Raw genomic sequence first — 57,671 nt, forward strand, 5'->3', positions numbered from 1 at the left:
AGGTGGGAACACGCGTATCTGGTTATCATTGATAGGATAGAAATTCGGAGAAAACAAGAGCATGTGGAAGAATAATTAATTACAAAGAGGGAGGTCTTTGTCATGGCAGAAGAAGAAAAGAACGGTACCACAATGATCGTCTTTGACGGCGATCTCGATAAAGCGATGGCGAGCTTTATCATTGCGACCGGTGCCGCAGCGATGGGAAAACAGGTTACGATGTTTTTCACCTTCTGGGGCTTGAATGTGCTCCGGAAGGAAAACGTCCAGGGAAGCAGTGACAAAAAATTCATGGAGAAAATGTTTGAAAAAATGATGCCGCGCGGTCCGGGAAAACTCGGTCTCTCCAAAATGAACTTTGGCGGTATGGGACCAAAGATGATGAAAAAAATGATGAAAAATCATAATGTCTCGTCGCTTCAGGAAATGATCGAGATGGCGCAGGAACTGGATATTAAAATGGTCGCCTGTACGATGTCGATGGATGTAATGGGCCTGAAAGAAGAAGAACTTATTGACGGACTCGAATATGCCGGTGTCGCTTCCTACTTGTCTGAGGCTGAAGATTCGAACCTTAACCTGTTTATATAATCGCTGCATCTTGGAAGGAGAATGGAAATGTCTGAGAAGAAGTTTGACTCCAAAAATGCAGAAAAGCTTTTAGATGAAGAACGAATCGCTTCATTACAGCCGCAGCAGCTTGTGAAACATTTATCTATTACACCTGAAGATCATATTGCCGATCTGGGCGCGGGGAACGGTTTATTTACACTTCTAATGGCAGAACAAACGGAACAACCGGTATACGCCGTCGACCTTGAACCTAACATGCTGGATATGTTAAAAGACAGGGTGGACACCGCTCACATTCATAACATTCAATATGTTGTCAGTGATCTGGAAAATATTCAAATGGATAATGATTCAGTTGATAAAGTACTGGCTGCTTTTGTTATACATGAGGTCAATAGTGTATCAAAGGCACTGAATGAAATAAAACGGATTTTAAAATCTCAGGGACAATGTATGGTGGTGGAGTGGGAGGCTAAGGAAACTGCAGCAGGGCCGCCCCTTTCCCATCGTATTTCTTCCGAGGATTTAATAAAAATGATGCGGGATAATGGGTTTGATGTCGAATATATTTCATTAAATAATGAAGAGAATTACGCTGTGAATGCCATTATGATATAAAAAAAGAGGGATTTGAAGGATGACTTTCTTTCTTATCCCTCTTTTATTCTATGATCTTAACATTAGTTCTTTCGCATAAACGTACAGGAAAAAATTGTGGCATCCATAATATTGCAGATATAAGGTTGTTCTCCAGTCAAAATAAACGTATGTTCTCGTTCTTCACAAGCATTTGGATTCTAAATATATTCTTTGCATTTAAGTTACCAGTGCAAATGGAAAGAACTGATGTTATACAACCTCTCATTTATATATATGCTTTCCTTAAATTATTCACTTCTTTTTCTCGTTACTTCATCGTTTTTTCATATTATTTTTATAAAATAATAGAAGTATTGTATTTTGGTCAACTCGTACATTAGTATGCATTAGATTTTTAATATATTTACATAACAAGGAGGTGTACGAAAAGGAATATGTCTAAAAAAAAGAAACGACTATATTTTCGAACGTTATTTCTAAGTATCATTAGCGTTTTGCTTGGTTATGTTTTTTACTCCAATTTTTTTCAAAACGAAAATACATTAGTGGTGGAGGGGGATATTGCGCCTAACTTTCAATTGGAAACACTTGAAGGAGAAACCGTTGAATTAAATGATTACCGAGGCCAGGGTGTTTTTCTAAATTTTTGGGGAACATATTGCCCTCCTTGTGAAGAAGAAATGCCTTACATGGATAATCAATATCAGGAATATAAAGACAAAGGGGTAGAGATTCTTGCGGTGAACGTGGGGGAATCAGACTTAGCAGTAGAACATTTTGTGGACCGCCATAATTTGTCTTTTCCGATTCCTATGGATGAGGACAAGGCTGTTTTAGATAGTTATGGAATTGGTCCGTTGCCCACAACATTTCTTATAAACAAAGACGGAAAGGTCCTTGATATTTTGACTGGTGGAATGACAGAAAAAGATATACAAGGGTATATGGAGCGAATCGAGCCTTCCTAAAAATACACTTGGAGGAATAGAAAATGAATGAAGTAACAATTTGGCTGGCATTAGGAGCAGGAATAATTTCTTTTTTATCTCCCTGCGTTTTTCCCTTGGTTCCAGCTTACCTTGCACAGTTAACTGGCACTACCGCATCCCAAAATAAAATTAAGGCGGATCAACGTTTGATTCTGTTAAGAAGCCTTGGATTTATTATGGGATTTACTATTATATTTATGCTTCTTGGAGCATCATCTACTTTTATTGGTCAACTGTTCAGCCGATATAACAATCTAGTAGCACAAATCGGTGGTATTATTATCGTGTTATTTGGCCTGCAGATGGCAGGAGTGCTGTCCATTCGGAGTTTAATGTCTGAGAAAAAGTTATCTTCCAAGCCAAAGAAAACGAATAGTTTCGGTGGTTCCGTGATGTTTGGTTTGCTGTTTGCAGCGGGCTGGTCTCCTTGTGTAGGGTTAGTACTTGGTTCTATTTTAACGCTCGCAAGTCAAGGTGAAACGATGTTTTCTGGTATGGCAATGCTCTTTATTTACTCTGTTGGGATGGGTATCCCATTTTTATTGGTCGCTATTTTTTATTCAAAATCTCTACATAAGTTAAGACGCTTTCATAAGCTCATGCCTCGGATTCAGAAAGCTGGCGGTATTGTAATGATAATCATGGGTGTGATGCTTTTTTTCGGCTATTTTCAGATGCTTTCCAGTTATCTCGCTCAATTCGTCCCTTTTAGCATTTGAATAAAGGGTCGGAAGGTAGCAATGGTAATAAAATCGAAAAATCTCGATCGATCTTCCTTTTGGTGTATGAACCTTTTCATATCAGGCTTTATCATTATAAAATAAGTATCACGGGGGAGGGTGACAAATGAGTACGTTGTTTTCTAAAATATACGATCCGATTATGAGACCATTTGAAAAAAAGCGATTAGGAAACCTCCGCGAACGTTTAATTTCCCATCAAGAAGGGACTATATTGGAGGTTGGGTCGGGAACAGGAACTAATTTTTCTTACTATAAAAACGCAGAAAAAGTCGTAGCCATAGAACCAAACGCATCGATGAGAAACCAATCACTTTCCAAAATGAAAAGGGCTGATGTTCCTGTAGAATTGGTGGATGCTTCTGGTGAACATTTACCCTTTGATGATAATACCTTTGATGCTGCTATTGGAACGTTAGTTCTATGTACCATCCCCAATCCGAATCGCGCACTGCAGGAAATCCGCCGTGTGTGTATACCTGGAGTTCCTATTTTATTTATAGAACATGTAAGGGTGGATCGCCCATTTCCAGGTCGTATACAGGACTGGCTGACACCATTTTGGAAAAGACTGAGCGATGGCTGTCATTTAAACAGAAATACGCTTAACCTGATAAAACAAAATGGTTTTCAAGTGGAACGAATCGAAAAATATTATAAAGACATTTTGCTTGTAGTGGAAGCAAAAAATGGGAAATAATTTGTAGAGAAACGTGTATTAAAAAGCCTGGAAGGGCGGTGATCTTCCTTCCAGGCTGATATGTTACTTATACTGTTGCCATTTCACGGCAAGCTTTTGCACAACGATGGCAAGCTTCTGCGCAGTCTTGACAATGCTTCTCATCATGCTTGGCGCATTCATCGCCGCAAGCTTGGCAGATATCGGCACATAAGTCGCAGATCTGCTTGGCAAACGGACTATTGCTTTGCATCGCTTTGGCAGCAAAAGCACAGATGTCCGCGCATTCCCGATCCAATCGTATACATTCAGCCATCATTTTCACGTCGTCTTCATTTAAGCAGTCGTTAAAACAACGGTTACACTGCTCCATACAGTTTAAACATTCTTGAATGCACTCTTCGTAAGTCATCCAAATCATCCTTTCCCTTTTGTAGTATGGCAGGAACAGATTTATTGATGGGGTGGCTGTCTATCTACCTATCCCGTGCCCACAATTAGGGTTACCCTTTATTTATGAAGATTATATGGAGAAAACCAAAAAAGCAAAAAATTTTTTGGACAGTATTATACAGGGGGTTAGGAAAAAACTTTATTTTTTATTAATGGTGGTTCTACTGTTGATTCCATTTCAAAACGTTGTAAAAGCTCACTTAGGAAGAACGGATAGTAATGGCGGGTAATAACTTTTCTGAAAGATCAATAGTATTACATGATTTATTAATGCATCGATGAATGATCGTGTTTGGGAGGATGGGCGGTTAAAAAGTATTTTTCTCCAATAAAAATAAGCAAAAACATAATGAGAGAAATAATAACGACTAATAAATCAGAGTTTATTTTAACCCAAAGAAATCCACCTAACACAATGGCGTCCAACATAATGGCTGTTCCTATCACATAAGCGTTTGCTCTAATCTCCTTCCGTAAGTAACGCAGCACTCCCCAGTGAAACATGATATCCATCACCAAGTATAGAATGGCGCCCATGGATGCGATTCTGCTTAAATCAAAGAAAACCGTTAAAGTGATGGCAATGACCAATGTATAAACAAGCGTGTGTTTTTGAATGTTTCCCGGCATACCAAAGTGTTTATGAGGAATTAGCTGCATATCGGACAACATTGCTAACATACGTGATACGGCAAAAATACTGGCAATGACACCAGAAACTGTAGCAATAATGGCAATGATAACTGTAAACCATACTCCCCAGTTACCAAAGGCCGGTCGTGCTGCTTCGGCCAGTGCATAATCCTTTGCTTGAATAATTTCATTAATAGAAAGACTGCCTGCCACAGCCCAAGCGACCAATCCGTAAATGAATGCACAAATGAGGATGGAGATGATAATAGCTCGCCCAATGTTCCGATGAGGATTCACAATTTCTGAACCGCTGTTCGTAATGGTTGTAAACCCTTTGAACGCAAGAATGGTCAATGCTACAGCCGCAATATGACTGATAATAGTTGGTTCAAAGTCACTTGTTCCAGTGGTATTTACTGAGAAATTGGAAACCCATAAACCGGAAATAGCAAAAATGACGATACCGCCGATTTTAAGGGCTGACATGAAAAAAGAGAAGGATCCAATGATTCAATTATTGGTAATATTAATGATAAAAGCAAATCCCAGCAGCAAGACCCCCAGCGCAGGAACGAAAAACGTGTTATTATCTATATTAAAAAGTTGCTGGGTATAGGTACCAAATGTACGGGCAACTAAACTCTGGTTAATGACCATCGTTACAGCCATTAGAAGAGAAGCAACGGCTGTAATGGTTCCTTTTCCGTAAGCTTTGACAAAGAACATACCTATCCCTCCTGCATCAGGATACGTATGAGACATTTGAATATAAGAATAGGCACTAAAACCGGTCACGATAGCACCTATCATAAAAGTAATGGGAAAAAAGTTCCAGCTAACTCAGCGACCTGACCTAAGAGAGCAAATATGCCAGCGCCTATCATTACAGCCGTCCCCAAAGCGACTGCACTAGTCAGTGTTAAACTGTTTTTCTTGTAGTTTTCCATGATCTATAGCCTCCTTCAATCACAGCAAGTCTTTATGTTTCAGTAATAACAATCCCAATAAACAGAACCTGGAAGGGCAAGCACTCCCTTTTCCAGGTCCTTAAAGCTAGATTTAAGATGCCATTTCACGGCAGGCTTTTGCACAGCGATGGCAAGCTTCTGCGCAGTCTTGACAATGCTTCTCATCATGCTTGGCGCATTCATCGCCGCAAGCCTGGCAGATATCGGCACATAAGCCGCAGATCTGCTTGGCAAACGGACTATTGCTTTGCATCGCTTTCGCAGCAAAAGCACAGATGTCCGCACATTCCCGATCCAACCGAATACAATCAGCCATCATTTTCACGTTGTCTTCATTTAAGCAGTCATTAAAACAACGGTTGCACTGCTCCATACAGTTTAAACATTCTTGAATGCACTCTTCGTAAGTCATCCAAATCATCCTTCCCTTTTTGTAATATGGCAGGGACAGATTTATTGATGGGGGGTGACTGTCTATCCCGTGCCCACAATTAGGGATACCCTCTATTTATGAAAATTATATGGAGAAAACCAAAAAAGCAAAAAATGTTTGGACAGTATTATGTGGGGGAGCAACCTAATGAAAGAAATAAAAATCATTGTATAATCCATATCTTTTACTCTTAAAACGAAAATATACGCTAAATGTATTTGCAATATAAAAGCTTGATTAACAAGATTTAGACAAAGTTATAACAAACCATTTCGTTCAATTAGAGACATGGTTACAGGGAGGAGAGATTCTCATTCCCTCCAAACCAGTCTTTAATATACCTGTTAGTTCGTAAAATAAAAAGAGCTTATTCATGTAAAATATCCACCTGAGATAGATAATTTAGTAAGAATAAGCTCTTTGAGATTATTTATATTTATTCAACAGGTGCCAATTCACTTTCTGTTACCCATTTATGATTTTCTACTTCTTCCCCAGTTGTCATTGTGAAGTCAAGCATATATACAGTGGTATCTACAGCAGATTCTATCACAGCGGTGGCTCCATCCATTCCTTTCATGTGGTCCGCATTCAGGGTCACTTCAGTACCGGGTTCTAACGGCGCTTCACCTGGATTTTCTAATTCTTCATGTATGACCCATTTATGATTCTCCACCGGCTCTCCCCCAGTTGTAGGGTAATAAGTAACAGTATAAGCAGTAGTATCAAAAGCCCCTACGATTGTTGCTTCAGCCCCACTCATAGATTCCATATCCATATGTGCTGCCTCTATGATAGCCTGGCTGCCTACTTCATAAGTTGGACTCTCTGCTGTCTTTAAATTTTCAGGAATTTCACCGGTGCTGGACATTTGCTCGGCAAAAATAGATTGAATCGCTTCCTGGATCTCTAAAACCTCAGCATGGACGTCATTGATTTCTGCATCTATCTCTTCAGCGAATGCATCCGGATTTTCTGATTTTTTAGTAATAGCCTCTAAATGGTTTTCAGCAGCGTTTAAGCGGTTCAGTAGAGAATCCAATTCCTCTTGATATTCTTGATAGGTCTGTACTTCTTTAGCCGTTAAAGGAGCGTCCTCGAGGGATCCTTCGATTTCCCCTAATTCAGATTGAATGGCGTCCGTTTTTTTCTCAACTTTATCCACTCGTTTTTCAGCCTTTGTTTCCTCCTGCCCTTGTTCTCCCTTGGCTTGGGGAGCTGAATTCATTGAATCTGCTGAAACTTGTCCTGTTGAGAAAGTAATTCCAATAGCAGCTATACCTGAAACTACTATTTTTGTAAATCTTTTATTCATTTTGCATTCCTCCTTAAAATTATCTCAAAGAAACAAATACCTTGTATTGGAATTCTTTAAACATCTTGATAGACTTCATAGCAATAGTGATTCACATGTTCCTATAAGTAGAATAAGTGATTTAACGCCTTCTAGTCGTTTTAAATTTTTGTTCATCCATTTTATTGAAAAGAGCCTCCCACCCTTACAACCATACGAAGTTATATAGAAAAGGCAGCGATTAAGTTTTCCTGTCTTTTTCTTTTTTAATAAGGAAAAACTTTAGCTGTATTCTGAAAATTATACTCTCCATAGTTTCTTGATAATTCCATAGTAGAATAACAGGTGTGTTCAATAATTATCAGAAAAGAGGGTTAGCATGAGTGGAATGATGAATGGTACAGGCATGATGGGTAGTGGATTTTGTGTTTTTTTGGGGATACTAATTATTTTAGCAATTATTGCGGTCGTTGTTTGGATGAGAAGGGGGACCGGTACGAATCATTCCTCCCAGTCTTCCAGCAGCCATTCGCTAGAGATATTAAAGGAGCGCTTGGCAAAAGGAGAAATATCTGAAGAAGAATATGATCACTTGAAAAGGAAGTTAGATGAGCAAGGATAGAAATGGAGGAAGATACAAAGTCGCGCATGATACATGTATAATACATAAAAAGGGTGCCGGAAAGAAGAATGAACACGGCAAAGCAAATCGCGTAAAGAAAATACAAGATAAGGGCGGGAAGTTGCCATGATAGGCGATGGTATGAATGATGCTTCGGCACTTGCGACTGCTGATTTAGGTATTGCGATTGGTGCAGGAACGGATGTATCTAGGGATGAATGAGGAAAAGAGGTAAAACATCATGAATAGAAAATGGGTTGGCTCCCTGTTAATTGTTATTCTTTTAGGCATCGGTGGATGGATGTTCTTTAACTCGTTTTATAACAGTGGCGGCCAATATGATACAGATTCGAAAGAGGGCATCAGCATTTTAGAGGTTGACGCTCAAGAAGCTGGTGAGCGTCCGATAAAAACATTTGACCTGACAGCTCAAGCAACGGAATGGGATATTGGTGAGGAGAAGAAGGTGAATGCATGGACTTATAACGGTACTGTGCCCGGAGAAGCGTTACGCGTCACAGAAGATGATTTTGTCCGTGTCCATCTAAAAAACGAACTTGATGTTCCGGTTACGATTCATTGGCACGGTGTCATCCTCCCTAATAAAATGGATGGGGTACCAGGGTTGACGCAAGATGCCGTGCAGCCCGGGGAATCCTTTACGTATGAATTTATTGCCAATGATCCAGGCACTTATTGGTATCATTCCCACCAACATAGTGCAGTACAGGTGGATAAAGGGTTATATGGGTCCTTTGTGATTGAAAAGAAGGAACCAGAATATGAAAGAGATGAATTTTTCCTACTCGACGAATGGGCCACCGGATCAGACAGTCAAAACTCTCTCAATATGGGAGGGATGAGGCAAGGGCATATGTCAGGGGACGGAGAAATGGATACGAAACAGCTGTATAATACATTTACCGTCAATGGAAAAATCGGCAAAGATATTGAACCATTAGTAATGGAAAAAGGAGAAACTGCCAGATTACGATTTGTTAACGCAGGGTATCAGCAGCATCAACTTGTGTTTCCGGAAGGCTCGATGAAAGTAATTGCCAATGACGCAGGAGAAGTCACAGGGGAAAAAGGTTCCTCGCAAGTCGTGGAGATTGCACCAGGGGAGAGAATCGACGTCGCCTATACAAAACAAGGGGAAGAAACAGAAGTTATCGCAGAAAATCCCGTTGTTGAGAACGCAGAGGACATGAAAATCCCGGTGGTCTCCAAAGAAAATGGTGATATTCAGAATAGTATCCCTGTCTCTTCGAGTTCAGACATAGCGGATGGAACGTCTTACGGGAGTGAAGAACTGCTTTTTGAGACAACCCCTGAGGCAGATGTGACTTATGATATGGATTTAAGCATGGGGATGACGATGGGAGAAGGAATGTCTTTTCAAATCAATGATCAAACATTTCCGGAGACTCCTCCAATTAGAGTCGAAGAAGGAAATATTGTGAAAGTGCATATTACGAATTCGGGAATGATGAACCACCCGATGCATTTACATGGTCATCGTTTTCAAGTGGCTTCAAAAAATGGGACAGCATATGGCAATCCGATTGTAAAAGATTTAATTCACGTCAAACCCGGTGAAGAGTATGTTGTTTACTTTGAAGCAAACAACAAAGGTGAGTGGCTTTTCCATTGTCATGACAATAATCATGCTGATCTTGGCATGGTAACTGTTGTTGATTATCAAGGAGTATACTCCCCATTTAATATAGAAGAACAGCTGAGAAGTACCAACTAAAAGGAGCAGACCGCCCCTTTAACAATTCTTTAAAATGTATTATATTGCCTGGGACATAATATGTTCCGCTTCACATAAATTCCATAATTATTCGCTACACTGTACATGTAGAAACAAATGGGAGGAACAATGGTGGCACGTATTCTGATAGTAGATGATGAACAACAGATGCGCCAACTGGTACACGTTTATCTTCGAAACGAAGGGTATACCTTGGAGGAAGCAGGTTCTGGGGAAGAAGCTTTACAAAAAATACAAAATCAATCCTATGATGCTCTTGTTTTGGATATTATGATGCCTGGAATGGATGGATGGGAAGTGTGCAGGCAAGTACGGAAAGGAAATACGGAGCCGGGGATTTTAATACTTACCGCAAAAACGGAAGTAACAGATCGTGTGAAAGGCCTTAATCTTGGAGCCGACGACTACCTCATAAAACCATTTGCTCCCGAAGAACTTGTTGCCCGTGTAAAAGCATTACTTAGAAGAAGCACTCCTGTTGGGGAAGACAAACCAAAGGACCTAATCATTGAAGAATTATGTATAAACATAGAGCGTCATGAGGTGAAAGTAACAAACATCCCCGTTGAGCTTACAGCCAAAGAGTTTGATATCTTACTCTTAATGGCAAACCATCCAAAACGAGTGTTTACCCGCGAACAGCTGATAGAACAAGTATGGCCGATAAATGAATGGCAGGATCCCCGTACGATTGATACACACATAAAAAATATCCGAACCAAGCTAAAGAATAATCAACTGTCGTTTAACCCCATTAAAACCGTTTGGGGGATCGGGTATAAATTTAACTTTCCAGATGGTGTGAAACAATGAATACTATTTTTTATAAGCTTGGCGGAGCGATCACACTCTTGTTTCTGGTCGTCCTGCTTCCACTTGGTTTTGTTACATTGGAGGTCTTCCATAATTATAGTCACACTCACTTGAAGGAAGAAACAAAAGAAATGGCTTCTCAATATGCATCTATGCTTGCTGCTGAGGATAGTTCGGATATAGAGTTGTTGGTTGCGTCTATATCCGAGGAAACGACGCGGGAGATTATCGTTTTTGACCCTGCGGAAACAGTAATAAAAACGTCTGAAATTGCAAGTTTCCGTCCAGGCAGCAACTTGTCAGAAACAGGGGAAACAGGAAATTATGTTGATCCTGGAACGGATCAACACTATTTTTACGCCGGAATCCCCGTTTCTAATGAAATGATCAGCTCGATATATGTATTTTCTCCCTCCAATATAATGAGTTCTTCAACTGTTCAATTACAAAATGCTTTATGGTTGTCAGGTCTCGGCGCCCTTCTTTTGGCTTTGGGTTTTACGTATATATTTTCCAAAAAACTTACCAACCCACTTCAAATGATGGAAAAAACAGCGAAAAGGTTAGCGCGTGGCGATTTGGACGCAGAAGTGTCTGTTACAACAAGAGATGAAGTAGGGTCCCTTGCTCACTCCATGAATGAGCTTGCTCAGGAATTAAAAAGATATCGGGGAAGCAGGCGTGAATTTTTTTCTAATGTGTCGCATGAATTCCGCACACCCTTGTCTTATATACAAGGTTATAGTCATGCCTTAATGAATAATTTTCACCAAGATGAAAATCAAAGACAACAATTTATCCATGTCATCCATGAAGAAGCCAACCGAATGAATCGATTGATTGACGACTTATCTGAATTATCTCGGATGGAAGAAGAGCGGTTTCCCTTGGAACTGGAGCTCGTAAATCTCGCGTATATTGCAGAAAAAGCAGAGGAAAAAATAAGACACAATATTGAAGATAAGGCCATAACCTTCCACACCGAAATAGAGGAAGAGATTCCTGATATTGTTGCAGATAGTTTTCGTTTAGAACAAATTTTTATGAATTTATTACAAAACGCCGTCTGGTATACAGAGAATGGTAGTATTCGACTCAAGATATGGGCGGAAGACGGGAAAGTGAAGGGAATGGTTTCAGATACGGGACCCGGCATAGAACCCGAGGAACTTCCCTATATTTTTGAACGTTTCTATCGAGTCGAAAAGTCAAGGGCGCGTGACTTCGGAGGAACAGGTCTGGGACTGGCGATTGTGAAACAATTAACCGAACTTCAATATGGAACAATTGATGTGGAGAGCCGTAAGGGAAGAGGAACAACCTTTACATTATGTTTTCCGGAAGCAAGGGAGGGGGAAGAATGAAAGGAGTCGAATGGGTGATCGCCTCGATCTTCATTATTGTGGGACTTCATTGTCTTGTCACGGCCGGGACTCTTCTGGCAGGAGGAGTGGAAGGTTCCACCTATTTTTCTCTATTATTACGTATTTGTTTCTGGATGTGTGTCCCCATCCTGGGAGTTTTTATTATTTACATCATTATTATGACAATAAAAAAACAGAAAGGAAAGGTATGATGAAACGTATAAGTACCTTCATTGCAAGTATAGTAACAGCATCAATTATTACGGGATGTGGAGCAGGCTCAGCTGAACCAGGAGTTGAAGGACAGCCTGATCTGGACGAGAAACAAACGGAACCTGAAGTAGAGACTAAAGAAGATATAAATGAAATCGAATTTCCTCACATGCATGGCCTTGCTTTTACAGAAGATGGTAAAAAAGCATACACACCGGCTCACGATGGTCTACGGGTCTTTGAAGACGGGATATGGGAAAGAGTGGAAGGACCACGTCATGATTATATGGGATTCACGATGACAGCAGATGGTTTCTATAGCAGTGGACACCCCTCTATGCAGACGGATTATAACAATCCACTCGGAATTATTAAAAGCACAGATGAAGGAAAATCGATTGAAGTTCTTGGTTTGGAAGGTGAAGTGGATTTTCATCTCATGGCAGCAGGTTATCGTTCAGGAGCTATCTATGTGATAAACCCACAATCGAACTCCCGCATGGAGGACATGGGGCTGTATATGACCACCAATGAAGCAAAAGATTGGGAAAAAGGAGAAATGGATGGGATATCTGGAAAAATTATTGCTATTGCAGCTCATCCAGAAGAGAAATCTACCGTAGCAGTAAGTACAGAAAAGGGCGTTTTCCTATCACATGATGCCGGAGAAACATTTGACCCCGTTTTAGAAGGGGTCTCGGTTTCAGCTTTAACATTTGATCATAACGGTAAAATGCTTGCTGCTGAAGGGATGGGGGAAGAGATGTCGCTGCAGGTGATTGATTCATCCGGCGACACACAGCAAATACCCGGGCCTGACGTGAAAGAAGAAGATGCTATTCAATACATAGCACAAAATCCTGAGTCTTCTAAAACAATGATGGTTACCACCATGGAACGGGATATCTTTTATACAGAAGATAATGGGGAATCATGGACAAAAACAGTGGAAGAAGGACAAAGTCAAAACAATTCATAAGAAAAAGCTGTTCTTTCTAATTCCATTCAGCTCCATATGAATAACCCTTTTTTAATTTTCATTTGTTCTTTTAAAACCGGTTCATTGGATGCCTCTCATATGAAAGGCATGGAAGGGGCAACGGCTGAAATTGATTCAGCTAAGAAACGACGGTTTTCATGGTTGATTCACCACATCTTGAATGGTGAAAAAGTTAAAAATCATAAATGGGTTATTGAAGAGGAAATCAGCCCTGTGGAATAACAGTTATTAAGTTAATGTCAGTGTGCAAGAGAGCTAACTTTTTGGATAGCTCTCTTTTTACACAATGGAATCGTTTATTTGTACAAGAGGCCGTAATTTAACTTTTATATCGAGTTGAAATAAAACATATTTATTACGTAAAATATAGATTTGACGTAATAATATTAAAAATTATAAAATTTAATGAACAATCTAATTCAGAGGTGATATCATGGCTGACTACTCAAAACAACAACAAGAATATGTGAAACTAGAACGAATTCTAAAAGAGTTACCCTGGTACATAGAAGAATTCATCGATTACAAAAGAAGAAGATTATCTGCGTCTTCCTTACTGAATTATTGTCATGATCACAAAATTTTTTTTAACTGGCTTATTACTGAAGGTATTTATGAAGGTAATATCAAAGACGTACCTTTAGAATCTTTAGAAAAGTTAACTGTACAACAAATCGAAGGGTTTTTGAGTTTTCTTTGCTATCAATTAGGTAATAAGGAGATTACTGTAAATCGAAAGCTATCTGCTCTAAAGTCTCTGTTTCACTACCTTCAAAACATTGCAGAAAATGATAATTTAACTCCTTATCTTCAAAGGAATGTAATGGCAAAAGTAGAGTTTAATGAAATTAATGACAATCTAGAAACGGTTGCAAATAAAATGGAAGGAAATATTCTAACTGGAGATGATTATGAAAAATTCAGACTTTTCATTGCCTACGATTACGGTCAGAATAATAAAGATAACAAAAAAATCCACAATTTTTATTTGCTCAACATGGAAAGAGATACTGCGATAGTATCTTTTATTTTAGGCTCAGGGTTACGTTTATCAGAAATAACAAATCTAAATATTAGTGACATAGATTTCAATAAGTGCTTAGTACGTGTTATGAGAAAAGGCAATAAAGAACAGTTTGTTTACTTCAGTAAGCAAGCAATGATCGACTTAGAACAATACCTGAAGATCAGAGAAACTAAATATAAAGTGAGCAAAAACACTAAAGCGTTATTTATATCAGCTCCAATGGGACCTAAAGGAACAACAAGGCGAATGACAGCAAGAGCTGTAGAGAAGATGATCGAAAAATATGCTAAAGCTTATGGTAAACCGTCTTTAACAGTGCACAAGCTTCGTCATTCATTCGCAACCAGGTACCATAATCAAATTAATGATGTACCAAAATTAAGAAGACAGCTAGGGCATTCCTCAATTCAGACTACAATGATCTACACTCATATAAAAAATGAAGATTTAAAAGAGGCCGTTGATGAAATGGATTTTCCAAAAGATGAATGAAGTTGCTTACTATTTATTACACAAACACTAAAGGAGATTGCTGTTCACTTTGTCAATAGAATTTCTTCAATTATCCATAATGTTAACACATTTACTTCAATAATTTGGGGCAGCTGTACATTTTGTCAACACAATCGCTTCAATAAATATTGTATATTAATACAATAATCCAAAAAGAAACCTAATTGCTTCAATAATGTAAACGGAATTGCTTCAACGGACAGTCTTGTTAAAAGGCCGCGTTACCAGTAAAAAAACGCGGCTCTTCATTTAGGCCGCAGAATGTCAGCAGGAATATTTAAAACGATATACCCAATGAAAGGAAAAAGGGGATACAGAAGAATGAAGCTGGAGTTCATTTGTTTTTAGTTTACATAATATATATTATAGGAAGTCAAAGAGTGGAACTTCTTTATGTATCAAAAATTAAGTTAACTTTAGGTTTTGAGACATAACAAAAAATGAGATGCTGTTTTACGCAACATAATCCATTCTTCGTTCAGCTTCCATGATTCATTATTTTTTATTTAGTCAGCCATTTAACTTCAAAGATAGCTACTTTTTCATCATGGTTGATGATGCGTTCCCGATTTTCTTCTTTATACCAGTTGTCTGTTATATGATTCCCTGACGTCATGATGGCCAGTGGCGATACGCCGTCTGCTTCAATCGGAATGTTTTTCACATTCGTATAAGCAGTCGAATCAAACACGAATGGAACGTTCGTTGTTGTCTGAGCCATCCCTTGAGAGACAACCTTTTGCCCTTTTATGTTTTTATCACCCATAGTCAGCTTCAACGCAGCATCCTCTTCCTCCCCATCCCAGTTTATGCCAAAATCAATTTCGCTTAATTCCTCATCCTCTCCGTTTATTAAGCCATACCGAAAACCACTGATGGATGCTTCTTCCAGTTTTTCTCCATTCCTGTAGACATTTATCATGAGCTCTGCTGATTGAATCTGTTCAGGAAAGGCTCCCGTTACGTTGTAAACCATGGAATAATCCAGTCCCATATCAAGGTATCTTTGTTCATCATCGGTCAGCTCTTTACGTTCGAGCATCGGCTCCGACTGCGTTTTACCTGCAGAGCAGGCAGCTAAAAAAACGGACAGCAGTACAGCAGTGAAAATGACCCGCTTCATCTCCAGGACTCTCCTCTTTTTCGATGTATATCTTCCATCTTATTAGAATAACAGGCATCCGGTGGAAGTATAAACAGTTTCTTAAAAAAAGCAATGAGAATAATCAGACTGCAACCCAGGCCAGCGTGCATTTATAGAAGGCGGGCGGCGTTTTAGTACTTTTTTTTAAGATTAAACGTCGTTATAAAAACGCCATGATGACGTTTAGAAGCAGAAAAACGAAGCAAACGTAACGTTAAAATCCCATGGTTACGTTTGATGAGGGTGCCGACACCTCAAACGTCATCATGAACGGCTTTACGTGACGTTCACCGGGAAATCTGCTGTGAAAAAGACATTTATAGGCCGTTCCCGTGACCCGTTACAAAAACCTAGGTGAGCACCGGCGGATCAGCACTGCTCTCGTACGTTGGAGTTCCAGCGTACAATAAAAATTCCGAAACACACAGGAAAGAGTGGTTCGGAATTTTATGATGTCTTCATGGCGGTAATCCGGTCTCCATCATAAATCAGATGAAATGTACACCGAAATACACAATCCAGCAAAGCATGAGAAAGGAAACAGCTCCCTCCCCTGCTTTCGATCCTGTTTTTGTCGTGAGAGGAAAAGAAATTTTCTGTTTCACCGGATACAAAAGATGAATACCCTGCGGGGTCATCATATCGAGCAGCAGATGACTGACTGCCCCGGTTGTAATCCCGTACTGAACAACTGTACCCCAGGCATACGGGATTAACCCGGCGCATAAATAAAGAACTGCCATAAATAGTATGCTGTGTGTAATTGTTCGATGTCCGAACAGCTTCTGTATCATAGTAGAAACAGGTCGGATTCTCCGTCCAAACCATGAAAACGGCTGGCAGATATCAGGCAGCAGCCCGCCGATCAGAACAGCAGCCGTATATGCGACTGCTTCTGCTGTAGAAAAAGAAAGAGATCCGACCCAATACACCGCCGTTCCTGCGGCTAATGCGCCAATCGTGTGTGTACCTGCATTCATGATGTTGGTTCCTTCCTTGTTGTAGTGCGGTATTTTGTTGTTCAGCTGTTGGATTCTTTGCTGTTTTCATTTGTTTTCTGCAGAGATTGGTAATCAAGCGCCGGCCAGGCGTCCGTCACGGTGCCGAGTTCTTTCGTGTCAATGAGAAAAGAACCATTACTGTACCGGTCACTTTTACGCATACTGCCGACATCTTCGGTTTCCACGCTTCCGGTTTCGGTTTGAATCCGGAGCCCGCTTTCTTTACCATCCCACGGCTGCAGGCTCGAAATAAGATGCGGATTCTGTTTCAATTCGCGGAGCATAACAAGCCCTCGTTTCGCACGGCTCGATGTATCAAATTCTTTCAGGGGCATTTTCTTTACGGCACCCCGGTGCGTCACAACTACGGCTTCGAACGGACCATCTGATGAGAGAGAGAAGCCGTTCACCACGGAATCCCCCGCTTTCAGGTCAATTCCTTTCACCCCTGCGGCACGCTGACCGACCGCTGTCACCTCATCTTCGGCAAAACGAAGACCGTAACCAAAATTCGTCGCAATAAAGAGCTCATTCGACCCGTCCGTTACATCAACATTTATCAGTTTATCACTGTCTTTCAGTTTTACAGCCACCAGAGCTCTCGAATACCGCTGTGCCTGATAAGCGGAAAGCACCGTCTTTTTCACCATACCGTTTTTCGTGAAGAATGTGAGATAGCGGTCATCGGTGAATTCAGAGACAGCAATAACCCGGACAAGCGAATCGTCCGCCTCCAGCGGAACAATATTGCCAATGTGCTGTCCGTTATCTTTCCAGCGTATATCAGCCAGTTCATGTACCGGCATGTAGATGTACTGCCCTTTTGCCGTAAAGAGAAGAAGTGTATCGGTCGTATTGCGCTCCGCCGCATACAGCAGATCGTCGGTTTCCTTCATTCCCGGCGGTTCTTCATTGGAGGCGGAATAAGACCGGTAGCTGGTACGTTTGATATACCCTTCCTTCGTAGCACTGACAATGACATTCTCAGCCGGCACCATGACTTCCAGATCTATTTTGAGCTCTTCAATTTCGGCTTCAATCACGCTGCGCCGTTCATCGTTATATGTTTTTTTCACGTAAGCGAGTTTGTCTTTGATCACTTTCAGAAGCTTGGATTCACTGTCTAAAATTCCGCGTAGTTTCTTAATTTGTTTATCCAGATCTTCCGCCTCTTTTTCCAGTGTCGTAATATCCGTGTTTGTCAGTCTGTAAAGCTGTAAGGTGACGATGGCCTCGGCCTGTTGTTCGGTGAAATCAAAGGATGCCGTCAAATTGGTTTTGGCATCTTTTTTATCATTGGATCCCCGTATGATCTCAATGACTTCATCCAGAATGGAGATAGCTTTTTTCAGACCCTCCACGATATGCTGCCGCCGTTCGGCTTTATCAAGTTCGTATCTGGAACGATTCGTGACAACCTCTTTCTGATGGGAGATATAAGCCTCAAGCAGTTGCTTCAATCCCAGAAGCTGCGGGGTTTTATTGTGGATGGCTACCATATTGAAGCTGTAGGACACCTGCAGGTCGGTATTTTTGTATAAGTAATTCAATACACCCTGCGGGTCTGCTTCTTTCTTCAGTTCAATCACAATCCGGAGGCCGGTCCGGTCCGTATCATCACGGACTTCTGCAATGCCGTCCACTTTTTTGTCAAAACGAATCTCATCCATCCGTTTGACCAGGTTGGATTTCACAACTTCATACGGAAGTTCGGTTACAGCAATCTGTTTTCTTCCGCCTTTCAGCGTTTCCATTTCGGTTTTGGAGCGCACAACAACTTTACCGCGGCCGGTTTCATACGCTTTTTTTATGCCGTCTGTTCCCTGAATGATGCCTCCTGTCGGAAAATCAGGCCCTTTCATGACGGTCATGAGATCATCCACGGTGCAGTCAGGGTTGTTAATTTCCATCAAGGCGGCGTCAATGACTTCTCCGAGCTGATGAGGGGGGATGTCTGTCGCATAACCGGACGATATTCCGGTCGATCCGTTCACGAGAAGATTCGGATACATCGCCGGCAGAACAACCGGTTCTTCAATCGAATCATCAAAGTTCGGAATGTATTCGACCGTGTTTTTTTCAATGTCCTGCAGCATTTCTGCTGAGATGGAGGAAAGCCTCGCTTCGGTATAGCGCATCGCCGCCGGAGGATCCCCGTCAATGGAGCCGTTATTGCCGTGCATCTCCACAAGTGGATGGCGGCCTTTCCAGTCCTGGCTCATCCTCACCATCGCTTCATACACCGAGGAGTCTCCGTGCGGATGGTAATTCCCGATGACGTTGCCGACCGTCTTGGCCGCTTTACGGAATGGTTTATCAGCCGTGTTGCCGTCCTGCAGCATCGCATAAAGAATCCGCCGCTGCACCGGCTTCAATCCGTCTCTTGCATCCGGAAGCGCGCGCTCCTGAATGATATATTTACTGTATCGGCCGAACCGGTCGCCCAGCACGTCCTCCAGTGGTAAATCCAGATGTTTTTCTGCCTCGGTCACGATTTACTCCTCCTCCGTCACATGAAGGTTCTCATTTTCCAGTATATTGTCATTTTCCTGCATGCCGAATTCTACATGGGATTCTATCCATTTACGCCTTGGTTCCACTTTATCCCCCATAAGCGTAGTGACACGTTTATCCGCGCGCGCCAGGTCATCGACGGTCACCCGGACAAGCGTTCTTGTTTCAGGATTCATTGTAGTCTCCCAGAGCTGGGTGGCATCCATCTCGCCGAGGCCTTTATAACGCTGAATGGCGTAGCCTTTTCCGACTTTTGATATAGCTTCCTGCAGGCCTTCTTCATCCCACGCGTATTCGATCTTTTCTTTCGCTCCACTGCCTTTACTCACTTTGTATAACGGCGGCAGAGCAATGAATACTTTGCCGGCTTCAACGAGCGGCCGCATGTAGCGGTAGAAAAAGGTGAGAAGAAGCACCTGAATATGGGCTCCGTCCGTATCAGCGTCGGTCATGATCACGATTTTATCATAATTGCTGTCTTCGAGGGAGAAATCCGTGCCGACACCCGATCCGAGTGCGTAAATGACGGTCCGGATTTCTTCGTTTTTCATAATATCATCGAGTTTTGCCTTCTCCGTATTTATGACCTTCCCGCGGAGCGGCAGAACCGCCTGAAACTTCCGGTCCCTTCCCTGTTTAGCTGATCCGCCGGCGGAATCCCCTTCGACAAGATACAGTTCATTATTTTCAGTGTTTCTCGACTGTGCCGGCGTCAGTTTCCCGCTGAGCAGTTCTTTTTTCCGGCTTTTTTTGCCGCTGCGCGCTTCTTCTCTTGCTTTGCGGGCAGCTTCCCGGGCCTGCGCGGCTTTCATGGCCTTTTTGATCAGCATCGCACTGACGGAGGGGTTTTCTTCAAAGAAATATGTCAGTTTTTCCGAAAAAATCTGATCGACGGCTGATCTTGCTTCAGGTGTTCCGAGTTTGCTTTTCGTCTGTCCTTCAAACTGAAGCATGGACTCCGGCACCCGGATCGCAATAACAGCGGTAAAACCTTCCCTGATATCCGAACCATCCAGGTTTTTGTCCTTTTCTTTCAGGAAGTTCATTTTCCGCGCGTATTCATTAAATGCACGCGTCAGAGCCGTCTTAGCTCCGGATTCATGGGTTCCTCCGTCTTTGGTGCGTACATTATTTACAAAAGACAAAACGTTGTCTGTGTAGGCATCGTTGAACTGGAACGAAATCTCCAGTTCAATATCCTGGCTCACTCCTTCAAAGTAAACGACAGGATGAAGAACTTCCTTATCTTCATTCAGGTATTCCGTAAAGGCCTTGATCCCCGTCTCATAAACAAATGTTTCCGAAACCGGTTCTGCCTCCCGGTTATCGGTCAGGCGGATGGAAACACCACTTAATAGAAAAGCGGCTTCGCGCAGCCGTTCGGCAAGCATTTCATATTGATAGGAGGTGGTTGTAAAAATCGACGAATCCGGTTTAAAACGAATGGTGGTTCCAGTCTTTCTTGTTGTTCCCTCTTCTTTCAGCGGGGTTACCGGTTTTCCGCCGTCGGCAAATTCCTGCCGGTACACGCCGCCGTCTTTATGAATAACGACCGTGAGCCATTCCGAGAGCGCATTGACGACAGAAGCTCCGACCCCGTGAAGACCGCCGCTTGTCACGTAACCACCCTGTCCGAATTTCCCGCCAGCGTGAAGAACGGTGAAAATGACCTCCGGCGTGGATTTACCGGTCCGGTGCATGCCGGTCGGAATCCCTCTGCCGTAATCGGTGATGGAGATACTCTGGTCGGCATGAAGGGTAACATCTATCACGTTTCCAAATCCCGCCAGCGCTTCATCCACGGCATTATCAAGAATCTCGAACACGAGATGGTGGAGGCCGCGGCTGTCGGTACTTCCAATATACATCCCTGGTCTTTTACGGACTGCTTCGAGTCCTTCAAGCACCTGTATTGAATCATCATTATAATCAAAGGTCTGTGTCAATGACGTGTACCCCTTTCTCTTGCAAGCAAACCTGTATACTACACTATAACACATAAAAGCAGAACATACGTTTTATTTTTTTATAATCTGATAATAATCTCCCGGAAAAACAAAAACACTGGTCTCTTCTTATTACGTTGTGAAACGAGAAACGCTCATCTGTAGAAGGATGAGCGTTTGTTTATCATCAAGATAACCGGGCAAGTTCAACCTTGATACACTTATCCATAATGACCGTCATCCCGGATTCTTCAGCAGTCCGGGCGGCTTCCTCACTCACAAGTTCCAGCTGGGCCCAGAACACGCCGGGAACGTCCGGCATCGCGGCTGCTTCTTCAGCGATACCCGGGAGATGCTCTGTGCGGCGGAATACGTTGACGATATCAACGTGTTCCTGAATGTCACCGAGCCGTGCAGCTGCCTTCTCACCCAGCACTTCCTCCACGTTCGGATTGACCGGGATAATGCGGTACCCTGCCTTCTGCATGGCTTCAGCGACCTGATGGGAAGTCCGCGTGGGATTACCGGACAAACCGACGACCGCAATAGTGGTACTGTTTTTTAATACAGAGGATATTCTATCTTCGGAGGGATTGTGAAACATGTTCATGTCTCATTTCTCCTTTTCTATAGATTAGTCAAAAAATCCATTATCCGTCAAGTACTCTCTTGCAACAATACTTGGATCTGCATCGTTATAATCGACCATATAGTTCATCTGCTGCATTTCTTCATTGGTGATTTCACCGGAAAGCTGGTTCAAAATACGTTCCAGTTCCGGATGGGCTTCCAAGGTTTTCTGCTTCATGAGCGGAGCACCCTGGTAAGGTGGAAACAGATTTTTATCGTCTTCGAGAACGCGCATGTTGTATTCCACGATGTCGGCACTGGTGAAATAGGCGTCAATAATATCAACTTCTCCTACTTCCAGCGCACGGGCGCGCAGACCTGCATCCATCGTTTCCACATTCTCAAACGTTAAACCATATACCTCCTGAATACCCAGATACCCATCCTGCCGGTTGGCAAATTCAAACGTGAATCCCGGCGTTAACTGATCAGTATACGGCCCCAAATCTGAAATGGTTTCAATGCCGAGTTTCTGTGCCTGCTTTTCTCTCATCGCAAGGGCATATGTATTGTTGAACTGCATCGGTTCAAGGTACGCCATATTGTATTCCCGTGCCATGCCTTTGGCAGCACGTTCATATACTTCTTCTTCCGTGCTTCCCGGTGAGGCAGTCTGGTCCAGCAGGGCTGTCAAGGCAGTGCCGGTGAATTCGGGATAAATATCTATTTCATCGACCTGCAGTGCATTAAAGGCAGCAGCCGTACTGCCAAAACCGGACTGCACCTCTACATTCAAATCTGTCTCGTTTTCAATCAAGTGATGGTACATATTAGCGATAATTTCCGGTTCCGCTCCCATCTTACCACCAATGACAAGGTCGGGTTTTTGATTGAAGGAAAAAAGCGGGAGCGCGACAACAAGAAGAGCCGCACCGAGAACGGCGGCTACCGGCGTTAAGGCTTTACCTTTGGACGTTTTTTCAGTTACCCGGAGTATAAAATCAAAAAACAGTGCAAGCAGAGCAGCAGGAATGGCTCCAAGCAGAATATAAGCGTTATCCGCCCGGTCGATGCCGGTCATAATAAAATCGCCGAGTCCGCCCGCGCTGATCAGTGCCGCCAGGGTGGCGGTTCCGACAATCAGCACCATGGAGGTACGGATACCAGCCATAATAACCGGGATCGCCATCGGGAGCTCTACTTTGCGCAGGCGGCGGAATGAAGACATTCCCATACCGGTAGCAGCTTCTTTAACCGCCGGGTCTACTTCACTGATTCCCGTGTACGTATTACGCAGAATAGGAAGGAGCGCATAAGCCGTCAGAGCAACAACGGCCGGAAACGTTCCGATTTCATTAAGAATAAGAATCATGAAGCCGAGCAGTGCGAGACTTGGAATCGTCTGAAGTACCGCTGCAGCACCGATGACCGGCTCAGCCACCCGTTTTTTTCTGGACAGGTAAATACCGAGCGGTACCGATATGAAAACAGCGCATAACAAAGCAAGCAGTGACATATGTATGTGCTCCCAAAGCAGTGTCCAGAACATGTTCTGCCGGTTCTGGAAGAGGTCCAGCATCTCTTGGAAAACTCCCATCTATACGGACTCCTTTCCTGATTCCTTATGAAACTGCTGCATGTAGCGTACGATATCTTTATAGCTCAGCACACCGATCAGTTTTCCGTTTTCGATAACGGGGAGTGCATCGACATCGCTTGTTTCAAAATACTCTACCGCTTTTTTCAGCATCGTCTCCGGGGAAACGGTTACGGAATGGTCCTCTATTTCCCCCTCCCTGCTGCGTCCGAGAAAATGATAATCGCTGTCGAAAATGTACATCGGGGCCGGATACAGCGGGGAATTAGGAAGGTCAGCCACATTTACGCTGTGTTCGCTTTTACAGCTCATCATCTTTTTGACAGGCGTGTCCCACTCATTGGTCCGGTCTCCGATGAAATCCCTGACAAAATCATCTGCGGGATGATGAACGAGTTCATGGGGCGTGCCGGTCTGTACAATCCGGCCCGATTCCATCAGGCAGATGCGGTCCCCGATAGCAAGAGCCTCATCCATATCGTGGGTGACAAAAACGATTGTTTTTTGGATCCGCGACTGCAGTTCCTTCACGTCTTTCTGCAGCTGTTCTCTTGTGATGGGGTCAAGTGCGCTGAAAGGCTCGTCCATAATCAGAATATCAGGGTCCGACGCAAGCGCACGAACGACCCCGACACGCTGCTGCTGTCCGCCGGATAATTCTTTGGGCATCCGGCGCCTGTACACGGATGGATCGAGTTCCACCATGTTCATCAGTTCATCCACCCGGTCCGAAATCTGATTTTTGCTCCATTTACGCATTTCCGGAACGACAGCGATATTTTCTTCAATTGTCATTGTCGGAAACAACGCAATCTGCTGCAGAACGTATCCAATGTTCCAGCGCAGTTCCTGCAGGTTCCACCTTGTTAAGTCGGCACCCTCAATGCGGATCGAACCTGATGACGGTTCAATCAGCCGGTTGATCATTTTCAGGGTCGTTGTTTTACCACAGCCGCTCGGGCCGATTAAGACAAACAGCTCCCCTTTTTTTATTTCAGCCGTAAAGTCATCCACGGCTTTTGTTCCATCCGGAAATGTTTTGGTGATGCTTTCAAATGTTATCATCGTACCGTTCTCCTCTTGTATTCAGGTAAATAGTCCATGATAAGAGTTAATATCACATTTTTGTACTTTTTAAACCCGTTTTGAACATCAGAAGACATCCTCTGTAAAACAAGCGGCATATCATACTTACAGAGAATACAGCTTCCGGTATTTGGTTTCGAGATAATCGAGCAGATAATCCGGATTAATGGATTCACCAGTTGCCTCTTTTATAATTTCCACCGGCGTTTTGCTTTTTCCGTATTGATGTACATGGTTGGTCATCCATTGTTTGATTGGTTCGAGGTTTCCTTCCTGCAGTTTTGTATCAAAATCAGGGATATCACGCCGCAGCGCATCGTAAAACTGAGCGGCATACATATAACCGAGCGCGTAGGAAGGAAAGTACCCAAATGCTCCGAATGACCAGTGCACGTCCTGCAATACACCTTTGCTGTCGTCAGGTGGCGTGATACCAAGGTATTCCTGCATCTTTTCGTTCCAGATACGAGGCAGATCCTTCACTTCAATATCTCCGTTTATGAGCTGTTTTTCTATCTCGTAACGAAGCATAATATGCAGGGTATAGGTGAGTTCATCGGCTTCGATGCGGATAAGGGAAGGCCCGGCCGTATTAATGGCGCGGTAAAATTCATCAAGTGTCACATCATCAAACGCACTGCCTGCTTCTTCCCGCAGCATGTCGTAATGATACTCCCAGAATGCCTTCGAGCGGCCGACCACGTTTTCCCAGAACAACGACTGGGATTCATGGATGCCCATAGAAGCCCCGTCGGACAGTACTGTTGCCTTCCATTCCTGCGGGAGATTCTGTTCATACAGCGCATGACCACCTTCATGAATCGTGCCAAACAATGCGGTTCTAAAGTCGTTTTCATCGTAATTCGTGGTGACGCGGACATCCGACGGATTCAGCCCGAGGGCGAACGGGTGGGCTGTTTCATCAAGACGGCCGGCTGCAAAGTCATATGTCATACGGCGAAGAATGTTACTGCTGACAGCCGTCTGTTTTTGTTTAGGAAATGGTTCAAACAAAATAGACGTGTCCGGTTTTACAGACGAAGCAGCAACCTCATCGACGAGCGGCTGCAGACGCTTATGCAGGCGGTTGAAAACGTCGTCCAGCATCTCGGTTGTCATCCCCGGTTCATAATCTTCCAGAAGAGCATCATAGGGATGTTTATCATATCCCCAGTACTCTGCAAAACGGCGGCTGAATTCCACGAGTTTCTCGAGATACGGACGAAGCATTTCAAAGTCGTCTGCTTCTTTGGCCTGTTCCCAGACTGCTTCTGATTTTGCTGCCAGTGTGCTGTATTCCTGATACTCTTCAGACGGAATCCGGACGGAACGTTCGTACTGTTTTTTCAGTTCTTCGGCGGCTTTGCGGATCCACGGTGTGACCTCATCCTCTTTGTATGCCAGAATAGTATCGACATAATACGCGGTTTTATCGGAAGTTGTTAATTGAAACAGTTCTGTCGACAGCCTGCCGACAGCTTCGGCACGGTCGTCCGTGCCTTTCTCGGGGATTTTGGTTCTCGCATCCCACTCCATAAGGCCCAAAGCCTGTTCATAAGCATTCATCGTATACATATGTTCAAGAAACTGCTGTTCGATTTTGTTTATGGTATGACTCATTGTTTCATGGCTCCTTTTGCTTGTGTTACGGTCAGCGTATCATAAACGCATATTGTTATCATTTTTAAAGGCTGTATATTCCGTGTTATAACAGAAAAAGAAAGGAAGGAGATATCTCATGGTCTCATTTCGCATAACAGAAGACGCAGCCCGGCTGTACAAACAGGAAATGGAACTGACCGATGGTGATTATGTAAGGCTGTTTGTGAGGGTCGGCGGCGTAGGATCCGGAGGTTATTCGATGGGAGTGGCCAAAGAAAAACCTGAAGCAGGATCCGCTGTGCTTCAGGTTGATGGCATTTATTTTTTTGTTAATCCCCAGGATCAATGGTATATGGACGGAATGGTTGTATCCTATGATGCGCAGATTGATTTACTAACGTTTGAAAATCCCAACATACAGGACTTGACCAATCCGCGTTAATGTCATGACCATCTCCGGTTCAAATGGTATTTCCATGCCCGGTCAAGCTGCGCTTTCGCCTGTTTGACAGCCTGTTCCTTCTGTCCAGCCGATGAAGGTGCTTCCGGAGTGTTTAACATTTTCTCCGCGTTTCCGACCGCCTGTTCAATCTTCAGCAGCGATTGTAGCTTTTCTGTATTCAGTATATGCTGCAAATCCTTTTCCCCTCCCTGAAAACATACTACCTTATAAGTATATACAGCGAAGGGGATCATTATGCTACATTTTTGGAGGTTTCTGCCCCCAGAATTGATAATAGTCGGTCTTGATTTTCCCGTTATAGAGCTTTCTCTTCTTCGTGGCGCTGTTTCCGTAAAATGTTTCAAACGCTTCGTTCGATGTAAGAATGTAGACAGACCATGTATCCAGCGGACGGAATGCCTCCCCTATGTCCCGGTATAGGATCTCTGTTTCTTCTTTTCCGCTGAGCCGCTCACCATACGGAGGATTGGACACAAGACAGCCGTAAGACCTTCGCGCTGTGAAGTCGGATGCCTGCATCTGTTTAAAATTTACGACACCGTACAGCCCTGCCTCCATCGCATTTTCCTGAGCCAGCTCTACAATACGATGATCTATGTCGGATCCCTGTATATCAAGCGGCTGATCGTATTCCGCTTTGTCTTCAGCCTCTTCTCTCGCCTCTTTCCACATATCGGTTCCAAGCCACTGCCACGATTCCGCCGCGAATTCCCGGTTAAAACCGGGAGCAATCTGCTGACCGATTAAAGCGGCTTCAATGGGTATCGTCCCCGATCCACAGAATGGGTCGGCAAACGGCCGGTCCGGATGCCAGTTCGTCAGCATAACAAGAGATGCAGCGAGGGTTTCTTTCAGCGGAGCGGTATTTTGGACACTGCGGTATCCGCGTTTATGCAGACCTGCACCGGACGTGTCGATCGTCAGTGTAACTGTGTCCTTATGAAGCGCAGCTTCGATTTTATACAGCCCGCCGTTCTCGGGGAACCACTCTTTTTGATACGTTTGCTTCAACCGTTCCACCACCGCTTTTTTGACAATCGACTGACAGTCCGGCACACTGTAAAGCGTTGATTTTACAGAACGGCCGACGACTGGAAACTCCGCATTGGCCGGGAGCAGCGTCTCCCATGGAACAGCTTTTGTTTTTTCAAACAGCTCATCAAACGATTCTGCCGTGAATTCGGCTGCTTTCAGTTTTACACGGTCGGCGGTGCGAAGCCACATGTTTGTTCTTGCTATGGCCTGCAGGGGCGCCTGGAACTCAATCCGTCCGTTCTCCACCTGAACGTCCGAATAGCCGAGCGCTTTCACTTCCCGTGCAACGAGAGCTTCAAGCCCCATCGTTGCGGTTGCTATTAAGGTGACATGTTCACTCATTGCATCTGCTCCTCTATGATACGGCTTTGATGGTGTCTTTCATTTATAAAGAAAAAACCCCTGTAACAGGGGTTGACCGATGCCGTGACATTCATATAAGCCATGTTCTGTCCCGTTGTGCTGCCTGCGGTTCTTCACCTCGCACGCCGGTGGCAGTCATCTATCTGCAGGGAGATCATCCCTGCCCTTTCTTTCCGTTGATTTCCTTCCGAAAGGTTCCCCTACCAACATTTGGGTTTCCCGCTCGAGGGGTTTACCGCGTTCCACTCTGTTTGTTTCCAAACAGACTACGTCACTGTGGCACTTTAAAGGTAATACGGCCATATCCGGTTAGGACACAGGCCGATTCCCCGCCATCGATCCAAAACGTCGGACCGTCCCGGCTTATTTTTTCGCCGGGCACGAACACTACAGCCGTCTCAGGCTGTGCGAGCATGGACTTTCCTCTACGCGTATCAGCGCAGCGACTGCCTGAATGTCAGCAGCACCATTTTACGGCATAGATTATTATATCCTTTTGTTCCTGGTTTGACAAGCCATGTCAGCAAAATTCAGGAGGAACTTTTGTTCATCCGCACCGCTTTTTTCGACAGCTGGTCAGCGGTACGGTTGCGGGTGGACGGAATCCATTTGATAAAACACAGACTGCACTGCGCGAACAGGGTCAGCACTTCCTCAAGTCTCGGTCTGTAAAGCGGGTGCTTCGTATACTGCTTTTCTACTGCTTCATCGACGAGCTGGGAATCCGTATGAATCGACACACCTGCCCACTCCCGTTCCACACATAGTTTCAATGCTTCCCGCAGTGCGGCAAATTCGGCTTCGTGATTGCTCATCATTTCAAGAGGAACGGCGTGGTGTTCATCGTTTCCTTCCGGATTCACAACAAAAATTCCGGCGCCGGCCGGACCGGGATTTCCTGCACTGGCTCCATCAATAAATAATTTGATCAAACCGATCCCCCCGGTTGTTTATTGTTCATAAGATTTTTTCCCGAATACCTCTTTTTCAAGATTCGACAGACGCTTTAAAATATCATAATTCGTACCGCCGGCCTGAGGCATGCTCCGGTCAGGGGATTCTTCCTGGACTTGACTGTTCACGCGGGTTTCGCGGCGGGAACCGGAGCGGGCCTGTTCCAGCTGCTGTTCGAGATCCCTCACCCGTTGTTCATACGCTTCATAGTCCTGAATAACGGTATCGAGAAATTGATCCACCTCGTCCTTATTGTAGCCTTTCATACTGCTTTTGAAATCTTTATCCAGAATATCTTTTCCTGTTAATTGAATATTATTCATTGCATCCTTCACCCCGAAAACATAAGCTTTTTGATAGAAGTAGATATTCTTTATTTTTTCAAACCTTCACTGAAAAGTCAATTTTCATTCGTTTTACTATTCGATATCATCCGCCATCCGCAGCATTTCTTCCTCCACTGTCTGCTGCAGATCATCCGGAGTAATGCGGTACACAGGATAATGGCCGGCAGATGACCTGCGCCCGGCCGCCTCCAGATAGTACTCCGGGCTTCCGGGCTGGTCTTCGGTGTATAACACAAGAAGAGCATCGGTTTTCATGATGATGAAATCGTTTTTGGCGCGGAGCTGTCCCGGATTTTCATATTCTTTTTTTGAAACAGCTTCCGAATAGTCGGCTTCAGCGATGATCTTCTGATACCGCTCTTTCGCGTGATCGGGCCAGATGCTGTCCTGGTGGAGAAACGGTGGCAGTACGGCAAGTCGGAGGCTGCATCCTTCCTGCTTTAATTCCATCACCACTTCCGCCGCCCACTGCTCCACACCAGGCTGGCCGGATACGACTACCCATTCCAGTCCCTGTTCCAGAAATCCTGAAATACGTGCCTTAACTGTTTTTTTAATATAGCCGATTTCCTCGGCTTCGGGGTTGAAAATCCCCAGTTCACGTGGTTTATACCCGCTTACAGCAAGCACTTTCATGATCATTTCCCTCCGTTATTTCCCTCAGCCGCAGCGGAATCTTTTCTTTTTTCGACAATACTTTTCATCCAATTAGAGATAAAAAGAAAGAGGCATTGTCCAAACGTGTTGATTTAACACGGATTGCAGAGGTTTATGCGCTTGCCCGGGAAATAATGAAATGCTTCATTTCCCCGGACGTATTTTGCCGGCCAGCCGTTTCTCGCGCTTGTCCAGATCGTCCCGAAGCTCTGTAACCGTGGAAACAGCACGCGCCGCACCAGTGTAATGCAGCGCTTTTTCCGGATCTTTGCATTCGTGTTCCATATATTTAGCCAGCTCCACTGCTGATTCGGCTGCGTATGCTCCGCCGCTTTGCAGGACCGTTTCTAAATAGGGGAAGGCTTCAGCAGTTTGCTGCTGTTTTTTCAAAACGAGGGCAAGAGCATAATCATAGGCAGCCTGCCATTCCTCTGATGTGTGCCGTGCTTTCTCATAACACCACACCGCTTTGTCCCATTCTTTCACCTGCTCAAACCAGCGCCCGATTTCGTATGTTTCCTCCGGAGTCGTTCCCCCTTCCAGAACACGTTCGGACAGTTCAATATAAAGTGAAATTAACGAGAGTACATCCTGCTCGTTGTGTTCGATCACCCCTTCGATTAAGACGGGATTCTGTTCTCTCAGATAATCGAAGTAAAGCATCGGAGCAAGATAGCCCGGCGTGTCATTTTCCCGAATGATGCCGAGAACTTCCTCTTCCACCACCGACAGACGGCAAGACGGCAGCACTCGTTTAAACAGGCGTCTTGCCGCGTGAAGCAGATCAAAATGTCCGAAATCGGGAAGCTTCGGAACCTCATGACGCACAAAAGTATGTCTTGTTTTCACCTGGGGCCAGTCGAAAGCTTTCCCATTGTACGTCGCGAGGTGATGAATGGAGTGCTCCATCTCCGTTAAAAAGTGGTAATAAAGGGCGGCCTCTGACTCCGGACCGGGCAGAAAATACTGCGTGACATGCACGCGTTCCTCCGAGAACCATGCTCCGCCGAGCAGGTATATCATGTTCCCGGCTCCGCCGTTAAGCCCGGTGGTTTCTGTGTCAAAAAAAAGCAGATCCTGCGGGCGGCGGCCGGATGGACGGAGTGGGTGATCCGCCAGTTCCCGCCCCCATCGTTCAAATATCTGGAAGATACTGCCGAGCCGGCGGCGCCCGTGCCGGTAATCAAGACTGTACTGTTTTTCGCGCCGCAGCACGTACTGTTCATCAAGATACAACGGGACAGCGTCCATCTCTTTCCATTTATCTAGAAACGGAATCTCCTGCTGCGGATTTTCCTTCTGTTTTGTCTGTCCATGTTCCTCCGCCTTTTCAGCAGGCTCATGGCTCATATGATGTTTCATCCGGTTCAGCTTATGTTTCAGCTTCAATCTGCCGTTCCTCCTCTAAGATACGTATCAGACGCAGGGACAGCCATTTTGCTTCTTCATCAAGATTCAAGTCCGAACCGACACACGACGGACAACCCGATGTGCAGGGGCATGACGTAATCAGTTTCCGGCAGTCATTCAGGATATTTTTCATATCACGGTGAACCGCCGAAGAGAGCCCCACCCCGCCTGGATACCTATCGTATAGGAAAATCGTCGGCCGTTCGGAGTGCGTGGCCTTCATCTGCGGTACGACATGAAGGTCACTGCGGTCGCACATCACATGAATGGGAGCGGTGTGGCGCAAAACATTGGCACACCCTATCAATGCCTGTTCAAGCGAGTTCTTTCCGAACTCATTTACTGTTTCTTCAGGAAAGCTGAGCCAGCATGCATTCGTGTGCAGCTCTTCTTCCGGCAGATGGATCGGGCCTGACCCGATATTTTCAAAGGTCGTCATTTTTATTTTTTTGAAAATCGTTGCTTTCGCGTTCACCATGACGTCGCCGAATGCTGTTATAAACGACGGGTAGTCGGTTCTTTTATCTTCTTCGAGCACCTTCAGATCTACCGCAAGATTGGCATCAGTGTAGTACTCCACTTCTACTTCCTCCACGTAGGCTTTCTTTTCGTCCCAGTCAAGCTCCCTTACCTGATACTGAATACCCTGATGAAGGTAGATGGCGTTATCGTGCAGCAGCGTCATCGCACTGAAGCGGTCCATCTCCCCGATTACTTTCGCGGAACCGGTCTCGGTCTGGTCGATAATGACGACGTTTTCCTGAGAAGCGGAGCGAAGGCTGACGCCGTGAGCCGGAAAGGCCTCATTCATCCAGTACCATTTATGCCCCCGCGGATGAAGGACCTGTTCTTCGGAGAGGTAATCAAGCACCTCCCGAATATCGACCCCGTCAAACGTTTCTCCTTCGTGAAACGGCAGTTCAAATGCAGCACACTTCACATGATCGACGAGAATAATCAGGTTATCCGGATCAGTCCGCGCCGACTCCGGATTCTGTTCCAGAAAAAAATCCGGCTGCTGGATCATATACTGGTCGACCGGGGTGGAATTTGCCACCATTACAATCAAAGACTCATCCTGTCTTCTGCCGGCACGTCCGGCCTGCTGCCAGGTGCTTGCAACGGAACCCGGGTACCCTGTCATCAGACACACCTGCAGCTGACCGATATCCACGCCCAGCTCCAGCGCGTTGGTACTCACAACACCCATCACATCACCGGTGCGCAGCCCGTTTTCGATCTCACGGCGCTGTTTCGGCAGATAGCCGCCTCGGTATCCCTGTATCGATTTCGGGCCAAGCTCTTTTTTAACGAGCTGCTGAAGATGGGTTAAAATTACTTCCACGGTGACCCTGCTTCTGGCAAACACTATTGTCTGAATGTTCTCTTTCAAAAAACGGGCAGCAAGTGTATTAACCTCTGATACCGCACCCTTTCGGATATTTAATGCTTCATGAACAACAGGTGGATTGTAGAAAACAAAATGTTTTTTTCCGCGCGGAGCGCCGTTTTCATCAATTAAGTGAAATGGTTCGCCCGTCAGTGTTTCGGCCAGTTCACGGGGGTTGGCGATAGTGGCGGAGGTGCAGATAAACACCGGCGAACTTCCATAATACTCCGCGATGCGCTTGAGCCGGCGGAGAACGTTGGCGGTATGACTGCCGAACACACCCCGGTACGTGTGAATCTCGTCTATCACAATGTATTTCAGATTTTCAAAAAGAGAAACCCATTTCGTATGATGCGGCAGAACGGCCGAATGAAGCATATCCGGGTTGGTCATGACAACGTGACCGGCTTTTCTGATCACCTGCCTGATGCCTGCATCGGTATCCCCGTCATACGTATAACTGCGTATATCCTCTCCCATATCTTCTATTAATTCATTCATCTCACTTTTCTGGTCCTGGGCGAGTGCTTTGGTCGGAAACAGATACAGCGCCCTGCTTTCCTTATCTTCCAAAATGGACTGCAGAACAGGAAGATTGTAGCAGAGTGTTTTACCGGAAGCGGTGGGAGTGACAGCCACGGTATTCCGCCGTTCTGCGCCGCTTTTCTGCAGTGCTTCAGCCTGATGAATATACAACTCTGATATACCGCGCTGTTCGAGCGCTTTTCTCAGTCTGGTGTCAAGCGTTTCGGGAAACGGGGACGTTCTGGGTGGTTTTTCATCTATCGTATGCCAGTATTCGATTCGCTGCCCCATCTCCGGGTCATTTTTCATCCAGTCCATGACTTGTTGAAGGTTCTGCTTTTGCATGCATTCGTTCACCTCGATGCTTCCATTATACCGAATATACGTTTGATTTCCAACGCATTCACACCGATAAATAAAATCCAGGCAGAAACCTTCTGTACGTATACCTGCGCCATTGTAATAGTACAGTAAGCAAAAAAACAATAACGGCTGCCCGTTATTGTAAAAGAGTAAAGATCGAAACCGTTATTTATCTGATGGTGTGATAGTCATTGATCATCTCGAGAATGGTTTCCTCTTCCTGAACATTTCCGCCCTGCTGTTTCATCCATGTGCCGGTGGGCTTCATCAAGCTGATCACTCCTCCATCTGTTGAATTGTTGTACTATACTGTTCATTATACAAAGTTGTTATAAAACAGTCAACTTCTTTTTCAGAAATTTTCTAACAACCAAGCTGAAAAAGCCCATGCAACATAAAAAACCGGGCGATGATGCCTTTGCGGCAGATAATCATCGTCCGGTATATTATCCGGGATTTTCAATTTTCACAACATGAATCGGCTATTCACTTAAGATCATGGAATCGATGCGGTCTACCAGATTCACTATTTCCGGTTTGCTTATCTGAGCATCTGCTCCGACTTTTTCCCCTTTGTGGTAAAGGTCCTCTGTAATCAGGGATGAGAAAATAACGACAGGCACCTGTTTAAAAGCAGGATGATTTTTCACCTTGGACGTTAGATGATGCCCGTCCATTCTCGGCATTTCAAGATCTGTAATAATGAGGTCCGGAAGGGTGGATGGATCTTCTTCTTTCGATTCAATAAAATCCCAGGCTTCTCTGCCATCTTCGTAGACATAGGAGTTCACGTAACCAGCCTGTTCCAGAACATCTTCAAGCATCTGTCTGAGTATCGGTGAATCCTCCACAATCATCAGCTGCTTTTGTGTCCGGTCTTTGTATTGAATACTTTTTCCTTTTGGTAGACTGACTCCGGATTCCGGCGCAATATCCATGACAATTTTCTCATAATCCAGCAGCAGAGATATGTTTTCCTCCATTTTCACAATACCGATTGTATTGGCGTCATGACCCTGGGACAGTTCTCCGGGTTTTTCAATCTGTTCCCAGGAGATACGGTGAATCCTGGAAACGGCATGTACATGAAACGCTACTTTCATTTGATTCAGTTCTGAAATGATAAACTTATCGTTATAAGGATCTTCCGAGGGCGGATAGCCGAGAACTTTGGCCAGGTCCACTACCGGAATGACCTCCTCTCTAAGACGCACCACCCCTTCAAGATGTTCGTGGCGGTTCGGCGTTTCCGTCACTTCGACCGGTTGTATAATCTCTCTCACCTTTAGAACATTGATTCCGAACATCCCGCTTCCCACATTGAACATTACGATTTCGAGCTCATTCGTACCGCTTTCGAGCAGAATATCGGTTTGATTTGTAAGTGCCACGCTTTTTACCCCCAACTATGCACAGAGCATTAGTACTTTTGTCTCTATTTTACCGGATTAACAGCGAACTGCAAGATGATTTTCTATTTTTTTGCTAAAATAAAACTTTTCTACTGATTTTTTTGTCTTAATGACGATTGGTTTTGTACAAGAAGCCACGGACGCTCTTCTTCCCAATGCACTCTTCCGTTCACTTCAAACGTTTCTTTTACATTGTCGTCATTTAAAACGGTTTTTTTGTCCCCTTTTTGAATAATTCCGGCATCTTTTAATAATACGATACTGCCGACAGAAGCAGGGATTTCTTCTATGTGGTGAGTAACGTACATAAGGGCGGGAGCGTCGTCGAGTGACATGAGCGATTCAACAGAAGAGAGAAATTCTTCTCTTCCCTTTACATCAAGTCCTGTGCAGGGTTCGTCAAGCAGCAGCAGTTTCGGTTCAGCCATCCAGGCTCTGGCCAGCATCGTTCTTCGTTTCTCGCCCTGTGACAAACTCGCAAACGACCGATTCTGCAGTTCATGAATGCCGAAAAAAGACATCCAGGAAGCTGCTTTCTCTCTATCAACATCCGTCGTTGTTTCATAGAGACCGATAGAAGCGTAAAGGCCGCTCAATACGACTTCAAGAGCACTGTCCCCGGCACGGGTTCGGTAACGATCATCCAGTGTATCGCTTACCCAGCCGATTTCCCGGCGCAGTGCAGGAAGATCGATTCTGCCGTATTGCCCCTTCCAGCTCGTAACAGTACCGGATGTCGGCCACACATAGCCTGCGATAACCTGCAGCAGTGTCGTTTTTCCGGACCCGTTTAAACCAAGCAGAGCCCACTGTTCCCCCTTGTTTATTTCAAAAGTTATGTTTTGGAGTCTGGATTTTCCCCCGGATGTAACATCCACATGATCAAATCTTAAAAGTTGTGATGAATCACTCATTTTATCCCTGCCTTCATGAATTCTGTTTATATTTAAGAGTAACAAATGGAAGATTTGATTAACAGAATAACCCTTCATTTATAAATCAATAAAATTTTTTTATACTCCATCATGAAGGAACGGAGAATCTATTAACCATTCGAAAGTATTTGACTTTTATAATAAACGTGTTAAATTAAAATTGTTAAAAAAATATTTAATTAATCTAACAGTTTTAACAAAAAGGAGGACAGCATGTAACATATGTGTTAAGATGATCATTTGCGTAAGCTGTTGATCTTGATGCATTGTGTAACACAAAATTTAAGGGGGATTCATAAACATGAGAAAACTTACCTTACATTCTGTCATAGCGGCGTTGCTGCTTACTGGACTGACGGCCTGCGGCAGTGGAAGTTCCAACGATCAATCCGGTTCGTCGGAATCAGGAAACGACTCGTCATCGGAAGCAGGAAGCGACTCATCATCGGAAGCAGGAAGCGGCACTGAAACACTTCAGATGGGTCAGATAAACTGGGCAGAAAATATAGCCGTTACGAATATGTGGAAAGTTATTCTGGAAAACAGAGGGTATGACGTAAAGTTAAACAATCTTAATATGGGAACAACGATGAAAAGTGTATCCGAGGGCAGCCTGGACATCAGTTTGGAAATATGGCTCCCTGTTCAGGATCAGAACTACGTCGAACAGTACGGCGATCAAATTAATTTTTCCGACGAAGTATGGTATGAAAATGCCAAAGTCGGACTCGTCGTGCCGGAATACATGGAAGACATCAACAGCATAAAAGATCTAAACGACAATGTCAGCAAATTTGAAGGTGAAATCGTTGGTTTTGACCCGGGGGCCGGTACAATGGAAGTCACCGGAGAAATGATCAACAAATATAATTTGGACTATGAGCTGCTGCCAAGTTCAGAACCGGCCATGCTGGAAGAAATCGATCAGGCCATTGCAAACGAAAATCCGATTGTCGCGCCATTGTGGAAACCACACGGTGTCTTCTCCAAGCACAATCTGAAATTCCTGGACGATCCTAAAAACGTTTACGGTAAAACCGAACAGATTCATCACGCAACAAGACAGGGCTTTGCAGAAGATTATCCTAAACTGGATCAATGGTTTAAAAACTGGAAAATGACCGACGACCAAATCGGCACCCTGATGACTGCTGTAAATGAAGCAGAACAGCCGATTAACGGCGCGGAAACATGGGTGGAGAACCATCAGGAACTCATCAGCGAATGGGTGGAAAAATAAAAAAATGTCCCGGCGGAATTTCAGGTCCGCCGGGACATTTTTTATAGGTTAACAGCAGTCTCCTCCGGGAGCACCGTTCATGACAAGACCGAGTTGACCGTCTTCATCCGATTCAATATCAAGGGTCACCCCTTCAACATGCAAAAGGATCTGCTGTTCGATTGCTACGTGGATACCGTTAATTACTCTTTTTTCGTCGTCTTCTGCCGGCTCATCCAGAGCCAGACCAATATTGGGTCCGCTTCAGCCCATTCCGGAGAATACAACACGGATTGCGTTCATGCCGTGTTCTTCCATAACACCTTCGAGAAATTGTTTCGCTTGATCTGAAATCTGCATGTGTACTCACCTCTTTCCTGCCTCCATTTTAGAGGAAACGTACACGTTTGAAAAGTACGATGTTCAGGCCCGCTGCCGGAAGCGAAGAAAATTAGCCCCTGCTATTCCTTTTACCGTATCTTCATCAAAACGCTGCAGCAGCCACTCCACAAGGTCCGGAAATCCTGCAGGAGAAATCATGCCGTTCATTGTTTTTGAAATGCCGTCGAAATCAGATCCAAAGCCGGTAATGGAGGCTGCTCCTAAACTGCATAGATGTTCCACCTGCCTGCCGAAATCCGAAAAATCAGCTTCTTCCGTCCCGTTTATAAAATACGGATAAAACGTCAGCCCGATAAATCCCTCCTGCTTGATGAGAGCGCTGATCTGCTTATCCGTCAGATTGCGGGGATGATCGTGCAGCGCCCGGACATTTGTGTGACTGACGGCTGTTCTGCCGGCAAATTCAAGGGCCTGCCAGAAACTCTGCTCATTGAGATGAGCGGCATCGAGAATAATCTTGTGATCATTCATCCATTCAATAATATCTTTTCCTTCATCCGTCAGACCGAATTGATTCGGCTGCTCACTGCCTGCAGCAAGCTGATTTTTTTCATTCCACGTCAATCCGGCCATCTCCAGACCAGCGTCTTTCAACCGCGTCCACTCTTTCAGATCGTCCCCGATCAGTGATGCCCCTTCAAGCGAAAGCATGAAATCCGAATCCTGTTTTGTTGAATCCTGTGTCAACGTTTGAAGCACACGGAGTTCTTCATTCAAAAGAGCATACTGTCTCTTGTTTGATAAAGATGGAGGAACAAAAAGAGCAGTATTCTGAAGCTGGACTCCTCCTTCGCGCAGTGTATCCCTGTTCACTACGGGAACAGAGCCCTCCGCTGATTTCCAAAGCATATCACAATGCGCATCTGCGATAAACATTATAAACCGCAACCTTTTTTATTCAAGGTATGCAGCTGGTCGTTACATCTTTCCTTTCACTTTTAACCGTGATGCCACCGTTTCGTTTTTGTTTTTCACCATCCAGCCGAGTGTTGGATGATAATCGACATACGGCGCCGGGTTAAGGTGAAACAAAGAGTCCTCCCCGGTATAAGCATAAACGGGAGCAGCCTGCTCCATTTGTGCTGGTTCTTCCAGAACCAGGCGTACATCCACATCTGCAGCTCATGACCCGGACCAGTCCGCCTCGATTTTCAAAGCGGCGGGTACGTCAAACGCCGCTGCGGCAAGTTCTGCCCGGTCCGTCATTTTAATAAATACCATCTCCATCTGCTCTGCCTCCCTTTCTGGATTTTCGGAATAAAAAAGGAGCTGCACCTTTTGATACAGCCCCTTGTGCACTTGTGCATTTAAGAGAATGTCAACGGCAGCGGTCTTAATGTTACTTTTACTCTTTCAGGAATTGTTCCTTTTCTTTTTCCTTCGAGTAAGTGCTGGTACATTTTTTTTCCTGCCGCAGCATTTGCCGAATGTATGGTAATTCGATCTGGATACTGTTCGTTTTCCAAGAGGTATAGAACAACTTCAAACCCATTGCTTTTATTACTGCCAAGATCATGATCGAGCGACAGATGAGACACGTGTTCATCGTCCTCCAGCAGCAGAATACATTCTTCCGCTGTTTTAACAAGGATATGATCCTCAGGTCCAGGCCTCACATCGTCAAGGAAAATGTTTCGTCGTTCCATTTCATCCATCCTTTACTACCTTGATAACCCTGGGAACCGACCGATAATGATACCTTCCAATCCTATTTTATCAAAATTTCAGCAAAAATCCAACTATTCTATAACAATTCCCGGAGACCCTCGATGGCTGTTTCCAGGCGTTTTTGATTTTTTGCATCCTGTTCCTCATAGAAAGACTCATACAGATCAGCTGCGGTTCTTTCATACCATTTTAACGCATCATTCCACTCTGTTGTCATCCAGTCTGCATACTGTTTCTTCAGTTCCTCCTGGTATTTTTTCAGATATGCGTCTCCATGGGGGCGGAGAACCTGCTCCAATTCATCTTTCAGTTGTTTATATTCCCCCTGCGTAAAAAACTCCCGATACGACCGGTATTTCTTGATAAATGAAAGGTCCTTCATGGCAGCAGGCAAAGAAGAATAAACAGTCACTTCAGGTATCCGCTGTTTCGTTTCTTTTTCTACAAAAGCTCCGCCCAGCTCCTCCGGAAAGACGCGGGAAGCGTATTCCTGAAGACTTTCCCATTTCCGCCTCAGAAAGTATTCCATCCGGATCATCGTCGCGCGCACTTCTTCTGCGAACAGATGAAACAACAACGTAATGAGCTCATTAACATACCGGTGAAGCTGCGTTTGAAAGTATTCCTTCTGAAAGCGGCCGGCATTCAACAATTCTTTATATTCATCAAAATACCTGTAAAATACACGCTGCTTCACATAAAACATTAGTTCATCGAGTTCCTGCTCGACTTCCTTCCGATCGACCGATACATCATACTGCTGCATCCGCGTTTGAAAGTCCGCCACTTTCTTTTTGACTTCAGCTTTTTCGTTCTTTTTTTCCTCCTCTTTCTGTTGGAGAAAAACCTGATGGTTCCCGAGTGCCCGAATGGCGGATTCGATTTCCCCCAGCAGTTCCTGCTGCAGCGTTTCCTGCAGATTTAGATCCAGGAATGCATGGAAGGTATCAAGAAAGTACGACAGACCGGATGCGTACCGTTCCCCCTTTCCCGCTTTTCTCGCTGAAACCGGGGACACGCGCGGGGAATTTATTCCGGACCGCTCGAGTTGATTGGACACGTAGTCCAGTACTTGCTGCAGCTCCTTAACAGAGGAAGCCAGATCAGACGCGTTGACGAGGAAAAACATTTTATCATACGAAAAATAGTCTTTTGTCCGGCCGATCTGTTTTAAAAACTCCTGATCTGCTTTGGAAAACGCGTGATTGTAATAGGTGACATAGATAAGAGCATTGGCTTCTTTTAGTTCACGAAACGCCGTCTGGGAATGCCTTCTGTAAACCGATCCAATGCCGGGAGTATCCGTCAGTACACATCCGGCGCGGGTAAAATCACAGTCGTAATAAATCGTAACCGAATCAATAAGAAGTAGTTCTTTTTCCTGTTCGCACATATCCCTGTACGTTTCTTCATTGGTTGTCACAAGCTGCCCCATCCTGTTATTGCTCATTGAAGCCGTCTCATGATATGTATCAAGCAGGTCGATTTCATCGGGTTGTAACAGATCCAGTACAGTAAAGGTATCCTCGGTTTCGTCCTTTTTTTCTTTCCCGTTCTCCTCATCAGGAGTTAGCTGCGTGTTTCTCATGTCTTCTTTTTGGTCCGGCCACTCTTCAAACGTCTGCAGTTCACGTCCTGCTTTACCCAGTATGTCGTTCATGTCGCCGGTAATACCGGATGCTGACTTATAGACCAGCTCCACGCTTCGGTGGGGATGCTGCTCATCAGGATATTGTATCCGCTGTACACAGGCTGTAGTCGGGCTCGCAGAGACGCGCAGCACCGGCTCACCCAGGATGGCATTGACAAGCGTCGATTTCCCCGCACTGAAACTACCGAAAAGAGAAACACGACAATTTTTTCCCCGTAACCGCTCTGCTTTTTTCTGCAGTGAACGCATCCGCTGCTCCATCTGCGGGATCTTCTGCACCAGAGAAACGGCCTGCTCTGCTATTTGCGCAGAGATTATGTTTGATTGACGGTAGGAAAAGCCGGTACGTTCCGGAACCGGCGGATACAACGCCCCGATATCAATGGACGCTGGTTCATAGACCTGGGATAAAGGGCGGCCGGTTTCATCCTCCGCTGTGTCAAAACGGGAAGCCTCAAGCAAAACGGCACTTTCGTTCAGTCGTTTCGCATAATACGCAATTCTCTCATCCAGCCGGGATATCCTTTCGTCGATCCGGACGCGCTCCTCCCGTACTTCCCACCAAAGGCTGCGTTCCTGCTGAAGACGTTCGATCTCCTGATTCTGAATCCTTCCCAACATTTGTTTCCACTCCGGCATCCATTCCCGCAGCAGAGCTTTATAATGTTTCCTGATCTGTTCAGCAAGGCTCCGGCAGAATACCGCGTTGTAGTTTACGCCGTGCCGTGATCCGTTTAACCGTGCTTCGGTAATCAGTGTTTCATCCGGCTCCCAATACAGAGAAAACAGGGTTCTTTTATGTTCCTGCCCGAATAAATGATAATACTGCATCGTCCGGCGCATCTCCTGTTGAAGCGGAATATCGATATAACTCTGCACATTTTCCCTGAGACTGTCCAGGAGCCGCTGTTTGGTTTCTGCTGCTTCTCTATGTACATGCTTTGGCTGCAGCCATTTTCTCCAAATCGAAGCTTCCCTGAGAGAAGCAAGATAATCTTTTGCAGCATTTCTCGTATGATAAGGAGTGATTTTGGCATTTTCAAAGAGGTGGTCCACCATTTTCACCACTTGAAACTCAAACTGCTCCGCCCAGAACGGCAGATTTTGAAGCTGGTTATCCAATTCCTCTATCAAACGGTCTATTTCATTCACACTCTGTTTCAACCGATTGTTGTTTTGATTACGGGTTTCCTGTGCTTTTTGACAGCGGACAGCCTCCTCCATTATCCGATATATCTGAAGCGCAGCGTGCCGGCTTCTTACGTGACCGGCCTGTTCTTGATCAAGGTGAAAAAGACGCCGGAGAGCTTCCCATCCTTTGGGCGAAACATCGGGAAACAATGCAGATATATAATAAGTGCCTGATACGAAAAGACCGCGCCTGTTCCACGAGTCCATTATATGACGGTGGAACGTGTCAAAAGACTGTTCCTGCTCTTCGTGTTTATCCACTTGATTTACGATCAATGCCGGTGAGACACCAAGTTCATTGATTTCTTGCAGCAATTCCTCATTGCCGGCCGATTCCACGTGTTGATAGTCGGTAACACAGCATACGATATCGGCCTCAGTAAACGATGAAACAGCTTTTCTCCGGTGTTGGGGGTCGGTAGAATCAATGCCGGGTGTATCTATGATTTTGACGTGTTCAGGAAGCTCGACCGACGGCGACTGGATGGAAAGTTCCACCACATGATCGGAAAGAAACCAGGAATCCAGAGCCTCCTCCTGCGGTATTTCTTTCCATTTCCCGGTTTCTGTATCACGGTAATGATAGAGTGGTTCCTTGTTGTATTGCAGGTGAACAAGATTGGCACTTGTCGGCACTGGATGGGATGGCAGAATATCGCTGCCGATGATCCGGTTGAGAAGGGTGGACTTGCCGGCGGAAAAATGACCGAAGCACGCAATAGTCAAAAAGGAAGCAGAGAGTGTATCCGCTGTCGATGCTGTCTGCTGCTTCAACGCCGGTGTGAGCGAAATAATCGTATCATTTTGCAGTTCATGAAGAATGCGGCGCAGCTCGTCTTTCGAAAATTGAAGCTGTTCCACATACGCTGCGCGTTCCTTTATGTTTATCTTTGTGCCTTTTTGCGTCATGGATGCCTCCCCCTTTTCTTCCGGCATGTCCCAATAGAAAAACCGGCTTTTCTTATATGCCGGTTTTACAGTAAAAAATCCTTCTCAAACAGATAGGAATACGGAATATCCACAAACACATACAGGTTTTCATTAATAGGGTATGAATACGTGCGTATGCGCTCTTCTTTATGAATGTCTGTGTACAGATCTGACAGAATCCCTTTTTTCTCGATATTCATTCGTACGATATTCTCAAGAAAATAGGGACGCCAGCTCCAGTTCCGGTTCTTTTCTTCAAACTGATACTGCCACATGCCGTCTTCATCGAGAAATGCGTTCCCTGACTGCTGGAACCCTTCATAATTACACAAATACACGCGGAACGAAAGATCCTTCAGCTCATCCGCAATATGAAGGGTTAAGTCATCAATATCATCGGGATTCTGTTTATCTTTCACCACACGCTCAAGGCGTTTGGCCAATGTGTCCGTCAATTCAATCTGTGCTTCGATTTTCTTTTTTTCAAAGAATAGAAAGTCATTGAAATGCTTCCGCAGTGTTTCGGCAAACGTCATTTTATCAAGAAAAGAGAGATCCGGACGTCCGAGATAGGAACCTTGAAAATAGCGGGCGCCGTGTTTCCATGCAAAATGAAGTTGGTTGAATTCTTTGATATTTTCAAAAAGAAGGGAAGCACCGATTTTTCCGGACAATACAGATAGAGAGTGCAGCGCTTCCCGGTACATCTCCGGAAAGGACTGATCAGCAAGAAACTCCAGATCCACTTTGACGATATCCGGATTCAGGTAGGCAATCTCATCAAGCGGCGTACTGGTTTTACCGAGGTCATCAAGGGCAATACGAATCCCCATGCTTTGCACGTATTGTATAAAATGCTTCAATCTGGAGACGTCTCCTTCGAAATCGTGCTCTTTGCACTCGAGAACAAGCCTTGAGAAAGATAAACCGTAATCTTTATAGGAGGACAGTTTTTCAAAAAAATGTTCACCCCCATCGGTCAAAATCAAATCCACATCAACATTTAGAAAAATATGTTCGGTGCGGTTCCCGTCCAGAAAAGAAGTGAGGGCCTGATGATGAATCTGCTCTTCTATCTCTCTTCTATATTCCTCCGGGATGGTTTTATCCTGAAAAAAAGGACGGAGACTGATCGAACGTTCCTCGTCCTGATAACGCCCAAGGACTTCATACCCCGTAATTTCCTGCCTGTCAGTGCTTATAATAGGCTGAAGGTATGCTGTGACATTCTGTTTATTCATCACAATATCAAGTGCATCCATCTTGATCACCTTTACTTTTTGTACAATCTGTCAAACAGAAAGGTCTGTATAATCCCGTTGTTATACAGACCAAAAAGAAAAAACTACGCAAAATCATACGGAGTCTGCTGGTAGACAAAGTAGTTCAACCAGTTTAAAAACAATAAATTGGAATGTGCACGCCAGCGCAGCGGTGGATGCTTCAGATGATTGTCTTCCGGGAAGTAGTTGTCCGGCAGCTTCGTGGAAATGCCGCGCCGTGCATCTCTTTCAAACTCATCCCGGAGCGTTTCTGCATCATATTCGCTGTGACCCGTAATAAAAATCTGTCTGCCATCCCTGGACGCAGCCAGATACACGCCGGCTTCCCCGGATTCAGACAGGATATCAAGCTCCGGCACCTGCTCCACATCTTCTCTTCTCGTTTCGGTGTAACGGGAATGAGGAGCGTTAAATACATCATCGAACCCTCTCATCAGACTGTGGTACGGTTTGTTTATATGATGTTGGAAAATGCCGAACAGTTTTTTATCCATCGGATGTTTGGGAATTCCGTAATGATAATACAGTGCTGCCTGAGCTCCCCAGCAGATATGCAGGGTGGATGTTACGTTGGTTTTGCTCCACTCCAGAATTTTTTTCATTTCATCCCAGTAATCGACCTGCTCAAATGGGAGTTTCTCCACCGGTGCTCCGGTTATGATCATGCCGTCAAACGTACTGCTGCTTATTTCATCAATGGTCTTGTAAAAAGCAGCCAGATGTTCCTGAGGCGTATTCTTGGAGCGGTGAGTGTCCGGATGAAGAAGAGAAATATCGAGCTGCAGCGGTGTGTTTCCCAGCATCCGTAAAATCTGGGTTTCTGTCGTTTCTTTTAGTGGCATTAAATTTAGAATAAGAATTTTAAGAGGGCGGATGTCCTGGGTGTAGGCACGACTCTCATTCATCACGAAAATATTTTCCTGTGTTAATATATCTTTTGCGGGTAGATGGTCAGGTACTTTAATTGGCATACGTCTCTCTTACTCCTTATTCTCTTTCTATTTCTACGATCTTTCGGGTATCAACTTTCTTAATTCTACAAAATATCATGAAATAGAAAAAGAATCAATTACGGTACAACGGAGCCGGGGAGACTCTGCATCAGGATCCGCCTGAGGTGCTGCCGGAGGGTTTAAGATTCCATGCAGCAAGCCCGTTTCCACTGTGATTGGTATAGGAGAGTTCATAATGATTGGAATCTCCTACGTCGAACGCAAGTGTTCCTCTGCGGAGTCCACCGGCTCGAATCTGACCGCCGACCAGCCGCTGATCGTCATAGGAAGTCAAATTTTCATACGTGTGTCCATCGGCGTCTGTCACGAGTATATTAAACAGAGGAATTTCCCGGGGCTGTTCCGCCAGGTTCTGAAACGAAATATCTGCAACCAAAACCTGTTTTTCCTGCTGACTGGAAAAGTAGGAATCATGAACAGTGATGTTGAAATCTCCCACTTCCGCCGTTTCACCGGGAGCAAGAAGTCCGCTCGAACTGGCAGACACCTTCTGTTCGAACGTTTCCTGCTCTCCGGCTGAGCGCTGGGACTGAATAAACATACCGCTGAAAATACCCAGTACCAGAATAAGTCCAAACAGCAGCCATAATTTTTTATCCATTTCCTTCTCTCTCCATTTCTTCTGCGCGTGTCTCTATTACAAAACGTGGTTTCCCGATGCTGGGGCGGAATGTTCTATTTCCACCAGTCATCGTGAACAGTAACAGGAAGCTGTCTTTTATGTTCTGTCTGTGCATACCGCCGTATAATCTGTTTAGCTGTGTTCGGATCAATGTCCCGTCCTTCAAGGAAATCATCCATCTGCGCGTATCGGAAACCAAGCGCTTCCTCGTCCGGCAGTCCGGGATTGTCGCTTTCCAGATCGGCAGTAGGTACTTTTTCAAACGTCACACCCGGGGCATCGAGCTTTCGCAGCAGTTCTTTTCCCTGACGTTTATTTAAGCCGTACAAAGGAGCTATATCACAGGCACCGTCTCCGTGTTTTGTGAAAAACCCGGTTAATGCTTCCGCCGCATGATCTGTTCCGATAACGAGGCAGTTGAATTCAGCAGCAATGTCATACTGCACTTTCATGCGTTCCCGTGCTTTCGTATTGCCTTTGTTAAAATCGCTCATTTCTCTTCCAACTGCATCACGAAACGCTTCTTCCGACGCATCGACAGCTTTTTTAATATTCACCGTGATGATGGAAGCTGGATTAATAAATTCCATCGCGGCTGCAGCATCTTCTTCATCAAACTGTTTACCGTATGGAAGACGCAGTCCAGCAAATGTATAGGATTTTGTTTCTTCGTCATTCAGTTCGGCCACAGCCTTCTGCGCCAGTTTTCCGGCAAGAGTCGAGTCCTGTCCTCCGGAAATCCCCAGCACATATCCATCTGCACCGGTATGTTTCAAATAGTCTTTAAGAAAGTTTTTACGTACTTCTATCTCTTCTTCAGGGATAATTGATGGTTTAACTTCGAGCGCTTGTATAATTGACTGTTGATCAGCTTCCATTGTTTTCCCTCCTGTTTCCTTCTTTTTTCATTTACCTGTTGTGTCGATATTTTAAACATAATCAGTAGACGTTCCGGCAAAACGACGAAGCTGGTAAAGCATCCCTTCTTTTTTCATAATTTCAGTCTGGGTGCTTCCGAGCAGATCGAAATGGGGATACGCCTCCCGATTATGAATCCATTCCGGTTTCAGGCCGTATTGCCGGCCCCATTCTGCCAATTTCCTGATATCGCAGCATCCCGCTTTTGTTACCGAATCATATTCGGGAAACCGTTTGTCGTACCAAAAGTGTGTAAGAAAGGCAATCTCTTTGTTCTGTACACCCTTTTTCCAATCATTCAGTTCTTTTCTTGTAATTCCAAACGCCAAGGCTTCTCCCCCTTTCTTGTTATACCATATATGCTGAACTTCTTTTGCTGATAAAGTTAGAAAAATTGACAGGTGTATTATTTTTTATGCATCTCATAAGCTTCATGCCAGTCAGGAAGGTGTTTTTTTATCGAGAGCGGACGGAAGGACTCTTGATCCACACATACATGGGTGCTTGTTCCTTCCGCACAGCGCCCCCCATCTCCGTTTATGATGGAATAACCGTACACGACACGAACCCCGTCATATGTTTCAATCCAGGTATGAAGCTTAACCTGATCCCCGTAACGAACCGGCGTCTTATAATGCAGATCGACGTGGATAACAGGTGAGATAATACCTGCATCTTCGAGTTCTTTATATGTAAAACCGAATTCTTTGATTAAATGGGTACGCCCAAGTTCACACCAGACAACATAATTGGAATGATGTACAATCCCCATCTGGTCTGTTTCCACGTACCTTACTTCAATGTCCGTAACTGTTTCTTTCATTATCTTCCCCTCTTTTTTCCAATTGTTTATCATGCCATGCTGCCGCAGCATCATCCACAGTCAAAAGACGGAGTATATGTTCTGAATCAACCGGTTCTTCTGAAATCCGAAGCGCCTGCTGCTGAAACATTTCTTCACTTACATCTTCTGCTAATCTGGCATTGCCGGATGTATCGATTTCGTTATACATGGCCGCAAGTTTTTGCTGCGCTTCTTCCTCCAGTATATATCCATATTTCCTGCAGTATTCGGCCGTGATCCGGAGAAGGTCTTCCGGCGGGAAGGAAGGAAAATAAAACGTTTTTTTAAAGCGGGATTCAAGCCCCGGATTTAATTGAAACAACTCTTCCATCGGGCCTGGATATCCCGATAAAATCACAACGAGATTATCCTCGTGTTTTGTCATTTCTTCAACCAGCGTATCCAATGCTTCTCTCCCGAAATCTGTTTTAGCAGCTCCGCCGAGAGCATAGGCTTCATCTATAAAGAGAACACCTCCCAGTGCTTCCTGCACTTTCCGTTTTGTTTTCACGGCAGTTTGTCCGGTATATTCTGCAACGAGATCACTTCTTCCTGCAACAATCAGATGACCACGTTTCAACAGTCCGAGCTCTCTCAGAATGCCGGCGTAAATACCGGCTACTGTTGTCTTTCCCGTTCCGGGTGGACCGTGGAAGACCGTATGAAGCTGGATCGGTGCAGCCGGCAGGTTTTTCTGCCTACGCTGATTTTGAACCTGGATAAAGGCGGCCAATTTTTTTATTTCCTGCTTCACATCTTCGAGGCCGATCAGCTCATCCAGGCGTTCCATCGGCTGTTCTTCCTTTTCATGACGTTCCTCCAAAACAGGATCTTTAACATCACTGCCTGTAAGAATAGCAAAATCATCAATTGAATCAGACGACGTATGTCCTATAGATGCTCCTTTTTGAAAAATGGCATCCATAATGATATCCTTCACCGATCTGGCGTTACCAAAACTTTCATCCACCTGGACGTTTTCAATTCGTTTCTGCAATTCCTGCCTGCCATCTTCCCTAATAACAAAATCATTATCAAAAGCAGTCTGTTCTGCAATCCGGATTAATTCATCCATCGAATAATCAGGCAGGTGAATATGATTTGTTTCCGGAAAACGGCTGCGCAGGCCGGGATTGGCTCGTAAAAACTGCCTCATCTCCTCCGGATACCCGGCCATGATAACGGCAAAAGTCCCCGCATATTCGCTGTTTGTCATTGCTGTTAACAGTGTGTCTATCGCAGTCTGCCCGAAATCATTCGAATCCATTCCGTCTCTTTTCAGGCTGTAGGCTTCATCAATGAACAGAACACCGCCTACTGCTTCTTTGACAAGATTCATCGTCTTCTCTTCCGTCTGCCCGACATAGGCACCGACAAGATGAGAACGGTCTGCTTCCAGCACTTCATTTTGCTGCAGCAGACCGAGTCTTTTATATATGGCAGCAAGGAGATGGGCAAGCATGGTTTTGCCGGTCCCTGGATTACCGGTCAAAATAATGTGCAGGCTTCGTTCATCGTGCAGGGTGTAACCTTTTTCTTTTCTGATCCTCTGATATTCCAGATAGTGATACAGACGATGCACCCTTTGTTTCACACGTTCCATTCCAATTACCTGATTCAGTGCTGCAAGCGGGTCGTCTTCCTTCCGGGATGACAGACTTTCATGATTCATCATTTCCTGCCAGCGCCGGCTGCATCCTGTCAGCTCATTCAGGGACGATTGCATCTTTTTTACCTGTTCCGGCGGGTAAAACGAGCCGGATACGGTATCAAGGTATCCCTGCGCCGCCTCTTTTAATTGAACATAAGCGGACGAGCCTTCATCCAGGAGGCGACGCACCGCTGAAAGATCGATGTCATAAGCCTGCGCCGCCTCTTCAACGTATTCATCCGGATCGTCTATCCACTCCATGACTTCTTTTAGATTCTGTATTTCCTGTTCTGCTGCGTGTTTCAGCTGTTCTACAGCTTTTTTTCGCGCACTGCTCTGATCGGTTTCGCGTATGGAAGGAAGGGCATGTGTAAATACGGTATCCCTTATCGTGAAAAGCTGATACACACTGGAAAGTTTCTTCAGTACAGGTTCATCGGCGGATAGACTCTGCCCTTTCTGCAGCCAGCTTTTCACCAGCGGGTCAAATCGATGCTTCTCAAAAAACCTGTCCCGTGCCATCAACCCATAAAGCTTCGAGGCCAGGTTTCGTTCTTCCGGATTGTCTTCTCTTAGTTGACTGAGCCATGAGCGGATGTCTTCAAGCGTCATGGAAATATGACCGGATTCCCATTCTGAAGTTGTAGATACTGCGTTCTGGAATTCCTGTTCATCCAATCCGACCCTCTCCTTTCTCCCTCCCGGATTTTTCTGCCGCCGTTCTTCGGAAAAATTTACACATTATCCTTTTGTGCGTCTTCAGTCTGTATCTTCGGCATCCAGCTGCGAATAACGATGATCAGCAAAAAACCGACCGTTCCTCCAATGGTATTCAGAAAAACATCGTCCACATTCGCCACACGGTGGGTAAAAACATATTGGTTTATTTCAATAAATAAAGAAAGAAGAATAGATAAACCCGGAACTATCCACCACGCTTTTTTACTATGTATCAACATTAATGCTGTCAGCACTCCAAAAGGGAGAAACATCACGATATTGCCGCCAAGAATGACGACAGGATCCACTACATCCGGACTGTAAACGGCAATCCGGTAAATGCTGCGGAAAAAATCCAGATTATAGTTTCTCCCCCCGGGCCCCACCGGTCCATAAGAAGAACCGTGATTCCAGGCAAACAGCGTAACGTAAAATAAAACGGCCAGATAAAGCAGAAGCAGTATCATAATTACCGGCTTTGCTTTTAAGACGAGCCGTTCTGTCTTATGTAATTTATTTGTATTTAAATGTCCCATTTGTCCACTCCTGAAAAATTCACTGCCTGTCTCCTTTAACTATTATCTGTTCTGCCTGTCTGTTTGACAAGTGAAATGCTGGATTTTATTGAATTATAATAAAGAATTGATTTTTATTTTATTAGAAATACGGTACGTGAAATTTTTTATTGAAGAAAAAAACCGGGCCCTTTTAGGCCCGGTGCAAAGAGATTATACTCTCTTTTCCTGTTCCACTTCAGCAAGCTTATCGCGCAGGACAAGCTGCAGAATGCCGCCGTGGCGGTAATAATCCATTTCAACATCACTGTCAAAGCGGGCTACTGCCTTAAACGTCTTCTTCGTTCCATCCGGTGCGGCGGCTTCCACTTCGACGAGTTCGTGCGGCGTGACATGGTTATCGACTTTCACGTCGAATGATTCTTCTCCGGTGAGTCCCAATGTTTCAGCGTTCTCCCCTTCCTGGAACTGAAGCGGGAGTACACCCATCAACACGAGGTTACTGCGGTGGATACGTTCAAAGCTTTCGGCAATAACGGTCTTGATGCCGAGTAGGTTGGTACCTTTCGCAGCCCAGTCACGGGAACTTCCCATGCCGTAGTCTTTACCGGCGATGACCATCAGGCCGGTGTTATCATCTTTGTACTTCATGGCGGCATCATAAATGGCCATCACATCGCCGGTCGGCCAGTATGTTGTATACCCGCCTTCTGTGCCGGGAGCGAGCTGGTTTCTGATACGGATGTTGGCAAACGTACCACGCATCATCACTTCATGGTTACCGCGTCTTGAACCGTAGGAATTAAACTGGGACGGCTTCAAACCTTTTTCTGTCAGGTATCTTCCGGCCGGGCTGTCTTTGGCGATCGCTCCTGCCGGGGAAATATGGTCCGTTGTAACCGAGTCGCCGAATTTCCCGATGACACGAAGGTCGTTCAGCGGTTTGATGTCATCCGGCTCTTCCGACATTTCTTCAAAGAACGGTGGATTCTGAATGTAGGTGGATTCTTCATCCCAGTCGTACAGTTCAGGGTTATCGTCGGACTGAAGTCTATTCCAGCGTTCGTTATTGTCAAACACGCTCTCATATTCGTCTTTGAAAAGCTGCGGCGAAACATTTTCATGAACAAAGTTCTTGATTTCTTCAGCGGAAGGCCAGATGTCTTCAAAATATACATCGTTTCCGTTTTTATCTTTGCCGAAGGATTCATTGTTCATGTCAAAGTTCACGTTACCTGCCAGCGCGTACGCCACAACGAGCGGCGGCGAGGCTAGATAATTGGCTTTAACAAGCGGGTGAATCCTGCCCTCAAAGTTACGGTTTCCGCTCAGCACGGACGAAACGAGCATATCATTGTCGGCAATGGCTTTTTCAATTTCTTCAGGCAGCGGCCCGCTGTTTCCGATACAGGTGGTACAGCCGTATCCGACAAGATTAAAACCAAGTTCGTTCAAGTAAGGCATAAGACCAGAATCTTCCAGATAGCGTGTAACGACTTTGGACCCTGGCGCGAGCGAGGTCTTCACATACTCCGGAACATCGAGTCCTTTTTCCACGGCATTTTTCGCGAGCAGTCCGGCGCCGATCATGACGTATGGATTCGATGTGTTCGTACAGCTTGTAATGGCTGCAATCGTCAGCGCGCCTGTTTCCATTTCAGACTCTTTGCCGTTCGGATGGGTGACCTTCACTTTTTTATCCACATCTTCCGGTGCCAGTCCAAATCCTTGGTTGCCCGCAGGAGCGGTAAGCGCTTCGTTGAACGTCTTTTTCATCTCTGACATCGGAATGAGGTCCTGCGGACGTTTCGGACCGGAGAGACTTGGTTCAATCGTGGAAAGATCCAGTTCCACCACTTTCGTGAATTCCGGTTCTTCCGCTCCGTCTTCATAAAACATATTGTTGGCTTTCGCATAAGCTTCCACCATATCAATATGTTCTTCGGAACGGCCTGTCAGACGCATGTAATTCAGCGATTCCTGGTCAACAGGGAAGAAACCACAGGTTGCTCCGTATTCCGGTGCCATATTGGAAATGGTGGCACGGTCTGCAAGCGGCATTTCTTTTAGTCCTGGACCGAAGAATTCGACAAACTTGCCTACCACATTGGTTTCACGGAGAAGCTGAGTCGCTCTTAAAGCCAGGTCGGTAGCAGTGGCGCCGTTCGGAAGAGAACCTTTCAGGCGGACGCCTACAACTTCGGGAGCCGGGAAGTATGACGGCTGCTGCAGCATACCTGCTTCCGCTTCGATACCTCCGACACCCCAGCCGAGAACACCCAGACCGTTAATCATGGTTGTATGGGAGTCTGTTCCAACAAGTGTGTCCGGGAATGTGTCCACTTCGCCGTTCTCCGTTTCTTTCGTGTGAACGACAGAAGCCAGATACTCCAGGTTCACCTGGTGCACGATACCGGTAGCCGGTGGAACAGCGCGGTAGTTATCAAACGCTTTTGTAGCCCAGCTCAGCAGTTTGTAGCGTTCTTCATTGCGTTCGAACTCAAGATTCATGTTCTGTTCGAGAGAATCCGATGTTCCAAACCGGTCTACCTGGACGGAGTGGTCTACGACAAGATCAACCGGGATGGCCGGATTGATTTTGCCGGCACTGCCGTTCATGTCTGCCATTGCTTTACGAAGAGAAGCAAGGTCCACCACAGCAGGTACACCTGTGAAGTCCTGAAGGATAACGCGTGACGGTTTGAACGGTACGTCTTCGCTTCCTCCATCTTTTGTTCCCCAGCCAGCAAGACTCTCCACGTGTTCTTTTTTAATCACTTTGCCGTCGAGCTGTCTAAGCAATGACTCAAGCAGCACTTTCACTGAATACGGAAGCTTCGATACATTACCGGAACCGGCTTCCTCCAGTGCTTTAATGTCATAGTAGTGATACGTTGTTCCGTTGGACGTAAAAGTCCTGCGGGCGTTAAATACATCCTGATAAGCACTCATATGTAGTCCCTCCTCTTAAACTATGATAGAACAGTAACGAAAAAATGTCGAAATAAATGATTTCCACGTTCTGTTTGTCAAAAAGCCAGGGCTTTCCCTATTTAAGAATAGCAAAACTTCCATCAAATATAAATAATTTTTTTAAGAAAAAACTGTTTTCCTACTGCAGCTCTTTCATTTTCTCTATTTTGGAAAGCGCTTCTGCCGTCACTTTCATCTCCTCTTCGGTAAGCGTACGCAAATCAACCAGTATTTTCTCATGTTTCACCCTGACCGCGATAGGAGGATCGGAATACGTACGAAGACACGCAGCCGCTTCCTCAGCGGATAGAGAAGATGGAGTAATGGCAGCGGCGGCTGTTGGAAGTTCCACCTCCGGCATCGTTCCGCCGCCGACTCTGGAGTATTCATCTTCCACAGCCGCTTTCCACGTCGACAGCTGCAGGGAATTCAGAAATATTTCGGCCCGCCTTTTCACTTCCTCTTTTGTTTCCAGTACCATCCGGACGGCCGGTATTTCTGTTTCCCTGTTCCCCGCGTAAGCTTTCAATGTTTCTTCAAGTGCAGCGATTGTCATTTTATCTACACGCAGCACTCGTGCCAGCTGATGTTTTTTTAAACGGTCGATCCATTTCTTCCGCCCCGCTATAATGCCTGCCTGGGGACCGCCGAGAAGCTTATCTCCTGAAAAGGTCACCAGGTCAGCACCGGTGGCAAGCGCTTCTTTCACGGTAGGTTCCGATCCAATTCCATGTTCTTTAAAATCATACAGAGCGCCGCTCCCGAGATCTTCATAAACAATCATATCCTGCTGCTGTTCTGCGGCCACTTCTGTGAGCTCCGAAAGCGGTACTTCTTCGGTGAATCCAATCGTTTTAAAATTACTGGTATGTACCTTCATCAGCATCGCTGTATCCGGCCCGACCGCCTGTTCATAATCCCTGCGGTGGGTTTTGTTCGTCGTGCCTACTTCCACAAGTGCCGCCCCGCTTTCTTCCATAATAGAAGACACACGGAATGAACCTCCTATTTCCACGAGCTGTCCGCGGGAGACGATGACCTCTCTTTTTTTTGCCAGTGCTTTCAATACCATATAAACGGCAGCCGCGTTATTGTTAACAACCATGGCAGCTTCAGCACCGGTGACAGTCTGAATTAAATCTTCCAGAATATCATGGCGTGACCCGCGCCCGCCGGAAGAGATGTCGTATTCAAGGCTGGAGTACCCTGCAGCAGCCTCGGCTGCCTTTTTAACGGCTTCATCACTCATATTTGCCCGTCCGAGGTTCGTATGAAGAATGGTACCTGTTGCATTAATCACCTGCTTCAGACGGCTTTTTCGAAAGGATTCGAAACGGCCGGACACCTGCTGCAGCAGGTAGGTTTCCACTTCATTCTGCGAAGAAAGGTCAGGGCCTGTTTCATGAAGCCATTCTTCCCGAAGCCGGTTCATCTCCAGGCGCAGCCAATCTGTCAGCAGGTTTTCATTACCGAGTTCCTGCTTCATTTCAAGAAACCTATGTTTATTCTGCATCTCATGAACAGGGGGAATCCACCGCAGTTTCTCTTTCATCAATACGTCACTTCCTTGTTTTTTAGAAAGAAACAGCCGGTGCCGGAAAACGGAGCCGGCTGTTTTCTCTCTATCCAGTGTCCGCTTTTATTTTAGTGTATCGTTTGTGTTCATGCAAACAAACGACGTATACTGTAATCAGTAAAGACAGCAGGGAGGTGGACGCAGTGAGCAGAGGCGAAGAAATCAAATTGACCAGCCTTTCCACAAAAGCTGGTTGAGGATGCAAAATCGGTCCCGAGGACCTGGCGCAGGTGCTGCGTCATTTACCAAAGCGAGATAAAGACCCCAACCTTATTGTAGGGGTGAACACATCCGATGACGGCGGCGTCTATAAATTAACCGATGACATCGCTCTCGTTCAGTCCGTAGACTATTTCACCCCGATTGTCGATGACCCTTACATGTTCGGTCAGATTGCCGCGGCGAATGCATTAAGTGACATCTATGCGATGGGCGGAAAACCAACCACCGTACTTAACATCGTCGGCTTTCCAATTAACGACCTTCCCGACGAGATTCTAGCCGGGATCATGAAAGGATCGGCTGATAAAGTCGATGAGTCCGGAGCAGCCATTGCAGGCGGCCATTCGATAGATGATCAGGAGCCGAAATTTGGACTGTCCGCCACCGGCATCGTTCATCCGGACAAGGTATGGGCCAACAACGGGGCACGCCCTGGTGATGTGCTTGTGCTGACAAAACCGATTGGTGTGGGTATCTTGACGACGGCTATTAAACGAAGCAGGATCACCCCCGCACAGGAAGATAAAGTGACTAACGTGATGGCAGAGCTCAATGATACCGCCGCGGAAACGTTAAAATCCTTCCATCCGCATGCCGTAACAGATGTGACCGGCTTCGGACTTCTTGGACATGGATTTGAAATGGCCGATGCTTCCGATGTAACATTCACTTTTCACGCAGATGATGTACCGGTTCTTGAAGGAGCATATGAGCTGGCTGAACAGGGAGTCATGCCCGGAGGTTCAAAAGCCAACGCATCGTATCTAAAGGATCATATAGATCAAGACGAAGGCGTATCCGATCTTACCACCGCTGTTCTTTATGACGCGGTCACATCAGGCGGACTGCTTATTGCAATGGATCCCGGCGAAGCAGCGCAGTACGTGAACGACATGCACGAGAAGGGGAAAACCGATACCGCCATCGTCGGTGTTGTAGAACAACAGAACAGCCGCCCTATCCAGATAAAATAACATTTTAGGTGAAGCAGATTGAGATGCTGCAGCCTCTGAATAGGAAAAACGCTTCCGACTATCGTTTTTGATAGTCGGAAGCGTTTTTAGAATCCCTATTTTATGATGATGGCTGTCTCTAATATTTAAGCCGGACTCTGTCTTCAGGTATGGATTGATTTTCCGTAAATCCTTTCCAAATTTCCGTTGTCGAGTTGGTCCGGCGGTCCGTCATAAATGACTTCTCCGCCGGCAAGTCCGATGACTCTTGTCGCAAATGACCTTGCCAACGCGACATCATGCACATTAATAAGTGACATCAAATGCTGTTTGTCATGCACGTCTTTTAATATGCCAAATACGGACCGGGCCGTACCTGGATCGAGACTCGCCACCGGCTCATCTCCAAGAAACACTTCCGGTTCCTGCATGAGGGCGCGTGCGATCCCCACACGCTGTTTCTGCCCGCCGCTTAACGCTTCCACGCGGCGCTGTGCCATATCAAGCAGTCCCACTTCTTCGAGTACACGCCTGACTTTCTGCTTTTCACTCTCGTTGAAAAAGCCAACCGCATTTGCAAACGACCGGCGTTTTCCGAACAATCCGGTTAATACATTCTGCTGCACCGTAAGCCTTGGAATCAGATGAAAATGTTGAAATATCATGCCGGCCCGGCTCCGCCATTTCCGTTTATCTGCCTCGGGCATCTGCTGAAGGTTTTTCCCCTGGATGAGCACCTGCCCCTCTGTCACGGGCTGAAGCGCATTAATCGTACGGATTAATGTTGATTTCCCGGCACCGCTCGGGCCGAGAACACATACAAATTCGCCGGGATAGAGCGAAAGATGTACACCACTTACCGCCGGTTCTTCTGCCTTAGGGTAATAAACTGTCACATCGTCCAGCTCGATCATTTCCAACCCTCTTTTCCATCAGACTATATCACACGTTTTCGTACAAAAGCTCCGAACAGATCCACCACAATAACAAGCAGCATAATAAACAGAACTTCCACGGTTACAGCTGAATATTGAAAGCTGTTAAAATCATTGATCAGCTTCTGACCGATTCCGCCACCGCCGATAAAGCCCAGAATCAGGGACGTCCGGATCGCCACTTCAAACCGGTAGAAATAATGTGACAACACGTTCGGCCAGATTTGTGGTACCACAGCGAAAAGATTACCGATCCTGCGTCCGGAACCGACCGACTTCATAGCTTCCTGAGGCCCTGGATCAGCCGCTTCAATGAGCTCGGATATTAATTTACCGAGCACACCGATATTGTGAAGCAGAATCGCAATAACCGCTGGAAA

The 57,671-nt window shown here is 45.3% G+C and carries 55 protein-coding genes, 1 other RNA gene and 1 pseudogene (1 of these 57 running past the window's edge); 17 read left to right on the forward strand and 40 right to left on the reverse strand.

What is annotated here, in order from left to right; genetic code table 11:
* Positions 1–102: 102 nt before the first annotated feature.
* The 5 genes from BM124_RS12090 to BM124_RS12110 all read left to right on the forward strand — a co-directional run bounded on the left by BM124_RS12090 (position 103) and on the right by BM124_RS12110 (position 3,602).
* Positions 103–591, forward strand: a complete 489-nt coding sequence (locus BM124_RS12090; RefSeq protein ID WP_093337868.1) for a DsrE/DsrF/DrsH-like family protein — start codon at positions 103–105, stop codon at positions 589–591.
* A gap of 27 nt (positions 592–618) precedes the next feature.
* Complete coding sequence (locus BM124_RS12095) at positions 619–1,191, forward strand: class I SAM-dependent methyltransferase (protein WP_170841127.1); 573 nt, start codon at positions 619–621, stop codon at positions 1,189–1,191.
* Between the two features lie 416 nt (positions 1,192–1,607).
* Positions 1,608–2,141: a thiol-disulfide oxidoreductase ResA gene (gene resA, locus BM124_RS12100; RefSeq protein WP_093337871.1), complete on the forward strand. Its 534-nt coding sequence runs from the start codon at positions 1,608–1,610 to the stop codon at positions 2,139–2,141.
* A 23-nt stretch (positions 2,142–2,164) separates the two neighbouring features.
* Entirely contained in the window at positions 2,165–2,881 is a 717-nt protein-coding gene (locus BM124_RS12105) for a cytochrome c biogenesis CcdA family protein (RefSeq protein ID WP_093337873.1), read from the forward strand.
* Positions 2,882–3,008: 127 nt separating this feature from the next.
* Positions 3,009–3,602 (forward strand): class I SAM-dependent methyltransferase, encoded by a 594-nt coding sequence (locus tag BM124_RS12110; RefSeq protein ID WP_093337874.1) that lies wholly within the window; start codon positions 3,009–3,011, stop codon positions 3,600–3,602.
* Positions 3,603–3,669: 67 nt separating this feature from the next.
* On the opposite strand, the gene BM124_RS12115 is transcribed toward BM124_RS12110, so the two are convergent.
* The 6 genes from BM124_RS12115 to BM124_RS12130 form a co-directional block, all read right to left on the reverse strand.
* On the reverse strand, positions 3,670–4,002 hold the full coding sequence (locus BM124_RS12115) for a four-helix bundle copper-binding protein (RefSeq protein ID WP_093337876.1): 333 nt from the start codon (positions 4,000–4,002) through the stop codon (positions 3,670–3,672).
* A gap of 299 nt (positions 4,003–4,301) precedes the next feature.
* Positions 4,302–5,153 carry an APC family permease gene (locus BM124_RS19290; RefSeq protein WP_244504324.1) on the reverse strand — a complete coding sequence of 284 codons (852 nt, stop codon included), beginning with the start codon at positions 5,151–5,153 and terminating at the stop codon, positions 4,302–4,304.
* 24 nt (positions 5,154–5,177) lie between these two features.
* Positions 5,178–5,477 carry an APC family permease gene (locus tag BM124_RS19295; RefSeq protein ID WP_244504325.1) on the reverse strand — a complete coding sequence of 100 codons (300 nt, stop codon included), beginning with the start codon at positions 5,475–5,477 and terminating at the stop codon, positions 5,178–5,180.
* On the reverse strand, positions 5,474–5,614 hold the full coding sequence (locus BM124_RS19300) for a hypothetical protein (protein WP_244504326.1): 141 nt from the start codon (positions 5,612–5,614) through the stop codon (positions 5,474–5,476). The genes BM124_RS19295 and BM124_RS19300 overlap by 4 nt, the downstream gene beginning before the upstream one ends.
* Before the next feature lie 112 nt (positions 5,615–5,726).
* Entirely contained in the window at positions 5,727–6,056 is a 330-nt protein-coding gene (locus BM124_RS12125; RefSeq protein WP_093337877.1) for a four-helix bundle copper-binding protein, read from the reverse strand.
* Positions 6,057–6,504: 448 nt separating this feature from the next.
* On the reverse strand, positions 6,505–7,098 hold the full coding sequence (locus tag BM124_RS12130) for a YdhK family protein (RefSeq protein WP_425288589.1): 594 nt from the start codon (positions 7,096–7,098) through the stop codon (positions 6,505–6,507).
* A gap of 643 nt (positions 7,099–7,741) precedes the next feature.
* Between BM124_RS12130 and BM124_RS12135 the strand changes: the two genes are divergently transcribed.
* From BM124_RS12135 to xerS, 9 genes and pseudogenes are all read left to right on the forward strand, one after another.
* On the forward strand, positions 7,742–7,984 hold the full coding sequence (locus BM124_RS12135; protein ID WP_244504327.1) for an SHOCT domain-containing protein: 243 nt from the start codon (positions 7,742–7,744) through the stop codon (positions 7,982–7,984).
* Between the two features lie 141 nt (positions 7,985–8,125).
* On the forward strand, positions 8,126–8,206 hold the full coding sequence (locus BM124_RS19595; RefSeq protein WP_342028633.1) for a hypothetical protein: 81 nt from the start codon (positions 8,126–8,128) through the stop codon (positions 8,204–8,206).
* A gap of 19 nt (positions 8,207–8,225) precedes the next feature.
* On the forward strand, positions 8,226–9,740 hold the full coding sequence (locus BM124_RS12140; RefSeq protein WP_093337878.1) for a multicopper oxidase family protein: 1,515 nt from the start codon (positions 8,226–8,228) through the stop codon (positions 9,738–9,740).
* A gap of 129 nt (positions 9,741–9,869) precedes the next feature.
* Complete coding sequence (locus BM124_RS12145; protein WP_093337880.1) at positions 9,870–10,574, forward strand: response regulator transcription factor; 705 nt, start codon at positions 9,870–9,872, stop codon at positions 10,572–10,574.
* Positions 10,571–11,938, forward strand: coding sequence for a HAMP domain-containing sensor histidine kinase (locus tag BM124_RS12150; protein WP_093337881.1), 1,368 nt, complete (start codon positions 10,571–10,573; stop codon positions 11,936–11,938). Before BM124_RS12145 ends, BM124_RS12150 begins: the two co-directional genes overlap by 4 nt.
* The gene (locus BM124_RS12155; RefSeq protein WP_093337883.1) at positions 11,935–12,150 is read left to right on the forward strand and encodes a hypothetical protein; all 216 of its coding nucleotides are present in this window, start codon (positions 11,935–11,937) and stop codon (positions 12,148–12,150) included. Before BM124_RS12150 ends, BM124_RS12155 begins: the two co-directional genes overlap by 4 nt.
* Complete coding sequence (locus tag BM124_RS12160; RefSeq protein WP_139217125.1) at positions 12,147–13,130, forward strand: F510_1955 family glycosylhydrolase; 984 nt, start codon at positions 12,147–12,149, stop codon at positions 13,128–13,130. The genes BM124_RS12155 and BM124_RS12160 overlap by 4 nt, the downstream gene beginning before the upstream one ends.
* Before the next feature lie 84 nt (positions 13,131–13,214).
* A pseudogene (locus BM124_RS18585) lies at positions 13,215–13,373 on the forward strand (DUF1541 domain-containing protein); the annotation flags it as partial.
* A gap of 211 nt (positions 13,374–13,584) precedes the next feature.
* Entirely contained in the window at positions 13,585–14,670 is a 1,086-nt protein-coding gene (gene xerS / locus BM124_RS12165; protein ID WP_093337886.1) for a tyrosine recombinase XerS, read from the forward strand.
* 523 nt (positions 14,671–15,193) lie between these two features.
* Here xerS and BM124_RS12170 read toward each other — a convergent pair.
* The 8 genes from BM124_RS12170 to BM124_RS12205 form a co-directional block, all read right to left on the reverse strand.
* A complete protein-coding gene (locus BM124_RS12170; protein WP_093337887.1) occupies positions 15,194–15,814 on the reverse strand; it encodes a hypothetical protein in 621 nt (206 codons plus the stop codon).
* Between the two features lie 509 nt (positions 15,815–16,323).
* Positions 16,324–16,815: a metal-dependent hydrolase gene (locus tag BM124_RS12175; RefSeq protein ID WP_093337889.1), complete on the reverse strand. Its 492-nt coding sequence runs from the start codon at positions 16,813–16,815 to the stop codon at positions 16,324–16,326.
* 41 nt (positions 16,816–16,856) lie between these two features.
* On the reverse strand, positions 16,857–19,328 hold the full coding sequence (gene parC / locus BM124_RS12180; protein WP_093337890.1) for a DNA topoisomerase IV subunit A: 2,472 nt from the start codon (positions 19,326–19,328) through the stop codon (positions 16,857–16,859).
* Positions 19,329–19,331: 3 nt separating this feature from the next.
* Entirely contained in the window at positions 19,332–21,296 is a 1,965-nt protein-coding gene (parE, locus tag BM124_RS12185) for a DNA topoisomerase IV subunit B (protein WP_425288587.1), read from the reverse strand.
* 187 nt (positions 21,297–21,483) lie between these two features.
* The gene (locus BM124_RS12190; protein WP_425288588.1) at positions 21,484–21,906 is read right to left on the reverse strand and encodes a CoA-binding protein; all 423 of its coding nucleotides are present in this window, start codon (positions 21,904–21,906) and stop codon (positions 21,484–21,486) included.
* A gap of 24 nt (positions 21,907–21,930) precedes the next feature.
* Positions 21,931–23,463 (reverse strand): ABC transporter permease/substrate-binding protein, encoded by a 1,533-nt coding sequence (locus BM124_RS12195; protein ID WP_093337893.1) that lies wholly within the window; start codon positions 23,461–23,463, stop codon positions 21,931–21,933.
* Positions 23,464–24,528: an ABC transporter ATP-binding protein gene (locus BM124_RS12200; RefSeq protein ID WP_093337895.1), complete on the reverse strand. Its 1,065-nt coding sequence runs from the start codon at positions 24,526–24,528 to the stop codon at positions 23,464–23,466.
* A gap of 126 nt (positions 24,529–24,654) precedes the next feature.
* Positions 24,655–26,169 carry a carboxypeptidase M32 gene (locus tag BM124_RS12205; protein WP_093337896.1) on the reverse strand — a complete coding sequence of 505 codons (1,515 nt, stop codon included), beginning with the start codon at positions 26,167–26,169 and terminating at the stop codon, positions 24,655–24,657.
* Between the two features lie 118 nt (positions 26,170–26,287).
* Between BM124_RS12205 and BM124_RS12210 the strand changes: the two genes are divergently transcribed.
* Positions 26,288–26,593 (forward strand): iron-sulfur cluster biosynthesis family protein, encoded by a 306-nt coding sequence (locus BM124_RS12210; protein WP_093337898.1) that lies wholly within the window; start codon positions 26,288–26,290, stop codon positions 26,591–26,593.
* A 2-nt stretch (positions 26,594–26,595) separates the two neighbouring features.
* Here the strand turns inward: BM124_RS12210 and BM124_RS12215 are convergent, their stop codons facing one another.
* From BM124_RS12215 to BM124_RS12260, 10 genes are all read right to left on the reverse strand, one after another.
* On the reverse strand, positions 26,596–26,787 hold the full coding sequence (locus BM124_RS12215; RefSeq protein ID WP_093337899.1) for a hypothetical protein: 192 nt from the start codon (positions 26,785–26,787) through the stop codon (positions 26,596–26,598).
* Positions 26,788–26,851: 64 nt separating this feature from the next.
* On the reverse strand, positions 26,852–27,991 hold the full coding sequence (locus BM124_RS12220; protein ID WP_093337901.1) for a THUMP domain-containing class I SAM-dependent RNA methyltransferase: 1,140 nt from the start codon (positions 27,989–27,991) through the stop codon (positions 26,852–26,854).
* A gap of 91 nt (positions 27,992–28,082) precedes the next feature.
* An RNA gene (gene rnpB, locus BM124_RS12225) (RNase P RNA component class B) lies at positions 28,083–28,470 on the reverse strand.
* A 72-nt stretch (positions 28,471–28,542) separates the two neighbouring features.
* Entirely contained in the window at positions 28,543–28,944 is a 402-nt protein-coding gene (locus BM124_RS12230; RefSeq protein ID WP_093337902.1) for a reverse transcriptase-like protein, read from the reverse strand.
* A gap of 18 nt (positions 28,945–28,962) precedes the next feature.
* Entirely contained in the window at positions 28,963–29,289 is a 327-nt protein-coding gene (gpsB, locus tag BM124_RS12235; protein WP_093337904.1) for a cell division regulator GpsB, read from the reverse strand.
* A gap of 96 nt (positions 29,290–29,385) precedes the next feature.
* On the reverse strand, positions 29,386–29,949 hold the full coding sequence (locus tag BM124_RS12240; protein ID WP_093337905.1) for an SLOG family protein: 564 nt from the start codon (positions 29,947–29,949) through the stop codon (positions 29,386–29,388).
* A gap of 165 nt (positions 29,950–30,114) precedes the next feature.
* Complete coding sequence (locus tag BM124_RS12245) at positions 30,115–31,359, reverse strand: ribonuclease H-like domain-containing protein (protein WP_093337906.1); 1,245 nt, start codon at positions 31,357–31,359, stop codon at positions 30,115–30,117.
* Positions 31,343–33,640, reverse strand: a complete 2,298-nt coding sequence (locus BM124_RS12250) for a DEAD/DEAH box helicase (protein ID WP_093337908.1) — start codon at positions 33,638–33,640, stop codon at positions 31,343–31,345. The genes BM124_RS12245 and BM124_RS12250 overlap by 17 nt, the downstream gene beginning before the upstream one ends.
* A 500-nt stretch (positions 33,641–34,140) precedes the next feature.
* Positions 34,141–35,049, reverse strand: a complete 909-nt coding sequence (locus BM124_RS12255; protein WP_342028632.1) for a chemotaxis protein — start codon at positions 35,047–35,049, stop codon at positions 34,141–34,143.
* 110 nt (positions 35,050–35,159) lie between these two features.
* Positions 35,160–35,984, reverse strand: a complete 825-nt coding sequence (locus tag BM124_RS12260) for an ABC transporter ATP-binding protein (protein WP_170841128.1) — start codon at positions 35,982–35,984, stop codon at positions 35,160–35,162.
* A gap of 322 nt (positions 35,985–36,306) precedes the next feature.
* On the opposite strand from BM124_RS12260, the gene BM124_RS12265 reads away from it, so the two are divergent.
* Positions 36,307–37,245 (forward strand): glycine betaine ABC transporter substrate-binding protein, encoded by a 939-nt coding sequence (locus tag BM124_RS12265; protein WP_093337911.1) that lies wholly within the window; start codon positions 36,307–36,309, stop codon positions 37,243–37,245.
* 402 nt (positions 37,246–37,647) lie between these two features.
* On the opposite strand, the gene BM124_RS12270 is transcribed toward BM124_RS12265, so the two are convergent.
* The 14 genes from BM124_RS12270 to selA all read right to left on the reverse strand — a co-directional run bounded on the left by BM124_RS12270 (position 37,648) and on the right by selA (position 55,157).
* Positions 37,648–38,502 (reverse strand): dipeptidase, encoded by an 855-nt coding sequence (locus BM124_RS12270; protein ID WP_093337912.1) that lies wholly within the window; start codon positions 38,500–38,502, stop codon positions 37,648–37,650.
* 42 nt (positions 38,503–38,544) lie between these two features.
* On the reverse strand, positions 38,545–38,739 hold the full coding sequence (locus tag BM124_RS12275; protein WP_093337914.1) for a hypothetical protein: 195 nt from the start codon (positions 38,737–38,739) through the stop codon (positions 38,545–38,547).
* A 194-nt stretch (positions 38,740–38,933) separates the two neighbouring features.
* A complete protein-coding gene (locus BM124_RS12280) occupies positions 38,934–39,272 on the reverse strand; it encodes a cyclic-phosphate processing receiver domain-containing protein (protein WP_093338014.1) in 339 nt (112 codons plus the stop codon).
* Positions 39,273–39,370: 98 nt separating this feature from the next.
* Complete coding sequence (locus BM124_RS12285; protein WP_170841130.1) at positions 39,371–43,045, reverse strand: dynamin family protein; 3,675 nt, start codon at positions 43,043–43,045, stop codon at positions 39,371–39,373.
* 65 nt (positions 43,046–43,110) lie between these two features.
* The gene (locus tag BM124_RS12290) at positions 43,111–44,328 is read right to left on the reverse strand and encodes an EAL domain-containing protein (protein WP_093337917.1); all 1,218 of its coding nucleotides are present in this window, start codon (positions 44,326–44,328) and stop codon (positions 43,111–43,113) included.
* Between the two features lie 83 nt (positions 44,329–44,411).
* The gene (gene metA / locus BM124_RS12295; RefSeq protein WP_093337918.1) at positions 44,412–45,320 is read right to left on the reverse strand and encodes a homoserine O-acetyltransferase MetA; all 909 of its coding nucleotides are present in this window, start codon (positions 45,318–45,320) and stop codon (positions 44,412–44,414) included.
* Positions 45,321–45,450: 130 nt separating this feature from the next.
* On the reverse strand, positions 45,451–45,963 hold the full coding sequence (locus tag BM124_RS12300) for a DUF4352 domain-containing protein (protein ID WP_093337920.1): 513 nt from the start codon (positions 45,961–45,963) through the stop codon (positions 45,451–45,453).
* A 74-nt stretch (positions 45,964–46,037) separates the two neighbouring features.
* Positions 46,038–46,862 (reverse strand): ammonia-dependent NAD(+) synthetase, encoded by an 825-nt coding sequence (nadE, locus tag BM124_RS12305; protein WP_093337921.1) that lies wholly within the window; start codon positions 46,860–46,862, stop codon positions 46,038–46,040.
* Positions 46,863–46,913: 51 nt separating this feature from the next.
* Positions 46,914–47,231, reverse strand: a complete 318-nt coding sequence (locus tag BM124_RS12310; protein ID WP_093337922.1) for a hypothetical protein — start codon at positions 47,229–47,231, stop codon at positions 46,914–46,916.
* Between the two features lie 77 nt (positions 47,232–47,308).
* Positions 47,309–47,725 carry an acyl-CoA thioesterase gene (locus BM124_RS12315; RefSeq protein ID WP_093337925.1) on the reverse strand — a complete coding sequence of 139 codons (417 nt, stop codon included), beginning with the start codon at positions 47,723–47,725 and terminating at the stop codon, positions 47,309–47,311.
* Complete coding sequence (locus BM124_RS12320) at positions 47,700–50,075, reverse strand: AAA family ATPase (protein WP_093337926.1); 2,376 nt, start codon at positions 50,073–50,075, stop codon at positions 47,700–47,702. The genes BM124_RS12315 and BM124_RS12320 overlap by 26 nt, the downstream gene beginning before the upstream one ends.
* A gap of 56 nt (positions 50,076–50,131) precedes the next feature.
* The gene (locus BM124_RS12325; RefSeq protein ID WP_170841132.1) at positions 50,132–50,653 is read right to left on the reverse strand and encodes a VanZ family protein; all 522 of its coding nucleotides are present in this window, start codon (positions 50,651–50,653) and stop codon (positions 50,132–50,134) included.
* 192 nt (positions 50,654–50,845) lie between these two features.
* Positions 50,846–53,584, reverse strand: coding sequence for an aconitate hydratase AcnA (gene acnA, locus BM124_RS12330; RefSeq protein WP_093337927.1), 2,739 nt, complete (start codon positions 53,582–53,584; stop codon positions 50,846–50,848).
* A gap of 160 nt (positions 53,585–53,744) precedes the next feature.
* Positions 53,745–55,157, reverse strand: a complete 1,413-nt coding sequence (gene selA / locus BM124_RS12335) for an L-seryl-tRNA(Sec) selenium transferase (RefSeq protein ID WP_093337929.1) — start codon at positions 55,155–55,157, stop codon at positions 53,745–53,747.
* Positions 55,158–55,342: 185 nt separating this feature from the next.
* On the opposite strand from selA, the gene selD reads away from it, so the two are divergent.
* Positions 55,343–56,377, forward strand: coding sequence for a selenide, water dikinase SelD (gene selD, locus BM124_RS12340; RefSeq protein ID WP_425288590.1), 1,035 nt, complete (start codon positions 55,343–55,345; stop codon positions 56,375–56,377).
* A 143-nt stretch (positions 56,378–56,520) separates the two neighbouring features.
* Here the strand turns inward: selD and phnC are convergent, their stop codons facing one another.
* Together phnC and phnE are read right to left on the reverse strand one after the other, a co-directional pair.
* Positions 56,521–57,270, reverse strand: coding sequence for a phosphonate ABC transporter ATP-binding protein (gene phnC / locus BM124_RS12345; protein WP_093337932.1), 750 nt, complete (start codon positions 57,268–57,270; stop codon positions 56,521–56,523).
* Positions 57,271–57,293: 23 nt separating this feature from the next.
* Positions 57,294–57,671 carry the 3' portion of a phosphonate ABC transporter, permease protein PhnE gene (gene phnE, locus BM124_RS12350; RefSeq protein ID WP_093337933.1) on the reverse strand. Its footprint extends 384 nt past the window's final position, so 378 of the gene's 762 nt are visible here — the last part of the coding sequence; its start codon lies off the right edge, out of view — the gene reads right to left on this strand; it ends in the stop codon at positions 57,294–57,296.

This window comes from Salibacterium halotolerans, from assembly GCF_900115625.1.
GTDB lineage: Bacteria > Bacillota > Bacilli > Bacillales > Marinococcaceae > Salibacterium > Salibacterium halotolerans.

Bases quoted from the DNA above. Each gene is read 5' to 3' on its own strand.
- BM124_RS12290 (WP_093337917.1), bottom strand. From the start codon at position 44,328: ATGGATGCACTTGATATTGTGATGAATAAACAGAATGTCACAGCATAC.
- BM124_RS12125 (WP_093337877.1), bottom strand. From the start codon at position 6,056: ATGATTTGGATGACTTACGAAGAGTGCATTCAAGAATGTTTAAACTGT.
- BM124_RS12140 (WP_093337878.1), top strand. From the start codon at position 8,226: ATGAATAGAAAATGGGTTGGCTCCCTGTTAATTGTTATTCTTTTAGGC.
- BM124_RS12190 (WP_425288588.1), bottom strand. From the start codon at position 21,906: ATGAACATGTTTCACAATCCCTCCGAAGATAGAATATCCTCTGTATTA.
- BM124_RS12280 (WP_093338014.1), bottom strand. From the start codon at position 39,272: ATGGAACGACGAAACATTTTCCTTGACGATGTGAGGCCTGGACCTGAG.
- resA (WP_093337871.1), top strand. From the start codon at position 1,608: ATGTCTAAAAAAAAGAAACGACTATATTTTCGAACGTTATTTCTAAGT.
- BM124_RS12135 (WP_244504327.1), top strand. From the start codon at position 7,742: ATGAGTGGAATGATGAATGGTACAGGCATGATGGGTAGTGGATTTTGT.
- phnC (WP_093337932.1), bottom strand. From the start codon at position 57,270: ATGATCGAGCTGGACGATGTGACAGTTTATTACCCTAAGGCAGAAGAA.
- BM124_RS12285 (WP_170841130.1), bottom strand. From the start codon at position 43,045: ATGACGCAAAAAGGCACAAAGATAAACATAAAGGAACGCGCAGCGTAT.
- BM124_RS12170 (WP_093337887.1), bottom strand. From the start codon at position 15,814: ATGAAGCGGGTCATTTTCACTGCTGTACTGCTGTCCGTTTTTTTAGCT.
- BM124_RS12205 (WP_093337896.1), bottom strand. From the start codon at position 26,169: ATGAGTCATACCATAAACAAAATCGAACAGCAGTTTCTTGAACATATG.
- BM124_RS19295 (WP_244504325.1), bottom strand. From the start codon at position 5,477: ATGATAGGTGCTATCGTGACCGGTTTTAGTGCCTATTCTTATATTCAA.
- gpsB (WP_093337904.1), bottom strand. From the start codon at position 29,289: ATGAATAATATTCAATTAACAGGAAAAGATATTCTGGATAAAGATTTC.
- BM124_RS12145 (WP_093337880.1), top strand. From the start codon at position 9,870: ATGGTGGCACGTATTCTGATAGTAGATGATGAACAACAGATGCGCCAA.
- BM124_RS12175 (WP_093337889.1), bottom strand. From the start codon at position 16,815: ATGAATGCAGGTACACACACGATTGGCGCATTAGCCGCAGGAACGGCG.
- BM124_RS12090 (WP_093337868.1), top strand. From the start codon at position 103: ATGGCAGAAGAAGAAAAGAACGGTACCACAATGATCGTCTTTGACGGC.
- BM124_RS12200 (WP_093337895.1), bottom strand. From the start codon at position 24,528: ATGATAACATTTGAAAGCATCACCAAAACATTTCCGGATGGAACAAAA.
- metA (WP_093337918.1), bottom strand. From the start codon at position 45,320: ATGCCAATTAAAGTACCTGACCATCTACCCGCAAAAGATATATTAACA.
- xerS (WP_093337886.1), top strand. From the start codon at position 13,585: ATGGCTGACTACTCAAAACAACAACAAGAATATGTGAAACTAGAACGA.
- acnA (WP_093337927.1), bottom strand. From the start codon at position 53,584: ATGAGTGCTTATCAGGATGTATTTAACGCCCGCAGGACTTTTACGTCC.
- BM124_RS12240 (WP_093337905.1), bottom strand. From the start codon at position 29,949: ATGAAAGTGCTTGCTGTAAGCGGGTATAAACCACGTGAACTGGGGATT.
- BM124_RS12260 (WP_170841128.1), bottom strand. From the start codon at position 35,984: ATGAGTGATTCATCACAACTTTTAAGATTTGATCATGTGGATGTTACA.
- BM124_RS12115 (WP_093337876.1), bottom strand. From the start codon at position 4,002: ATGATTTGGATGACTTACGAAGAGTGCATTCAAGAATGTTTAAACTGT.
- BM124_RS12110 (WP_093337874.1), top strand. From the start codon at position 3,009: ATGAGTACGTTGTTTTCTAAAATATACGATCCGATTATGAGACCATTT.
- BM124_RS12315 (WP_093337925.1), bottom strand. From the start codon at position 47,725: ATGAAAGAAACAGTTACGGACATTGAAGTAAGGTACGTGGAAACAGAC.
- BM124_RS12195 (WP_093337893.1), bottom strand. From the start codon at position 23,463: ATGGGAGTTTTCCAAGAGATGCTGGACCTCTTCCAGAACCGGCAGAAC.
- BM124_RS12265 (WP_093337911.1), top strand. From the start codon at position 36,307: ATGAGAAAACTTACCTTACATTCTGTCATAGCGGCGTTGCTGCTTACT.
- BM124_RS12250 (WP_093337908.1), bottom strand. From the start codon at position 33,640: ATGCAAAAGCAGAACCTTCAACAAGTCATGGACTGGATGAAAAATGAC.
- BM124_RS12270 (WP_093337912.1), bottom strand. From the start codon at position 38,502: ATGTTTATCGCAGATGCGCATTGTGATATGCTTTGGAAATCAGCGGAG.
- nadE (WP_093337921.1), bottom strand. From the start codon at position 46,862: ATGGAAGCTGATCAACAGTCAATTATACAAGCGCTCGAAGTTAAACCA.
- BM124_RS12300 (WP_093337920.1), bottom strand. From the start codon at position 45,963: ATGGATAAAAAATTATGGCTGCTGTTTGGACTTATTCTGGTACTGGGT.
- BM124_RS19300 (WP_244504326.1), bottom strand. From the start codon at position 5,614: ATGGAAAACTACAAGAAAAACAGTTTAACACTGACTAGTGCAGTCGCT.
- selA (WP_093337929.1), bottom strand. From the start codon at position 55,157: ATGAAAGAGAAACTGCGGTGGATTCCCCCTGTTCATGAGATGCAGAAT.
- BM124_RS19595 (WP_342028633.1), top strand. From the start codon at position 8,126: ATGAATGATGCTTCGGCACTTGCGACTGCTGATTTAGGTATTGCGATT.
- BM124_RS19290 (WP_244504324.1), bottom strand. From the start codon at position 5,153: ATGTCAGCCCTTAAAATCGGCGGTATCGTCATTTTTGCTATTTCCGGT.
- BM124_RS12325 (WP_170841132.1), bottom strand. From the start codon at position 50,653: ATGGGACATTTAAATACAAATAAATTACATAAGACAGAACGGCTCGTC.
- BM124_RS12160 (WP_139217125.1), top strand. From the start codon at position 12,147: ATGATGAAACGTATAAGTACCTTCATTGCAAGTATAGTAACAGCATCA.
- BM124_RS12150 (WP_093337881.1), top strand. From the start codon at position 10,571: ATGAATACTATTTTTTATAAGCTTGGCGGAGCGATCACACTCTTGTTT.
- BM124_RS12095 (WP_170841127.1), top strand. From the start codon at position 619: ATGTCTGAGAAGAAGTTTGACTCCAAAAATGCAGAAAAGCTTTTAGAT.
- BM124_RS12155 (WP_093337883.1), top strand. From the start codon at position 11,935: ATGAAAGGAGTCGAATGGGTGATCGCCTCGATCTTCATTATTGTGGGA.
- BM124_RS12210 (WP_093337898.1), top strand. From the start codon at position 26,288: ATGGTCTCATTTCGCATAACAGAAGACGCAGCCCGGCTGTACAAACAG.
- BM124_RS12220 (WP_093337901.1), bottom strand. From the start codon at position 27,991: ATGAGTGAACATGTCACCTTAATAGCAACCGCAACGATGGGGCTTGAA.
- BM124_RS12105 (WP_093337873.1), top strand. From the start codon at position 2,165: ATGAATGAAGTAACAATTTGGCTGGCATTAGGAGCAGGAATAATTTCT.